This window comes from Enhygromyxa salina, assembly GCF_000737335.2.
GTDB classification, from domain to species: domain Bacteria; phylum Myxococcota_A; class Polyangia; order Nannocystales; family Nannocystaceae; genus Plesiocystis; species Plesiocystis salina_C.
In genome coordinates, this window is the sequence record NZ_JMCC02000081.1 from 1 (window position 1) to 41797 (window position 41797).

General features: G+C 67.1%; 39 protein-coding genes and 1 pseudogene. 18 read left to right on the forward strand and 22 right to left on the reverse strand.

The genetic code is table 11. The annotated features are described in order from the left end of the window. Positions 1 to 222: 222 nt before the first annotated feature. From DB30_RS27620 to DB30_RS27635, 4 genes are all read right to left on the reverse strand, one after another. Positions 223 to 3300, reverse strand: a complete 3078-nt coding sequence (locus DB30_RS27620; protein WP_052554393.1) for an efflux RND transporter permease subunit — start codon at positions 3298 to 3300, stop codon at positions 223 to 225. Beyond that, positions 3300 to 5021 (reverse strand): efflux RND transporter periplasmic adaptor subunit, encoded by a 1722-nt coding sequence (locus tag DB30_RS27625; protein WP_052554395.1) that lies wholly within the window; start codon positions 5019 to 5021, stop codon positions 3300 to 3302. Before DB30_RS27625 ends, DB30_RS27620 begins: the two co-directional genes overlap by 1 nt. Continuing rightward, on the reverse strand, positions 5018 to 6277 hold the full coding sequence (locus DB30_RS27630; RefSeq protein WP_146660886.1) for a TolC family protein: 1260 nt from the start codon (positions 6275 to 6277) through the stop codon (positions 5018 to 5020). The genes DB30_RS27625 and DB30_RS27630 overlap by 4 nt, the downstream gene beginning before the upstream one ends. Positions 6278 to 6365: 88 nt before the next feature. After that, positions 6366 to 6755 carry a hypothetical protein gene (locus tag DB30_RS27635; RefSeq protein WP_052554400.1) on the reverse strand — a complete coding sequence of 130 codons (390 nt, stop codon included), beginning with the start codon at positions 6753 to 6755 and terminating at the stop codon, positions 6366 to 6368. 180 nt (positions 6756 to 6935) lie between these two features. Between DB30_RS27635 and DB30_RS27640 the strand changes: the two genes are divergently transcribed. Then, complete coding sequence (locus DB30_RS27640; RefSeq protein ID WP_052554402.1) at positions 6936 to 7535, forward strand: hypothetical protein; 600 nt, start codon at positions 6936 to 6938, stop codon at positions 7533 to 7535. A 16-nt stretch (positions 7536 to 7551) separates the two neighbouring features. Here the strand turns inward: DB30_RS27640 and DB30_RS27645 are convergent, their stop codons facing one another. After that, positions 7552 to 8535, reverse strand: a complete 984-nt coding sequence (locus DB30_RS27645) for a formylglycine-generating enzyme family protein (RefSeq protein ID WP_165703979.1) — start codon at positions 8533 to 8535, stop codon at positions 7552 to 7554. Positions 8536 to 9014: 479 nt separating this feature from the next. On the opposite strand from DB30_RS27645, the gene DB30_RS27650 reads away from it, so the two are divergent. Continuing rightward, entirely contained in the window at positions 9015 to 11699 is a 2685-nt protein-coding gene (locus DB30_RS27650; RefSeq protein WP_052554407.1) for a serine/threonine protein kinase, read from the forward strand. A gap of 34 nt (positions 11700 to 11733) precedes the next feature. Here DB30_RS27650 and DB30_RS27655 read toward each other — a convergent pair whose 3' ends face one another. Further along, entirely contained in the window at positions 11734 to 12570 is an 837-nt protein-coding gene (locus DB30_RS27655; RefSeq protein ID WP_052554410.1) for a lysophospholipid acyltransferase family protein, read from the reverse strand. Positions 12571 to 12630: 60 nt separating this feature from the next. Here DB30_RS27655 and DB30_RS27660 point away from each other — a divergent pair, with 60 nt between their 5' ends. The 3 genes from DB30_RS27660 (at position 12631) to DB30_RS27670 (ending at position 14241) form a co-directional block, all read left to right on the forward strand. Then, entirely contained in the window at positions 12631 to 12810 is a 180-nt protein-coding gene (locus DB30_RS27660) for a hypothetical protein (protein ID WP_052554413.1), read from the forward strand. 114 nt (positions 12811 to 12924) lie between these two features. Next, positions 12925 to 13239, forward strand: a complete 315-nt coding sequence (locus DB30_RS27665; RefSeq protein ID WP_146660892.1) for a hypothetical protein — start codon at positions 12925 to 12927, stop codon at positions 13237 to 13239. Positions 13240 to 13251: 12 nt separating this feature from the next. Beyond that, complete coding sequence (locus DB30_RS27670) at positions 13252 to 14241, forward strand: hypothetical protein (RefSeq protein ID WP_052554419.1); 990 nt, start codon at positions 13252 to 13254, stop codon at positions 14239 to 14241. A 12-nt stretch (positions 14242 to 14253) separates the two neighbouring features. Here the strand turns inward: DB30_RS27670 and DB30_RS27675 are convergent, their stop codons facing one another. Genes DB30_RS27675 through DB30_RS27690 form a run of 3 tightly spaced genes read right to left on the reverse strand, consistent with a single transcriptional unit; the run spans position 14254 to position 19201 of the window. After that, complete coding sequence (locus DB30_RS27675) at positions 14254 to 16119, reverse strand: IgGFc-binding protein (protein WP_205633080.1); 1866 nt, start codon at positions 16117 to 16119, stop codon at positions 14254 to 14256. Between the two features lie 44 nt (positions 16120 to 16163). Next, a complete protein-coding gene (gene sppA, locus DB30_RS27685; RefSeq protein WP_052554425.1) occupies positions 16164 to 18800 on the reverse strand; it encodes a signal peptide peptidase SppA in 2637 nt (878 codons plus the stop codon). Continuing rightward, entirely contained in the window at positions 18797 to 19201 is a 405-nt protein-coding gene (locus tag DB30_RS27690) for a chaperonin Cpn10 (RefSeq protein WP_052554428.1), read from the reverse strand. The genes sppA and DB30_RS27690 overlap by 4 nt, the downstream gene beginning before the upstream one ends. Positions 19202 to 19276: 75 nt before the next feature. On the opposite strand from DB30_RS27690, the gene DB30_RS27695 reads away from it, so the two are divergent. From DB30_RS27695 to DB30_RS27740, 10 genes are all read left to right on the forward strand, one after another. Beyond that, positions 19277 to 19555 (forward strand): amphi-Trp domain-containing protein, encoded by a 279-nt coding sequence (locus tag DB30_RS27695; protein ID WP_146660896.1) that lies wholly within the window; start codon positions 19277 to 19279, stop codon positions 19553 to 19555. Further along, entirely contained in the window at positions 19552 to 21246 is a 1695-nt protein-coding gene (locus tag DB30_RS27700; RefSeq protein ID WP_052554433.1) for a PhoU domain-containing protein, read from the forward strand. The genes DB30_RS27695 and DB30_RS27700 overlap by 4 nt, the downstream gene beginning before the upstream one ends. Positions 21247 to 21271: 25 nt before the next feature. Beyond that, a complete protein-coding gene (locus tag DB30_RS27705; RefSeq protein WP_052554436.1) occupies positions 21272 to 22246 on the forward strand; it encodes a GAK system ATP-grasp enzyme in 975 nt (324 codons plus the stop codon). Continuing rightward, positions 22243 to 23412: an HprK-related kinase B gene (locus DB30_RS27710; RefSeq protein ID WP_052554438.1), complete on the forward strand. Its 1170-nt coding sequence runs from the start codon at positions 22243 to 22245 to the stop codon at positions 23410 to 23412. Before DB30_RS27705 ends, DB30_RS27710 begins: the two co-directional genes overlap by 4 nt. Positions 23413 to 23547: 135 nt before the next feature. Continuing rightward, the gene (locus DB30_RS27715; RefSeq protein WP_146660898.1) at positions 23548 to 23988 is read left to right on the forward strand and encodes an Hsp20/alpha crystallin family protein; all 441 of its coding nucleotides are present in this window, start codon (positions 23548 to 23550) and stop codon (positions 23986 to 23988) included. Between the two features lie 100 nt (positions 23989 to 24088). Beyond that, the gene (locus DB30_RS27720; RefSeq protein ID WP_052554448.1) at positions 24089 to 24538 is read left to right on the forward strand and encodes a hypothetical protein; all 450 of its coding nucleotides are present in this window, start codon (positions 24089 to 24091) and stop codon (positions 24536 to 24538) included. After that, complete coding sequence (locus tag DB30_RS27725) at positions 24517 to 25482, forward strand: HTTM domain-containing protein (protein ID WP_052554454.1); 966 nt, start codon at positions 24517 to 24519, stop codon at positions 25480 to 25482. The genes DB30_RS27720 and DB30_RS27725 overlap by 22 nt, the downstream gene beginning before the upstream one ends. Then, positions 25479 to 26438: a sulfotransferase gene (locus tag DB30_RS27730; RefSeq protein ID WP_052554456.1), complete on the forward strand. Its 960-nt coding sequence runs from the start codon at positions 25479 to 25481 to the stop codon at positions 26436 to 26438. The genes DB30_RS27725 and DB30_RS27730 overlap by 4 nt, the downstream gene beginning before the upstream one ends. A gap of 58 nt (positions 26439 to 26496) precedes the next feature. Beyond that, a complete protein-coding gene (locus DB30_RS27735; protein WP_052554458.1) occupies positions 26497 to 28353 on the forward strand; it encodes a hypothetical protein in 1857 nt (618 codons plus the stop codon). 20 nt (positions 28354 to 28373) lie between these two features. After that, positions 28374 to 28799, forward strand: coding sequence for a hypothetical protein (locus DB30_RS27740; RefSeq protein ID WP_052554461.1), 426 nt, complete (start codon positions 28374 to 28376; stop codon positions 28797 to 28799). Here the strand turns inward: DB30_RS27740 and DB30_RS27745 are convergent. Together DB30_RS27745 and DB30_RS27750 are read right to left on the reverse strand one after the other, a co-directional pair. Further along, positions 28790 to 30751 carry an RCC1 domain-containing protein gene (locus DB30_RS27745; protein ID WP_165703980.1) on the reverse strand — a complete coding sequence of 654 codons (1962 nt, stop codon included), beginning with the start codon at positions 30749 to 30751 and terminating at the stop codon, positions 28790 to 28792. The genes DB30_RS27740 and DB30_RS27745 overlap by 10 nt on opposite strands. A gap of 337 nt (positions 30752 to 31088) precedes the next feature. After that, positions 31089 to 31370, reverse strand: coding sequence for an RCC1 domain-containing protein (locus tag DB30_RS27750; protein WP_052554467.1), 282 nt, complete (start codon positions 31368 to 31370; stop codon positions 31089 to 31091). Between the two features lie 100 nt (positions 31371 to 31470). On the opposite strand from DB30_RS27750, the gene DB30_RS27755 reads away from it, so the two are divergent. Together DB30_RS27755 and DB30_RS27760 are read left to right on the forward strand one after the other, a co-directional pair. After that, positions 31471 to 32316 carry a hypothetical protein gene (locus tag DB30_RS27755; RefSeq protein ID WP_052554469.1) on the forward strand — a complete coding sequence of 282 codons (846 nt, stop codon included), beginning with the start codon at positions 31471 to 31473 and terminating at the stop codon, positions 32314 to 32316. Positions 32317 to 32319: 3 nt separating this feature from the next. Continuing rightward, the gene (locus DB30_RS27760; protein ID WP_052554471.1) at positions 32320 to 33021 is read left to right on the forward strand and encodes a hypothetical protein; all 702 of its coding nucleotides are present in this window, start codon (positions 32320 to 32322) and stop codon (positions 33019 to 33021) included. Between the two features lie 68 nt (positions 33022 to 33089). On the opposite strand, the gene DB30_RS43195 is transcribed toward DB30_RS27760, so the two are convergent. The 5 genes and pseudogenes from DB30_RS43195 to DB30_RS27790 form a co-directional block, all read right to left on the reverse strand. Beyond that, the gene (locus tag DB30_RS43195; protein ID WP_052554473.1) at positions 33090 to 33419 is read right to left on the reverse strand and encodes a DUF4215 domain-containing protein; all 330 of its coding nucleotides are present in this window, start codon (positions 33417 to 33419) and stop codon (positions 33090 to 33092) included. Between the two features lie 19 nt (positions 33420 to 33438). Then, a pseudogene (locus DB30_RS43200) lies at positions 33439 to 34095 on the reverse strand (hypothetical protein); the annotation flags it as partial. A gap of 279 nt (positions 34096 to 34374) precedes the next feature. Further along, positions 34375 to 35475: a hypothetical protein gene (locus DB30_RS27775; RefSeq protein WP_052554477.1), complete on the reverse strand. Its 1101-nt coding sequence runs from the start codon at positions 35473 to 35475 to the stop codon at positions 34375 to 34377. Beyond that, complete coding sequence (locus tag DB30_RS42520; protein WP_240480346.1) at positions 35408 to 36148, reverse strand: HAD family hydrolase; 741 nt, start codon at positions 36146 to 36148, stop codon at positions 35408 to 35410. The genes DB30_RS27775 and DB30_RS42520 overlap by 68 nt, the downstream gene beginning before the upstream one ends. Positions 36149 to 36203: 55 nt before the next feature. After that, positions 36204 to 37103 (reverse strand): LysR family transcriptional regulator, encoded by a 900-nt coding sequence (locus DB30_RS27790; protein ID WP_052554481.1) that lies wholly within the window; start codon positions 37101 to 37103, stop codon positions 36204 to 36206. A gap of 93 nt (positions 37104 to 37196) precedes the next feature. On the opposite strand from DB30_RS27790, the gene DB30_RS27795 reads away from it, so the two are divergent. Continuing rightward, positions 37197 to 37940, forward strand: coding sequence for a CHRD domain-containing protein (locus tag DB30_RS27795; protein WP_146660912.1), 744 nt, complete (start codon positions 37197 to 37199; stop codon positions 37938 to 37940). A gap of 322 nt (positions 37941 to 38262) precedes the next feature. Here DB30_RS27795 and DB30_RS27800 read toward each other — a convergent pair whose 3' ends face one another. The 6 genes from DB30_RS27800 to DB30_RS43205 all read right to left on the reverse strand — a co-directional run bounded on the left by DB30_RS27800 (position 38263) and on the right by DB30_RS43205 (position 41783). Next, entirely contained in the window at positions 38263 to 38487 is a 225-nt protein-coding gene (locus tag DB30_RS27800; protein WP_052554486.1) for a hypothetical protein, read from the reverse strand. Positions 38488 to 38581: 94 nt separating this feature from the next. Next, complete coding sequence (locus DB30_RS27805; RefSeq protein ID WP_052554488.1) at positions 38582 to 39379, reverse strand: haloacid dehalogenase type II; 798 nt, start codon at positions 39377 to 39379, stop codon at positions 38582 to 38584. A 16-nt stretch (positions 39380 to 39395) separates the two neighbouring features. Continuing rightward, positions 39396 to 40130 carry an SDR family oxidoreductase gene (locus DB30_RS27810; protein ID WP_052554490.1) on the reverse strand — a complete coding sequence of 245 codons (735 nt, stop codon included), beginning with the start codon at positions 40128 to 40130 and terminating at the stop codon, positions 39396 to 39398. Between the two features lie 161 nt (positions 40131 to 40291). Continuing rightward, the gene (locus DB30_RS27815; RefSeq protein ID WP_052554492.1) at positions 40292 to 40885 is read right to left on the reverse strand and encodes a TetR/AcrR family transcriptional regulator; all 594 of its coding nucleotides are present in this window, start codon (positions 40883 to 40885) and stop codon (positions 40292 to 40294) included. Positions 40886 to 41045: 160 nt separating this feature from the next. Then, complete coding sequence (locus DB30_RS27820; protein ID WP_052554494.1) at positions 41046 to 41579, reverse strand: transposase; 534 nt, start codon at positions 41577 to 41579, stop codon at positions 41046 to 41048. Between the two features lie 39 nt (positions 41580 to 41618). Continuing rightward, complete coding sequence (locus DB30_RS43205; RefSeq protein WP_420870680.1) at positions 41619 to 41783, reverse strand: transposase zinc-binding domain-containing protein; 165 nt, start codon at positions 41781 to 41783, stop codon at positions 41619 to 41621. Positions 41784 to 41797: the final 14 nt, after the last annotated feature.

Sequence of the window (41797 nt, forward strand, 5' to 3'; positions counted from 1 at the left end):
ACCTCGCCGACAGCGATCCATGACAACGCAAATTAGCGTCTTGAGCCCTCCGTGCCCGGAGGGACCCTCACGGGTCGTGCGCGCTGCCCATCAGCACATCGACCCCCGCAGACCCCAAAAGCACCCTCCTTGCGGGGAGGGAGATCTATGATTGTCCGGGTGCGCAAGTTTGCGCGGGCCCAAACTCGACTCGAGTACACCGAAATTGGGGTGTCAAGAGCACTAGTGCGGTCGGGTCGTACGCGAGCGCCGGGTGAAGCTCATGTACAGGACCGGGAGCACGAGCAAGGTCGCGAGCGTGGAGGTGATCATCCCGCCCACGACCACAGTCGCGAGCGGTCGCTGAACCTCCGCCCCAACGCCCATGTTGAACGCCATCGGCACGAACCCGAGCGCGGCGACCAACGAAGTCAGCAAGACCGGGCGCAGTCGGCTCTGCGCTGCGGCGCCGATCGCCTCGCGCAGCCCCAAGCCGTCCGCGAGCAGCTGCTTGGCCCGCGACACCAGTACGATGTCGCCGAGCACCGCGACGCCCGACAAGGCGATGAAGCCGACCCCAGCCGAGACCGAGAACGGCATGTCTCGGAGCCACAGGGCGAGCACCCCCCCGACGGCGCCGAACGGCACCCCGGTGAACACGCGAATGGCGTCGCTCGCCCGCCCGTAGGTCAGCCACAAGAGCCCGAACACCAGCGTGAGCGCGAGCGGGACGACGATCATGAGCCTTCCCTGGGCGCGCTCGAGCTGCTCGAACTGACCGCCGAGGTCGGTGTAGTAGCCGGGCGGCAGATCGATCTGCTCGGCGAGCACACGACGGACGTCGGCCACGAACGAGCCAAGATCCCGGCCACGCACGTTGGCTTGCACGATGACCCGGCGCTTCGCCCACTCACGCTGGATCGTCGAAGGGCCCTCGACGACTTCGATCCGCGCGAGCGAGGACAGCGGCACGCGTCCACCCTCGCGGGTCTGGAGTAAGAGCGCGCCGATCTGCTCGGCGGATCGTCGAACCTCGTCGTCGAGACGCAACACGAGATCGAAGCGCCGCTGGCCCTCGACGACCTCGCCGAGCTTGCGGGTGCCGAGCGACTCGACGACGTCGAGGACGTCAGCGACCGCGATGCCGTAGCGCCCGACGGCGTCGCGGTCGACTTCGATCGTCAACATCGCCTGCCCGGTGAGCTGCTCGACCGTCACGTCGGCCGCGCCGGGGATCGTCTCGATCGCCCTACGAATCGAGTCTGCCTGCTGCTGCAAGACCGTAAAGTCGTCGCCGAACAGCTTGATGCCAACGTCGGCCCGGATCCCCGCGATCATCTCGTTGACGCGCATCTCGATCGGCTGGGTGAACACGCTGCGCATGCCGGGCATGCCCTCGAGCTCGGCCGCCATCGCGGTCGTGAGCTCGGCTTGGGTCGTGCCCCGCGTCCATTGCTTGGGCGGCGTGAGGGTGATGAACACGTCCGAGACCTCGAGGCCCATGGGATCGGTGGCGACCTCGGCGGTCCCGGTCCGGGTCCAGACGTGCTCGATCTCGTCGGGGAAGCGCTCGAGCAGGCGGCGCTCGATCTGGGTCCCGTAGCGGATCGACTCGTCGAGCGAGATCCCGGCGACGCGCACGGTGTTGATGACGACAGCCTGCTCGCTCAGCCGCGGCACGAATTCGGAGCCGAGCTTGGTGGCCGCGAACCCGCCGCCCAGCACCGCTGCGGTCGCGAGCGCGAGCACCAGCTTGCGCCGATCCAAGGCGCGCTCGAGCACCCGGCGGTAGCCGGCCTCGAGCGCCGCGACCAGGCGACGCTTGCCGGTCTTGCGGCGGCGGGACTCGAGCGCGTAGCTGGCGAGCACCGGCATCACGGTCAGCGAGATCAGCATCGAGCCCGCGAGCGCGAAGATCACCGTGAGCGCCATCGGCCGAAACAGCTTGCCCTCGACGCCCTCGAGCGTCAGGATCGGCAGGTAGACGATCGCGATGATGAGCTCGCCGAACAGCGTCGGCCTGCGGACCTCGATCGCGGCGTCGCGGACGATCTCCCGCACGCTGCGCCCCGACGTGTCCTCGCTCAGCCGCCGCGCCGCGTTCTCGACGACGATCACCGAGCTGTCGACGACGAGACCGAAGTCGATCGCACCGAGGCTCATCAAGCTTCCGGCGATCCCGACCCACAGCATCGCGTTGAACGCGAACAGCATCGACAGCGGAATCGCCAGCGCGACGATCAACCCGGCGCGAAGATTGCCAAGAAACACGAACAGCACCGCGATGACCAGCAGCGCGCCCTCGATCAGGTTGTCGCGGACCGTGCTCAGGACCTCGTCGACCAGCGCGGAGCGGCTGTAGACGGGGGTCAGCTCGACGCCCTCGGGCAGACTGTGGCGAACCTGCTCGAGCCGCGCCTCGAGCGAGCGAGTGACCTCGCGGCTGTTCTCGCCCATGAGCATGAACCCGAGCCCGAGCACCGCCTCGCCGCGCCCTTCGGCCGTGACCGCGCCGCGACGGATCTCGTGACCCTCACGAATGTCGGCGACGTCGTCGAGGTGGACGAGGGTGCCGTCGACCTCGGCGACGACCATGGCCTCGAGGTCCTCGATGCCGGTGACCAGGCCCAGGCCCTGGATGAGCTGAGACTCCCCGCCAACGTCGAGCACGCCGCCGCCGACGTTGCGGTTTTCGTGGCGCACGACCCGGGCGACGTCCTCGAGGGTGAGCTCGTGCTTCACGAGCCGATAGGGATCGACGACGACGTGGTACTGCTTTTCACGGCCACCCCAGGTGTTGATCTCGGCGACGCCGGGGGTCTGGAGCATCTGCGGGCGAATCACCCAGTGGTGCAGCGTGCGTAGCTCGGCCGGCGACATGCCATCGGCCCGGACAATGTACTGAAACACCTCGCCGAGGCCGGTCGCGACCGGGCCAAGGGCCGGGCCCTCGATCCCCGCTGGCAGGTCCGCGAGCGCGAGCCGCTCGTTGACCACCTGGCGGGCGAGGTAGATGTCGGTGTCGTCGTCGAAGATCGCGGTGACCTGCGAGAACCCGAACTTCGAGATCGAGCGGACCTCGACGAGGCCCGGCAAGCCCGAGATCGCCTGCTCGACGGGGAAGCTGAGCTGGCGCTCGACCTCGAGGGGCGCCAGCGCGGGCGCGCTCGTGTTGATCTGGACTTGGACCGGGGTGGTGTCGGGGAACGCGTCGAACGGCAGCCGGCGAAAGCTCGCCAGGCCCCAGGCGATCAGGATTGCGGTAGCGAGCAGCACGACCGGCCGGTGCCGGAGGCACAGATCGATGAGCTTGGTCAACATCACTCGCCCCCTGGTGCTTCGACCTCACAGCATCCCGCGCCGATGCTGCCGGGCATGATCTCGGTCCGCAGCAGCACGGCGCCGGTGGTCACGATCGCGTCGCCAACCGCCACGCGGCCTTCGATCTCGACCGTGTCGCCGCCGCTGTGCCGCCGAACCACGCGCGGCTCGTAGACGCCGACGTCGGTGCGGACGAACACCAGCTCGCGGGTGCCGACGCGCTGGACCGCCGCGCGTGGGACCGCGACGACGGCTCGGCTCGGGCTCGTGGTGATCTGCCCGCGCATGAACTGGTTGGCGCGCAGGTTCCCTTCGGGGTTCTGCACCTCCGCGCGGGCGCTGACGGTGCGGGTCTGCGGGTCGACCTCGGCGGAGATCCAGGTCAGCGCCCCCTCGAAGCTCAGCTCCGGGTTCGAGTCGGCCGAGACGCTCAGGGTCTGGCCAAGCGCGATCTGATCGGCGAAGGCCTCGGGCACCTCGCACAGCGCCCACATGACCGAGGTGTCGCCGATCGTCGCAAGCGAGACGTCGTCAGCTGCGACCATCCCGAGCACCGCCGGTCGGCGCAGCACCGTTCCGGCGATCGGGGCGATGATGGTGTAGCGACCGACCCGGCTCGAGCCCCCGGCCCCCGCCATGTCGAGCGCAGCCCGACCCGCGCGAGCCTCCGCCTTGGCGATGGCGAGCTCCTGCTGCGCGAGCTCGACCTGGCGCGCGGAGGCGATGTCGGACTCCCGAAGGTCGAGCTGCCGATCGAGGTTGGTCTGCGCCGTTCGGACCCGCTCACGGGCGGTCTGCAGCGCGGCTTGGATCGCGCCGATGTCCGTGCTGTCGAGCTCGAACAGCGGATCACCCGGCTCGACCCGATCGCCGACTTCCGTGCGAAGCTGGCGGACGAGGCCCGGGACGATCGCGCGGATGTCTGCGATGCGATCGGCGTCGAACTCGAGGTGGGCCGTGCAATCCACCCGTGTAGCCGCGGCGATCTGGCGCGCCGGAGTGGTCCGGAAGCCCGCGGCGGCCTCGAGCTCCGGCGCACGCAGGCGTACGATCCGAGCCTCGAGCGCGGCCTGCTCGGCGCTCGGGGGCGGCGTCGCGGGGTTGCACGAAGGACACACGGACTCGGGAAAGCCGTGCCCCTCGCACCAGTCCCCGCTGGCTTTGTACTCGGCGATGAGCGCGGGGTTGCACTTCGTGCACTTCGACTCGGGGAGCCCGTGCTCGACGCACCAGTCGCCGGCGACCGCCGGCTCCGCCTGTGGGTTGCAGGCCGGACACGCGGACTCGGGCAAGCCGTGCCCCTCACACCAGTCGCCCGCGGCCTTGAACGCGGCGATGAGCTCGGGGTTGCACTTCGTGCACTTCGACTCGGGGAGCCCGTGCTCGACGCACCAGTCGACGGCGACCGCCGGCTCCGCCTGTGGGTTGCAGATCGGACACACGGACTCGGGCAAGCCGTGCTCAGCACACCAGTCGCCCGCGGCCTTGAACTCGGCGATGAGCTCGGGGTTGCACTTCGTGCACTTCGACTCGGGGACCTGATGCCCCGCGCACCAATCCGAGGCGGCCTCGGCTGGCGCTTGCGCGCTGCTGGGCTCGCGTGGCGGGGCCTCGAGCTCGGCGGCGGGCCGCTCCGCGTCACAGCCAAGCAGCGCGAGCAGGACCAGCGCCAGGCCAGCCAGCGCCGCGCGAAGGTTTGACCCGTTGATTGGACGGCTCATTGCAGCGCCCCCGTGGCGGCGGTCAGCTCGACGCGGCCGGTCGCGGCTTGCAGCAGCAAGGCCGCGTAGCCGAGCTTGGCGGCGACGAGCTCGAGCCGCACGGTCAGCACTTCGTCATAGGTGACCGCGCCCTTTTCGTAGCTCACGGTCACCATTTGCTCCGTTCGCTCGAGCTGCGCGAGGCCGTCTCGCTCGAACTGCAGCGCGGCGTCAGTCGTGCGGCGCACGACCGCGACGGCGGTCTTGGCCTCGAGCGCGGCCGTGTCGCGCGTCGCCTCGAGCTCTGCGCGGGCCCGCACGCCGCGGGCTTCGGCCACGGCCACGCTGCCCTGCCCGCGATCGAACACGGGCAAGGTGATGCCAACGATCCCGAGCATGACGTGCTCGGACTCCTCATGGACGTACCCCACACCCACGGCGAGGTTTGGCGCGCGGTTGGACCGACCGAGCGCCCCCGCAGCCCGTGCCTCGCGGGCATCGGCTTCGAACGCGCGCAGGTCCGGGCGCGCGTCGATGTCGATGTTGATGTCGATGTCGTTGTTGTCGATGTCGCCCGCGCCACCGGGGATCGCAAGCTCGCGCAGCTCGCCGACCGTGACCAGCTCGACCTCGGCCTCGACTCCGAGCAGCGCCGCGAGCTGGCCCTCGGCTCGATCGACCGCCGCGAGCGCACTCTCGACGTCGATCCGGGCTTGCGCGACCGCCAGCGCCGCGCTCGACTCCGCGAGCCCGCCGACGTCGCCGACCTCGTGCCGGCGTCGTGCGACGGTCGCGACCGCGCTCACCAGCTCGAGGTTCTGCTCGGCGATCTCGACCCGTTGTCGCCAGTAGAGGGCGGCGACGAACGCCAGGCTCACGTCACGCAGGAGCAGCCGCTGCGTGTCCTCGCTGCGCGCTTGGCTGGCGTCAACCGCAGATCGCGCGGCCTCGATCCGATGCCCCCGCTGGCCGCCGACCTCGAGCCACTGGGTCGCCCGCACGGACACGTCGACGTTCGCCTCGTTCGCGCCGAACCGCGGACCCGCGCTCGCCATGATCTGCGGGTTGAACCGTCCGACCCCCGCGGCATCGACCTGACTCTCGCCCTCGCCGACGCGCGCGCGCGCGACTGCCAGCGCGGGCGCTTGCTCGCGAGCGAGCGTCAGCGCCTGCTCGTAGTTGATCTTCATGACCGGTTGCCCCGGTTCGCCTGCGCGGGCGGGCGATGCCCACAGCAACACGCAGACAAACGGGCCGATGAGCCTCGTTCGAACCATCTGTAACTCTCCCTGGGAACACGAGGTCGCGCCGCAGCGCGGGCTCGCCGACCAAAGCCGAAACCGAAACCGAAAAATGCGGACGGACTCAGGTCAGGGAGCGCGGCGGCCGAAACACGCCAATTGCGACGCGACAGCCGGGCGCGTCGAGTGCTGGCAACTCGCAAGTCGCGGCCGCCCCCAAGTACATGCTGGGCAGCCCCACGAGGCTAACGAGCGCAGCCGCCACCCGAGCGTCGCAGCACCCGGAGCAGTCCTCATCACAGTCCTGTTCGCACGGCGACTCCCCGTCGTCGTGGAGCTCGCGATCCTCGGCGTGGGCCACACGCTCGGGCTCGTCGCATGCGCAGGAGGGCTCGCAGCCCACCCCGGGTCGCTCGCGCTCGAGCGAAGAGCTGCCGAACGGCACTACGAACAGCACGAGGATCCACAACAGTGCGATCCGCAGGGTGCTGAGCATGTCGTGGGCTCGAGCCATGCCGGGCGGCGACTATACCAGCTGCGCCGCTCGAGCACAGCCCCACCAACCGCAGCGCGTGTTGTCCGACTCGAGCGAGCGGCTGCGGGGACGCCCAAGCTCCCCAGTATTCGGCTGTCACAGCCCGGGCCATGTGAGCCCAGCCAGCTCGGCGAAGGTGGTAGGATCGGCGCCGACGCGATGCGAGAACCAGCCATCATCAACAGCTGGAACCGCGCAGCCATGCGCCGAGTTCGTTCGTTCCCCGACGCCACGCGGCTGCCGATCCTCGACACGATCACTCGCGCCACGCAAAACGCGATCGCCCGCGCGCGCGCCGACGCGTGGCTCCCGGTCGAGTACTCGATCGAGCTGTGCGACACGCTCGTCGACGTGCTTGGGGCCGAGCGGGCCGTCGAGTTCTGGCGTGACTTGGTCTACGACAGCTGGGTCGGCGGGCTGCTCGAGCCGCTGACGAACACCCTGCACACCCCCGGAGCGGCCGCCGAAGACGAGCCGCTCGAGCGGCGCAACCAGGGCGTGCTCGCGCTCGCCCCCGCCGCCTGGTCGATCTCCACCCGCGACTGCGGCGAGATCGTCGTCGTCGCGACGGACGAAGCCGGCTCGATGCGCCTCGAGGCCCGCGACCTGCCGCCGATGGTTCGGGTGAGCATGGGCATCCAGGTCCTGTACGCTGGCGCGATCAAGGCGATGCTGGCGTTCTCGCAGCTCTCGACCCACGTCGAGATCGTCAGCAGCGGCGACACCCTGGCGTTCGCGCTGACCTCCAAAGCTGAGTAGGAGCCGTGGCGCAATCTCAGGTGGAGCCCGCGCAGCGAAACCCGATCCCGAGGTCCGACACGCTGACGTCGCCCCACTGCCGACGGGCGCCGCGTAGGTTCATGCCCTGATCCGTGAACATCCCGCCCCGAATGCCACGCTTGGGCTGACGCGCGCGCCCCTCTTCACGATCGAACACCCACTCGCGCACGTTGCCGGCCATGTCCAGCACGCCGTAGGGGCTGGCGCCGCCGGGGTGTGAGGCGACGGGCTGGGCCTCGCGCAGCCCACAGCCGGCGAAGTTGGCGAGCTCGCACGTTGGCGCCTCGTCGCCCCAGGGAAACATCCGCTCGTCGGTGCCGCGCGCGGCCTTCTCCCACTCGGCCTCGCTGGGCAGCCGCTGGCCCAGCCACTCACAGTAGGCGCCGGCCTGCTCCCAGCTGACGTTGGCGACCGGGTTGGTGCAGGCGTCGGTCGGCTCGAACCCGCCAGCGGGAGCCGTGCACACCCCCGCTTCGATGCAGCGCTGGTAGGCGGCCTGCGTGACCTCGGTGCGGTCGATCGAGAAGGCCGGCAGATCCACGACCACGCGCTTGCGCTCGGCCTTGCCACACTCCTTGCTGTCGAGGCTGTCGCAGCCCATCACGAACTCACCCGCGGGGATCGTGATCGTGCCGGCCATGACCGCAGACTCGGGGCAACGCTCGGGCCGCTCGACCGGCAGCGGCAGGTTGTGAGGATTCGAGTTGCCCCACACGCCCTCGGGATCGGTGTTGATCGCGTTGCGATCCCACGGACACCCCGGCGCCTCGGGGTTGTTGTTGCACATGATCTCGAAGCTGCCGTCGTCTTCGGGATCCTCGCTGGCGTTGGCGGTCTGGCCCGGCATCCACGCGACGTTGGTTGGTTGGCTGGGCTCGGGGGTCTCACTGGGCTGGGGGTGGCACGCGATCAGTGCCCCGGCCCCAAACAACACGGCGACGATCAACCGCGCGCGATCCTGTCCGCTTCGTGCCCGCACCGGCACACCATAGCGCGGACCAAGGCGAGAAGGTTGACGGGCTGCGAGCACGAGCGGACGCGAGGCGGGCATGACCTCCCCAACGCCGCCCCGCGGGCATCGGTCTCACTCGATCCGATCCCCGCGTGCATTGATCACACTTGGAGTCGAATGTGAGGCTGAATCGTCACACCTTCCGGCTGGCAACGAGAGTCGTCACCTCGCCCTAGGAGCCCGTGGTGGAACCCCTCGCGCCGCCTCGCTTGGCCTTTTCGCCGAGGGCAGTGTCGCCGAAACTTGCAGTACGCCCGGTACAGCTGCGTTTCGGCTCCTCGCCCTCGCCGAAAATTCCGGCGCGAGGCGACGCGATGGGTTCCACCACGGGCTCCTAGGATCCCGTCTACGCGGGGTTTTGGACACTTCGCCGTCAACCAAATGTAACTTGCTCCGCCCGCAAACGGCCACTACGTTCGCGGCGCTTTGACGTGCCAGGTAGCATCATGAGTCGGGGCGCGTGGTCGCGCGCGTCGGGCCCAGACCACACGGGGCTGAGCCGCCCGCCCGTGTCGCTGGGTCGCCATCAGCTGCTGTTCCCGGTTGGCCACGGGGGCATGTCGTACCTGTACTTGGCGCTCGTCAACAGCGCGGCGGGGGTCAACCGGGTGTTGGTCATCAAGCAGCCGCGCGCGTCGCTGCTCGACGACCCCGAGTCCCTCGCGATGTTCATGGACGAAGCCCGGCTCGCGTCGCGGCTGCACCATCCCAACGTCGTGCAGACCTTCGAGGTCGGACAGGAGGGGCCGATCCCCTACATCACGATGGAGTTCTTGGATGGCCAGCCGCTCCATCGGATCTCGCGCCGGCTCGGCGTCGGGCGCGAGCAGCCGTGCGAGGTCGACCCGCTGAGCCTCGGCATGCGGCTTCGGATCATCGCCGACATGCTCGACGGACTGCACTACGCCCACGAGCTGCGCGACTACGACGGCGCCGCGATGCAGGTGATCCACCGCGATGTCTCGCCGCAGAACCTGTTCTTGACCTACGACGGGCAGATCAAGCTGGTCGACTTTGGGATCGCCAAGGCCAGCGACTCGGTCACGCGCAGTGAAAGCAGCGGGCTCAAGGGCAAGCTCGCCTATATGTCGCCGCAGCAAGCCGGCGGCGAGCCGCTCGATCGTCGCGCGGACGTGTTCTCGGCCGGCGTGATGCTGTGGGAGTTGGTCTCCGGTCGGCGCTTGTGGGCCGGATGCAGCGAGGCCACGGTTGCGCGGCGGCTGGTCGATCGCGACCTGCCCGACCTCACGCTCGATCCCGACACCGTCCCGGCCGCCGTCCTGGGGATCTGTCGGCGCGCGCTCGCGCCCGAGGTCGAGCAGCGCTACCCAAGCGCCGAGGCGTTTCGGAGCGCGCTCGAGCGGGTGATGCTCGAGCAAGGGCTCGACGCCACCGCCCGCGCGATCGGCAAGCGCGTCGCCCAAGCGTTCTGCATCGAGCGCGCCGAAGTCCGCGCGCGGATCGATCGCGCGCTGCTTGGGTTGGTGGACAGTGACGGCCCGACGCGCTGGGAGCTTTCGAGCCAGCGCGACCGGATCGACCAGATCGACCGGATCGACGAGATCACTGGGTTCACGCGCGGCTCTGACGAGAGCGAGGCGCACACCTCGACGCCCGACGAGGTCACCGCCGACTACGGACCCAAGCTCGCTGGTGTTCCGGCGCCCGAACCCGAGCCTGAGCCGCCAGCCCCCAGCCGCGAGGCAAGCGGAACCATCGGCGCGCGTGCGCTGCCGCTCTCGCGCTCGCGCGACAACACACCACCGCGCGTGGTGGTTGGCGTGGTTGCGCTGATGCTGGTCGCGTTCGTCGCGGTGCTGTTTGGCTGGCGGGAGTCTCGAGCGGTGCCGGTCGCAACTCCGGTCGGGGCGGAGCACGGGCGCACGCAGCCCCGCCCTGCCGCCCCGCTCGCGCCAGTCGAGCCGCCCAACTGCGACGCCGCAGACAAGCCGCGGGTGCCCCTCAGCGGCGAGATCGACGAGGACGCGACGCTCCGCTGCGACCGCGACTATGTCCTGCGCTTCAACACCCGCGTCGTCGCTGGCGCCACGCTCACGATCGAGGCGGGGACGACGATCTTTGGCGAGCGTGAGACCACGGGCGCGCTGATCATCGAACCTGGCGCGCGGCTGATCGCGTCTGGCACCCCCGAGCGACCGATCGTGTTCACCAGCAGCCGGCCCGAGGCCGAGCGCCAACCCGGAGACTGGGGCGGCGTGCTGCTGCTTGGTCGGGCGCCGATCAACCTGCGCGACGCCAACGGTCGCCCGATCCTGGGCGAGGTCGAGGGCGTGACCGGCGTTGCGCCCTACGGCGGTGACGACCCCAACGATGACAGCGGCGTGCTCCGCTACGTCCGCATCGAGTACCCCGGGGTCGAGCTCGCGCCCGGCAACGAGATCAACGGGCTCACGCTCGCGGGCGTGGGGCGTGGGACCACGATCGATCATGTGGAGGTGCTCGCCAGCTCGGACGACTGCTTCGAGTTCTTTGGCGGCACAGTTGACGCCAAGCACCTGGTCTGCGTCGCGCCCGGCGATGATGGGCTCGACTTCGACAACGGCTACCAAGGTCGGATCCAGTTCGTGGTCGTGCATGATCGGGTGCAAGGGGAGGCCGACACCACCCCCAGCAACGCCTTCGAGTTTGACAACGATCCCAACGGCTCGACCGCCGAGCCGCGCACGCGCCCGGTGATCTGGAACGCCACCTTGTGCGGAGTCACCAACCCCCGGGCGCCGAGCCACGCGATCTTGGCCCGGCGCGCGGCCCAGCCCGAGCTCGCGGGGCTGCTGGTCAGCGGATTCGACTACGGGCTGGATCGTCACGATCGCGACACCTTCGTCACGCTGCGGGGCGTCGCCCTGGTCCGGCAGTCGCCCGGGGATCTGTCCTCGCCGGATTTTGATGGCGCGTGGTCGAGCGGGGAAGGGTTCGGATTTCTCGGATGCGATGGACCGCTGAGTGCGAGCCTGCTCCCCGCCACACCCATTGTGCCCAGCGAGGGCTTCGAGGGCCCCCCCGACGACGGCTTCTTCGACCCCAACGCAGCATGGATCGGGGCCTTCGCCGACGCAGACGACGACTGGACCTCCCCGTGGGTCGTGTGGACCCAAGCGAAGTCCCTGTGAGCGTCCCGATCCCGATCCCGATCGGGCGGGGCGATCACACCCGGTCCATCATGAATGGCTTCGGCCGCATCGCCAGGCCCTGCTGGATCAGCGCCTCGATCGCCGCCCGAACTCGATCGACGTTGGCATGGATCTCGTCCTCGTCCTCGTCGCCGTCGCCGTCGAAGAACATCGGCGGGCCAAAGTGGATCTGGCAGCTGACCGGCAGCGGCCAGAACACCAGCTGCGGCGCAATGGGCATGGGCGGCATGCCAAGCAGCCGACTCGGCGCGTCGAGCCGCGTGAGGATCGGAAACGCCTCTTCGGCGCCGATGAACGCGAACGGGATGATCGGCGCCCGGTTGATCAGCGCCAGCCGCATGAACCCGGTCCCGAACCGCTGCAGCTGGTAGCGCTTGCTATAGGGCTTGAGCGCACCGCGAGCGCCCTCTGGGAACACGACCACCAGCCGCTCGTCCTCGAGCAGCAGGCGGGCGTGCTGGGGCAGCCCCGTCAGGTGCCCGACCCGGTTGAGCATCATGCCCATGTAGGGCTTGGTGTTGAAGAAGTACTCCGCCATCGCGTGGGCCAAGCGCGGCGGGTTGTTCATCAGCAGCGCCATCGACAGCATCGACGCGTCGGCGCCGATCCCCCCCGAGTGATTGCCGATCACCATGCCCCGCGAGTGCGCGGGCAGGTGCTCCGCGCCGAACACCGAGACCTTGAGATAGTCGCGGTAGATCGGCGCCATCGCAGAGTACCAGCGCTGCAGCGCGAGGCGCGAGACGCCGAAGCGATCGATCCCGTAGGCGTTGAACGAGATCGGCAAGCGGGCGATCTGATCGGCCACCTCGGCGTCGTCGAAGACCTTCCCGACCAAGCGGCGAATCACTTGTCCAAGCTCGCAGTTCGCGAGGGTCCCCGCAAGTGAGAACACAAGCGCGGCGCGGCGATGACGGACACCGACGACGACGAGCGCCAGCGCGCGGCCCTTGGCCTCTTGACCTTGCTGGGCTTCACGTCGGGGTTCATCGCGGCGCTCAATGACATCTCCATCCCGCATCCCAAGGCCCAGCCGGAGCTGTGCATGGTTGGCGCGCACCTGACGATGGCGCCGCCAACTGGGCAGTGATCACTCCCCTGCGCGACACGCCTTGGACCACCCCAAACCGCGGCGAGTCGGCTCAACCTCGCGCAGGATATCAGCCCACTGGGGACCATGATCGGGCCGAGCCTCAGTGGCTTCATGATCCTCGAATCCACCGTCGTCAAGCCCGTGCGCGCGCCCGACCTGGGCATCGCGGCCACGCTGTTCGTGCTTGCCGTCGTGCTCGAGGTCGTTCGCCTGACCCCGCTCGAGGGCGCGGGTCGGCGAAGCAGGCGCCCGGGGCCGCGGAGTGATCCCAGCTGGCCCGGAGCCGCCCCAGGCCAGCTGCGGCCGTGTGGCCCCCATCACAGGTTCGGGCACAGGTTCGGGCACAGCGTTCACGCACAGCGTTCGGGCACAGCGTTCGGGCGCAAGCACACAACTGCGCCGCCCTCGCAGGATCGCGGAAAATGATAGCGTTGGTGCGTGCGACGAAGCTACGCCTCTACCGCGATCTCGCTCACCGCGGTCCTGATCCTGGGCCCGCTCCAACTCGGCGCCACGCCTGCGTTCGCGCAGGCACCGACCGCCGCAGATGACTCGCAGCTCGCCGAGGCCAAGGCGCTCAACAAAGAGGCGGAGATCAAGTTTCAGACGGCCGAGTACGAAGAGGCGCTCGCGCTGTGGAAGCAAGCGTTCGCGATCTTGCCCGACGGCGTTGACACCCGGACGATCCGCAACGGCTTGGTCTACAACATCGCGTCGGCCCACATTCGCGCGTACGACGTCTCGCGCAACCAGATGCACCTGCGCAAGGCCAAGATCCTGCTCCAAAATTATCGCGACGAGCACGTGCAGCTCTACGGCGACGACCCGGCCGCGCTCGAGGAGCGGGCCAGCACCGACGAGCGCCTGGCCGAGGTCGAGCAAAAGCTGGCCGAGTCCGAGGCCAAGGGCGAGACCGCCGTCCCCCTCGATGACCCCAGCCCCGAGCCCGTCGTTGACCCCGCCACGCAGCCGCAGCCGCAGCCGCAGTCCGTCCCCCCGCCCAAGCCCCTGACCCCCCAGATGATCTGGGAGGAAGAGGTCAAGGCGGATCCCGTGCTCGGGCCCAAGTGGGCGAAGGGCCGCTCGCAGGTGGTCGGTGGCATCGTGCTGACCAGCATCGGCTCGCTGTTCTTGATCGGCACGGTCGCGATGATCGGCTTGGGCGCGAACCTACGCGCGACCAGCGAGACGACCTGCGATCCCGTGTTCGACACCTGCACGACCCTCGATGGAACCGGGGCGTTCGTCACGGGCGGGGTCCTGGGCGTCATCGGTCTGTCCCTGGCCGCGCCTGGCGCGGCGCTGATCGCCGTGGGCGCCAAGCGGCGTGGCGAGGTAAAGAAGGCCAAGCCGCGGCCGGTCAGCTTGGTTCCGTACCTCAACCCGAAGCACGGCTCGGGTGGGATGACATTCACGCTGCAGTTCTGACCCACCCGCGCCCTACCCCACCGGAATCACCACCTGATTGATGCTCCGCACGCTTGCCCCAGCCGGGTACGCATACGACACATAGACCGTAGAGAACCCCTGCGAAGCGCTGGACCCCCACCCCCACACGGTGACCCCAAACGGCTCGTCACTCCACATCTCGTGCCGCCCGTTCTCGCACCCATTGACTGCCATGAAGTTGCCAGTGACCAAGTCCACGCGGGTATACTCATAGTCCCCCAGCGGCATCCACCCATTGAGCTCCCCAAGGCAGTCGAGCTCGACCGGGGCAAACCCGCCGCTGCCGGGGGTCCTCACCACGACCAGGCTGGTCTCGGAGTAGGTTGGATCCGTGAACAGCACATAGTCGTCGAGGTACTGCGCGGTCGGGATGATGTTGACCCACTCGGGATCCCCCTCGCCGCCAAAGTTTCCGCCACCGGTCATGTGCGCCGCAATGTAAAACGGGTGGTCCTCATCCTGGCTGCTGACCACGAACGGGCCCGGCGCGCTGAAGCGGACCAGCTCGCCCGCGCCAAGCACCACGGGCGCGCCGTTCGGCGGCGCGGGGGTCCAGCTCAGCGTTGTTCCATCAACAACCCCAACGACCGTCCACGGCACCACTTCGTCTTGCATGTTGCCGCGCGAACGATAGCGAACACCCACGTACTCGCTGCCCAGCGCCTGAATGGGCGGGATCTGTTGGTGGGCCGAGTCGCAGGCGATCGCGTTGACCGGCACGTTGAGGCAGCTGGCGGCGCCAAACAACCCAAACGACTTGTTGGCCTCGAGCGGTGAACCGGTGAGCTCGGCGTCTTGGCTAATCTGCAGGGTCTCGCCCCGATCCAGCGAATACATGATCGGCATCGCGGCCGGCCCACCCGCCACGCCGTTGCCCCCTTGAACGGCGACCTTGGGCAGCAGCGAGACCTGGGTGCCGTCTTCGTGGGCGACGATCGTCATGGAAGGCTGAGCGGTCGGGGCTGCCACGCTCTTCTCGAACGCGTTGACGGCCACGTAGTTCACGTCCCAGGCGCTGGTTGGCAGCAGCAAGCTGGCCGAGGTCGCGGCCGAGCTGCCGCCACCAAACGGCAGAATCTGGTACGCAACGACCGGCACATCGGTGGTGATATTGACGGCCTGACCGCGCCCCGTCCCGACCACGCCCACGTTGGCGACCAGCGCTGGCGGGACCGAGCAGGCCGGCAAGAACCCGTTGTCGCGGGCGATGAAGATGACCGCGACGTCGCCGGGCGCGAGGCCCTGGACTGGATTGTAGGGCTCGTAGACCAGGTTTGCGCCCTGCCCGACTGGGATCGCAATGGCGCTGGGATCGAGCGCTTGGCCGGCGTACTCGGCCTGAATGTGGGCCGGCTTCTCCCAGGTGTTGGCCACGAAGGCGGCGAAGCAAGCGCCCGTGCCCTCCATGATCAGATCGGTCTTGACCGCCCAATAGTCACAACCGTACGAGCTCTTGCCGAGCTCGGCCGCGAGGCAGGGATCATTGATGCAGTCACCCCCGGCGCAGGCGCCATCGGGAGCGCAGTTCTCGGTCTCGAGCCCCCCGCAGATGACGTGCTTTAGATCGTCGGAGCAGGTGCAGTCGTCGTTTGGCACGTCGGCGCTCGCGCGCAGATCAAACTTGATCGGATCGCCGTCGCCATCACCCTCGCTGTCACCCGGATCGCCGTCGCCATCGCCCGTGTCGCCGTCGCCCGTGCCGCCATCGCCATCACCGTCGCCGTCGCCCGTGTCGCCGTCGCCATCCCCGGTGATCGAGGTCTCGTCGGTCGCCGTCGCGGACGTAGGCGGGGTGTTGCAGCCCCCCACGCAGGCGAGGCTCAACCACAGTGGCGTCAATTGTCGGGTCGATCGCATGATATGGCAGCTCCTGCCACATCATAGCCCCAGGGTGTTCGGTGTCAGCGAATCTCGATCTCGCCAGACATGATCACGCTGGCCTGGTCCTGCGGCAGAAACAGGATCGACATCGGCAGCCGCGCCAGCGCCTGATCGAACACCAACGGCATCTTCGCCTTGGCCTGGGCCTGCTTGCTCGTCACCGAGCGCTCGACTGGCGCGGCGATCAGCGACCCGGCCCCGCGCAAGATCAGCTGGATCAACGTGAGCCGCTTGGGCAGCACCCGCAGCTCGAGCTGGGCAAACTTCGCCACCCCCGCCCGCGAGCGGACCTCGGCCAAGGCCTCGCGCAGGCCGCCAAACTCGTCGACCAGGCCGTTGTCCTTGGCGCGCTTGCCCGACCACACGTGGCCCCGGGCGATCGCGTGGACTTGGTCCTTGGTCATGCCGCGGGCGTCGGACACCCGCTGCAAGAACAGCTGGTAGGTGCGATCGATCGCGGCGTCGATCTTCTCGCGCTGGGGCTCCGACCACGGCTGCCAGATCGAGTTCATGTCGACGCCGGCGCCGCCAAGCTCGAGCCGATCAATGCCGACCCCCAGCATCTTCAGCAGGCCGGACACGTCGAAGTGCATGAACACCACGCCGATCGAACCTGTGATCGTGAGCGGCTGGGCGAAGATCTTGTCGGTGCCCGCGGCGATGTAGTAGCCGCCGCTGGCGGCGACGTCGGCCATCGAGACCACGATTGGTGGTGAGCCGCGCTTGTCCTTCTCCCAGGCCTCGTGGGTGCGCTGCACCTCGCGCCACATCACCTCGCTGGCGAACGCCGAGCCGCCGCCGCTGTCGACCCGCAGCACGATCCCCTTGCAGGCGGTGTCGGCCCGCAGCTGTTGCAAGGTCTTGGCGATCTGGTCGCCGCCAGTCATCACGATGTTGAGCAGCGGGATGTTGCGGCTGGACCCGTCGACGATCGTGCCCACGACCAAGACCACCGCCAAGTACGGAGCCTCGCCCCAGGTCTGGTCTTCGGGCTGCGTCGGCGCGAACTTGCGGAGCGAGACGTCAGCCTGCAGATCGTCGGACAAGCTCTTGCTCAGCTGATCACGATGGATCACCGCGTCGGCGAGCCCGGCCTCGACCGCCTGATCCGGCCCCAACGGTGAGTCGCGGACCAGCTCGCGAACGCGCGCCTTGCTGAGCCCGCGGGCCTGGGCGATGTCGTGGACGACGAGCTCCCAGGTGTCCTGAAGCAGGGCCTTGCGCTGCTCCGCGTCCGGCTCGCTTCGATCGTTGCGCGTATAATTTTCGTGGGCGCTCTTGTACTCGTCGACGTGGACGGCCTCGACCGAGACGCCGATCTTGGCGAGCGCGTCGCGGAAGTACAGGCGCCGGCTGCCAAGCCCAACGGTGTGAAACTCGCCCGCCGGGTGGGTGTAGATGGTCTCGGCGACGCTGGCGATCCAGTACTCCGCCAGGCCCGGCGACTCCACGTAGGCGTAGACGTGACCGCCCGCGTCCCGCACCCGCCGCAGCGCGTCGCGCAGCTCCTGCGCCGCGCCCCAGCCCAGGCCAAAGCCGTCGGCCTTGATCACCAACACCGCCCGGTCCCCCGCGGCCTCGGCCCGCTCGATCTGCTGCAACCACGCGATCAACGAGCGCTGATCGCCGATGCTGCCAAGCTCGATCTCCTCTGCGTCGACCAGGCGCTGCCAGTAGACCCGGCCCTGGCGCGCGGTGGTGAACCGGGCCTTGTACGAGACGCCGTCGATCCCCCCGCCAAGCCCCGCGTGGGTGCCGATCCCGATCGAGGCGTAGTCCCAGGCCATCGCCACCGACACGCCGCCACGCATGGCCGTTGTCTGGCGGACGATGTCGAGCGTGTCTTCGTCGAGCACGTCGGCCTGGATCATCTGGGCCTCACCCGCGACCTCGAGGCCGTGGTAGCGCACCGCGATCCGCCCGTGCGGCAGCAGATCATGACCGAGCGTGAACCCACCAAACCCACGCTCGACGCTCTGGTCAATGCGCGCCGTGACGCCGCCCGCGAGCTCGAGCCAGTGGTTGCCGAGCGGCCGCACCGCCAGCTCGCCAGCAAGATCCAAGGTTGGGCGAAAGCTCGTGTCGCGCAGGCCCCCGGGCGCGAGCCGGGCGACCGCGCCGAAGCTCGCGTAGTTGGTCATCCGCAGGACCGTGCCGATGTCGACCTGGGCCGGCCGCAGCGGATCACCCTGGCGGCGCACCCCGTGCACGCCGACGCCAAAGCTGCCCCACTCGCCCTGGCCCAGCGCCAGCGCGAAGCTGAGCTTGGTCGTGGGCCGGTTGTGGCCGATATCGGCGTCAAACAGGCCGTCTTTGAACCCGGGCTCGAGCGCTTGAACACCAAAGCCAAGCGCGAACCCAAAGCCGAGGTTGAGCGCCGCGAACGCACCAAACCCGGCCCCCCGCGCGAACTCGTGCAGCGTTTGGTAGCCGAGCAGCGTGATGTCGAGGCCGTGGACGGAATTGATCAGCGCCGGGTTGAGCTCGACGCTGCTGGCGTCGCCGCTGCCCGACAGGTTGTGGACTGGGCGGTCAACGCCGTCGCCCAGCTCACGATGCTGGGCGACCGGGTCCTGCGCCTGCGCGGAGGTGGGCGCCCACGCGAGTCCGAGCGCGAGCAGGCCGACTCCTACCCGCGCACGCCCGTGCGCCGTCATTGAATTTCGTCCTCTGGAATCTCGTCGACGATCGCCAACAGATAGCGCACATCGACCACGCGCAGGCTGTCGTCCCACGGCACCGCCAACCCGCGGGCCTTGCCGAACAACACCTTGGCGCCCAGCGGGATCCCGCTGACGTTGGCGCCGAACCCGGCGCCGTCGTCGTCGTCGTCGTCGTCGTCTGGACCAAACTCGTAGGCGACCTTGGGCATGGTCCGCGCGACCTCGACGACCTCCCCGAGCAGCGCTTGGCGAGCGTTCTCCTTGGCGCCCTCGGGCAAGAACAGCCCCGAGTCGAGGCGGTCGGGATCCTTGATGACACGCACCAGCACCCGAGGGCCTAGGGGTTGAACGTGACGGGTGACCTTCGGCGGTGGCGCAGGTGGATCCGAGGACATCCGTCACATGATAGTCACGCGTCGGCCCTGGCGTCACGGGGCCAAGGTTGTTAAACGCATATATGAGAGCCATCAATGTCAGCAGACGACGAGTTCAGGCACGAATCCGTGCAAGACAGGCGGTCGATCGTGAAGTACCTGAAGGCGCTCACGGCGGGCCTGGAGGCGGGGCGGATCGAGCTTGGGACCGCCGACCACACGCTGGCGCTCGAGCCCGATGGCATGCTCGAGTTCGAGATCCAAGCCAAGCGCAAGGGTGGCCGGGTCAAGGTCGGGCTCAAGCTCGCGTGGCGCGAAGACGAAGAAGATCCCAGCGCCGACGCCCTCGAGATCAAAGCGGGCTCGCCCACGTGACCAGCGGCACCGAAGCCAACGCGATCGCCGGGGTCCGCGAGAACTTCAAATTCCTCGCGCTCGAGGTCACCAAGCTGCTCGACGACACCCGCCTGATGCTCGTCGACCCGCGCGAAGAGGTCATGGCGAAGATCGTCGCGCGCGACGACTACGTCGACAACCTCAAGAGCATGATCGAGAACAAGTGTTTTCGGCTGCTGACCAACGAGGACCTCGACGACGGCACCATCGATCTGATCCGGGCGATCAACGTCGCAACCAACAACCTCGAGCGCGTCGCGGACTTTGGCGTCAACATCGTCGGCCAGCTCCGCTACTTCACCAGCCTCGAGACCCTGCATCGGTTTGACGCCACGCCCTTCTTCGACGCCGTGTTCGCGGGGCTCGCGATCGTCGAGGACGCCTTGTTTCGCCGCGACATGTCGCTGGCCCTGCAGATCTGTCGGACCGAGCTCGAGATCGACGATCTGTACCTCGCCGTGTTTCGCCAGATCATGGCGGATCTGCGGACCGGTCAAGCGCCCGAGGATCTGGTCACGACCCTGTTCATCTATCGCTACCTCGAGCGCACCGGCGACGCGCTGCTCAACATCGGCGAGGCGGCGATCTTCGCGACCGTGGGCGAGAAGCTGCGGGTCAGCGAGTTTCAGGCGCTGCAAGAGACCCTGGCCCACGCCAGCGCGCGGGTCGGCGACGTCCCGGTTGGTCTGGATCTGTCCGAGGTCGACTACCACGGCATCTGGGAGACCCGCTCGGGCAGCCGGATCGGCATGCTCCACGCCCGCGACTCGAGCAAGCGCTCCGTCGTGTTCAAAGAGGGTCGCACCACCAAGGTGCTCGAAGAAAAGCTCGCGCTCGAGCGCTGGGAGCAGCTCGAGCCCGGGCTGCCGCCGCGGGTGTTTGCCTACCACGATCACGGCGACAAGGCCTCGCTGCTGCTCGAGTATCTGCAGGGCGACACCTTCCAGCGCATCATGCTCGACTCCGACGGTCGGGTCTGCACCAGCGCCTACACCATGGTCATCGAGACGATCGGCCGGGTCTGGGATCAAACCCTCGAGCCGACCGCGTGCACGCCCAACTTCGTCCGTCAGCTGTCAACCCGGCTGCCCGACGTGTTCAAGGTCCACCCCGAATTTCGGACGGCGGCCAAGCGGATCGGCGCTATGAACATCCCCGGGTTCGAGAGCTTGCTCGACGCCGCGCAGGTGCTCGACACCCTGCTCGTCGCGCCGTTTCAGGTCCTGATCCACGGCGACTTCAACACCGACAACATCATCGTCAACCTGCCGCAGCGCAGCGTGCACCTGATCGATCTGCATCGCTCGCGTCCGTTCGACTACCTGCAGGACGTGTCGGTGTTCATCGTCTCCAACTTTCGGCTCAAGATCTTCGACCCCGGCCCGCGCCGAAGGCTGGACCAGGTCACCCGCGAGTTCTACTCGTTCGCGCGCGAATTCGCCGACGCCCACGGCGACACATCGTTCAACGCGCGCCTGGCCCTTGGGCTCGCCCGCTCGCTGCTGACCTCGACCCGCTTCGTGATGGATCCGAGCTTCAGCCGCACGATGATGCTGCGGTCCTGCTACCTGATCGAGCAGCTGCTGGCCTACCGTGCGGCCCACGACATCGTCACCGAGTCCGGCGACTGGTCCGGCTTCGTGCTCGACCAGACCACGCTCGTTCCCTAGACCCAGACCCGTGACCCAGGCACCCGTGAACCACCAAGCCAACGCTCAACTCAGCGACTCGCGGGTCAACTCGCGGGGTCTCCGGATCGGCGTCGTCGGGATCGATGGCGGGTGGTCGACCCACCAATTGCTAGACGCGGTCGAGGCTCGGACGGGCTACCGGCACCTGATCGAGATGCAGGACGTCGCCCTGCAGCTCGACGCGGATCGTCCGCGCCCGCGCCTGGACCACAACGGCTTCGATCTGTGTGAGCTCGACGCGGTGATCGTCAAGAAGATCGCCCCCGCGTACTCACCCGACGCGCTCGATCGGGTCGAGCTCTTGCGCATGCTCGAGGGCGCGGGCGTGCGGGTGTTCTCGCGGCCGCTGGCCATGCGCGGGCTGATCGACCGGCTGTCGTGCACGGTCCAGCTGCAGCTGGGCCAGATCCCGATGCCCGCAACGACGATCACAGAGAGCGTGGACGAGGCGGTCGCCGCGATCACCCGCTACGGGGCCGCGGTCGCCAAGCCGCTGTACACGTCCAAGGCCCGCGGCATGCTGGTGCTGCGCGCCGAAGCGGCGCCGCAGACCAACCTGCGCGCCCAGGTGCAGTCGTTCGCGCGCGACAACCCGGTCATGTATCTGCAGCAGCTGATCGACATGCCCGGTCGCGATCTGGGCGTGGTGTTCCTCGGCGGCGAGTACCTGGCCACCTATGCGCGGGTCAGCGGGGGCTCGTGGACCACATCCACGAGCAAGGGCGGCAAGTATCAGCCCCACGAACCCAGCGAAGCGATCATCGACCTCGCGCGACGGGCCCAGGGGTTGTTCGATCTCGACTTCACCTGCGTCGACGTGGTCGAGACCCCAGCCGGACCCATGGTGTTCGAGGTCTCGGCGTTCGGTGGATTTCGCGGCCTGCTCAACGCCTGTGACATCGACGCGGCGGGGCGCTACGTCGACTACGCGCTGCGCTGCCTGCAAGACAACGACCACGGATCCGACGGTGAAGCATGACGAAGTCCCCGGAGCCAGACAATCATCAGGTCGTGAAGATCGCCGACAGCGTCGCCTACCTGCGCGAGGCATACCCTGCCACCGGCGGGATCGGCTGGGACTTCGACGGGTTTCGGGTCTGGGTCGAGAGCAACGAAGCATCGCTGTTGGACACGCTCGCCGCGTACTTCACCGACTTTACGCAGCTCGGCGCCGCCAGCTTCGAGGCCGCTCGGGCCGAAGGCGAGATCACCCTGATCTCCGCGATCCAGGCCGAGCCGACCGATCTAGGTGGGCTTCGGACCATGACGATCGGCGAGTACAAGCCGGGCGTACGCGGCCCGAAAGAGGCGTTCTTCGACGTCGCCGATGGCCGCGTGATCCACAAGCTGCGGACCGGCATGTGGTTCATGTTCAGCTGTGAGCAGCACCTGGCGATCGGGCCGTGCACGGACAACCCCAACCAGATCGTCAACTTCATCAACAACCGGATGATCCAGTGGTCGCTGCACCGCGCCGCGCTGCTGGGTCACGCGTCGGCGGTGTGTCATCAGTCCAGTGACGATCCGCTGCCCAACACCATCGCCATTGCGGGGCGCTCGGGCATGGGCAAGTCGACGTTGGCCCTGCACCTCATGAAGGATCCCCGGCTGGACTTCTTGAGCAACGATCGCGTGATGATCTGCCCCGCCAACGCGCGCGGCCAGGTCGAGATCGAGGGGGTGCCCAAGCACCCGCGCATCAACCCCGGCACGATCCTCACCAACCCCAAGCTCAGCGGGGTGCTCGACGACGCCGAGCGTGCCCAGTTCGAGGCGCTTCCAGTCGATGATCTGTGGGATCTCGAGCACAAGTTCGACGGGCTGATCGGCGCTTGCTTCCCCGAGCAGCAGTTCGTGCTGCGCGGGCGCCTGGTCGGGTTGGTGCTGCTCAATTGGACCCGCGACGGCGGCCCGTGCGTCGCCAAGCGCATCGCGCTGCGCCAGCGCAGCGAGCTGCTGCCCGCGCTCATGAAGGCCCCCGGGTTGTTCTACCTGCCGTCCCGAACCCAGGCGGCGAGCCGCGACGTCGGGCGCTACCTCGAGTACCTCGACGGCGTCGAGGTGCTCGAGCTCTCGGGCGGCATCGACTTCGAGGCGGGGCGGCAGGCGGCGATGCAGCTGCTGATGTCCTCGGCGAAGTCCTGAGCCGCCCGGCGCTGCATCATCCCGGCGCGGTGGCCCCCGCAGGATTTTGCCCGGCCCGAACCTGGCGCCGGCAGACGCTTCGTTTGGAGCCTAGAGCCGCGGCACTAGGTTGGACTTGAAAGGAGCGAGTCCATCATGAATCTGATGCCATGGCGTCAACAGAGTGTCCCCAGCAATGTCACGAGTCTCCAGCAGGAGATCAACCGGATGTTCGAGGACTTCTTCAGCCCGGTCCAGCGCTTCGGCGACACCGGGATCATGCCCGCGATCGACATCAAAGAAGACGAGAAGTACCTCACGGTGACCGCCGAGCTGCCGGGGGTCGAGCGCAAGGATGTGCAGATCAGCGTGCATGACAATGTCTTGACCCTCAAGGGTGAGAAACACTCGGAGAAAAAGGAGGAAAAGGGCGACTATCACTTCGTCGAGCGCAAGTTCGGCAGCTTCTCGCGCAGCGTGTTGCTGCCGAGCGAGGTCGACAGCGACCACGCCGAAGCGACGATGAAGGATGGCGTGCTGACCCTGCGGCTGCCGACCAAACGGGGCCCAGGCGCCAAGACCATCAACATCAAGTAGCGCTTGGTGAGCTGCTACCGCTGACGACGGCCGACGCACGCTGCGTTCGGTCGTCGCTTTGTAGTGTGCAGGGTCCCTGGCGCAGTGATAGCTTGGCCGCGTGCAGCGCCTTGGCGTCTACGGATTCAGCGTCGCCGTCGCCTTGGCGATGGTCTCGCCGGTGCTGCGCCGCCCGCCCGTCGACAGCTTCCCGCTCTCGACCTACCCGATGTTCTCGACGGCTCGCCCGCCGATCTCGCAGATTCACACCTTGCTTGGCGTGACGGCCTCGGGTGAACGCGAGGTCCTGAGCCCCACGCTGATCAGCGGAGATCCGTGGGCGATCCTCGCGCTCGAGACCGTGCTCGCCGCCAAGCGCGGCGGACCCAAGCGGCGCCGCGAGCTGTGCGAGGCCGTCGCCGCGCGGGTCGCCGCCGACGACTCCCGCGCGGACGCGCTCGAGCAGATCGTGTTCGTGACCGAGACCTACGACGCGCCCGCCTACTTCTTCGGCGAGACCTCCCCACAATCCACCAAAGTCCACGCGACATGCCCGGTCCCGCCGCGCTGACGCGCTGGGCCGCCGGGGTGGACGCCTGGTGGCGTGCGCCCGCCCCCGCGCTGCGGCTCGCGTGGGTCCGTGTGATCGTGGGCCTGTACTGCCTGGTCTTGCTGGTGGCCCGGATCCCCTCGTTCACCCGCCTCGCGCGCTTCGATCCAGCCCGGTTCCAGGGCGTTGGCGTGGTCTCGCTGCTCGACGCCCCGCTTCCGCTCGCGGCGAGCTTTGCCGTGCTCGCGCTCGCGCAGGTCAGCGCCGTGGCCTTCGCTTGTGGGTGGCGCTACCGCGTCACCGCCCCCGTGTTCGCGCTCGCGCTGTTGTGGGTCACGAGCTACCGCAATTCGTGGGGCCACATGTCGCACGCGGAGCACCTCGCGGTCATCCACGTGCTGGTGCTGAGCGTGGTCCCGGCCGCCGACGCGCTCTCGCTGGACGCCCGCGCCGGCCGAACCCACGCGCGCGACCCCAGCTGCTACGGCTGGCCGCTGCGGCTGCTGATGCTGACCGTTGCGATCAGCTACATGCTCGCTGGCTACGCCAAGCTCAGCAACGGCGGCTGGGCGTGGGCCAGCGGCGACGCGATCCGCAACCAGATCGCCAACGACACGCTCCGCAAGCTCCGGCTTGGCGCCTGGCCTTCACCGCTGTCCCCTGCCCTGCTCCGCCAGCCATGGCTGTTCGGCGGCTTCGCGGCGGGGACCTTGGCGATCGAGCTTGGCGCGTTCGTGGCCTTGGCTGACCGCAAGCTCCGCGTCGCTTGGATCCTCGCCGCGTGGCTCATGCACCTGGGCATCTTCGCCGCCATGGGCATCGCCTTCCCCTACCCGATCTCCGGCGTCGCGTTCGCGAGCTTCCTCCCGCTCGAGCGCGCCCACGCCCACGTCGAGGCCCGGATCAAAGCCCGGCACGCGCGCCGCTCGAGCCCCGATTCCATGCCATCATCCCGGCAAGGATGACCGGCGAACAGCAGATCATCATCCACGTCGGCTTGCACAAGACCGGCACCACCTTCTTGCAAGAGCGCGTGTTCCCGGCGCTGCCGGACGTCCGCTTCGTCCACCCGCTGCACTACGCCCAGCCCAGCGACGGCCCGATCGAGCGGTTCTTGCTCGAGCTGATGTTCCGCAACGCCGCGTGCATCGACGTCGCGCGCCACCGCGAGCGGATCAACGCCTGGCTCGCGCAGCTGCACGAGCGGACCGTGTTGATCAGCTCCGAAGCGATCGTTGGCTGGCCGATCGAGAACCACAGCAACCTGTCGATCAACGCAGAGTACCTCGCGCGGGTGTTTCCCACCGCCAAGATCTGGCTGGTCGTGCGCCGCCAGGATCGCTGGGTCGAGTCTGCGTATGCGCAGCTGCTCAAGGCCGGGTTCTCGACCTCGATCGAGCGCTACTTGAATTACCGAGACGGCCGCTTCGATCGCTACAATGTGGGCCTCTACAACGGTCCAAACGTCGACGCGCGCGACCTGAACTGGGACGCCTTCGATCGCCACTACCGCGAGCGCTTCGGCCCCGACGCGGTGCTGACCTCGCCCTTCGAGCTGTTCACCCAAGACAGCGCCGCGTTCCTGCGCCGGTTCTACGCGTTTGCCGGCATCGACGCGGATCGCAGCGTGTTCCCAGACACCCGCGAGCGCGTCAACGAGCGCTGGTCCCCGCTCACGGCCGGGGTTGCGAAGCTCGTCAACAAGGTGCCGATGCCGGTCAAGCGGGCGATCCGTGATCGCTTGGGGAGCGAGTGGCATCCCTCGGCCGTGCTCGCGCGCACGCTGCCAGCTTCGCTGCTGGCGGGTCGCACCCGCGCGTTGACGCCCGCGCTCGGGGCTGCGCTGCTCGAGCTGCATCGCGCGAACAACGAAGCGCTTGGGCGCCGGATTGGGCTCGATCTGAGCGCCTACGGCTATTGAGCCGTTTCACACATGACCTACGGCTCCGATCGCCCGCGAGCTATGCGAGACTCCGCCAATGCGCTGCTTGGCTGGTCGTCCCACGGGATCATGTTCGACAATCACGCTGACCCTGGCGCTCGCGCTGGCCGGCCTCGGCTGCGGTGACACGACCGCGCCACAAGACAGCACCAGCGAGACCGGCGACGGCGACGGCGATCCGGGCGACGGCGACGGCGACGGAGATCCGGGCGACGGCGACGGCGACCCGGGCGACGGCGATGGCGACTTTCCCGGCACGCCCCCCGAAGACTTCTGTCCTGGGGGCCCCTCCGGTGCGTGCGACGAGGTTGATGGCGCCCCCTTGCGGGTCGGCTCCGCGGTGCTCGACGCGGTCCCTGCCTGCTTCGAGAGCTGGACCGACGTCGCACAAAACGGCGACTTCGACGAGGGCGAGGACGACTTCCTCGACTGCGGCTGCGATCGCCTGTGCCCGATGGATCCGGGCTACGTCGGCCCCGACGAGGGCGAGAACGACGGTGTGTTTCAGGCCATCTACATGGCCGGCTTCCAGAACAACCGGCCGGCCAGCGGGATCCGGGGCGCCGAGCTGGGCCTGGTCGGCGAAGGCGACGGGATCTGGTGCCGCGCGGTCGTGCTCGAGCAGGGCAACACCCGGGTCGCCATCGTCACGCTCGACACGATCGGCTACTTCTACGACGAGGTCGTGGCGATCCGCGAGACCTTGGCTGCCCAGCAGATCGACTGGCTGGTGGTCCACTCGATCCACAACCACGAGGGCCCGGACACGATGGGGCTGTGGGGCGAAGGGCCGTTCACCGGCGGCTTCGATCCCGACTACCGCGCGCAGCTACGCACGACCGTCGCCGCCGCGGTCACCGACGCGGTCGCGGATCTCGAAGACGTCGCCACGCTGACCGTGGGTCGCGGTGACGCCTCGACCGCGCACCAGGGCGACCCTGGCAAGGGCATCCGCAACGTCAGCAACGACACCCGTGATCCCTTCGTGGTCGACGAGGCCGTCGACGTGCTCAACTTCAAGAACGCGCAAGGCGAGTCGATCGTCACCCTGGTCAACTTCGCCAGCCACCCCGAGTCGCTCGCCGACGAGAACTCGCTGCTCACGGCCGACTACGTCCACGCCGTGCGCAAGACCATCGAGCAGGGCTCACAGTGGAACACCGCGCCGGACCAAGCGGGCCTTGGCGGCGACGCGATCTTCATCAGCGGTGCTCTGGGCGGCATGATGACCCCGCTGCGAATCTCCACGACCACGCCCGACGGCGACACCTGGGACACCGGCGACTACGAGAAGGCCGACGCGATCGGGCAGCTGATCGGCGAGATCGCAATCAACGCGATCGCAGACGGCGAAGTGATCGAGAACCCTCGGCTCGAGTTTGCCAGCCAGACCTTCCTGGTCGAGGTCATCAACGACGGCTTCAAGCTGCTGTTCATGCAGGGCATCTTCGACCGCGAGGTCATCGAGCAGAACGACAAGCTCCACGTGCGCACGCAGATGGGCGTGATCGAGCTGGGCCCGGTCCGCATGCTGACCCTGCCCGGCGAGCTGCTGCCCGAGCTCGCGGTCGGCGGCTACGACGGCTCGCAGATGTTCACGACCGAGGTCGAGCTGATCGACCCGATGAACACCAACCCGCCGGACCTCGACGCCGCCCCCGAGGGCCCCTACCTCAAGCAGCGCATGGCCTCGAGCTACACCTGGCTGATCGGCCTTGGCAACGACGAGCTCGGCTACATCCTGCCGGAGTACGACTTCCAGCTTGGCGATCTGCCGTACCTGACCGAGGCCGAGGGCGACCACTACGAAGAGACCAACTCGATCGGGCCGCACATGGCGGGGCTCGTGAACGCGCAGGGCGACGCGCTGATCGAGTTCATTGATTGGCTGTGAGCTAATACTGCACAAGCGTCATGGTTGACGCGATCGAGGATGTCAGGAGCTACGGGAGGGAGGGCGCCAAGAAACTCAAGTCAGGCCACCACTGGCGTATCGCCCCAATCGGTGGCGAACATGAAGAGCGCGACATTCTCCGAGTCCAAGGAGACTACGTTGCGATGGTCAAGCAGGATATGGAGTACCGGCGGGACGAGCACCCAGGCCAACTTCAGCGAATCCTGGAGGTCATGGCGGAGACCGAGGGGGGCCAGAAGGTCTTGTTGGGGTCGACCCCGGCCGCGAGTGGCTTCAACCAGGCTCTCGTCGAGGTCCTCGGAGAGGATGAAGCCAAGCAGCTGAAGGCCGAAGTCAAGGGGAAGGTCATCGACCCCTACGACGGGCTAAAAGGCAACGAGAAGGCGTTCAAGCTGCGGATGCGTAGGCGCGGGCATTACCTATAGTTTGACTCCTGCGTTGTGATGAAGGGGAACGAGATGCCTGGCGCCTCGAACTCCCATACCCCTATCGAGCCAGGGCCCCCTGCGGGGTGCATTTGTCCCCAGCAGGTTGGTCCTCGCTCGTCGGAGACGTCGGCGCACAACCATTGGCGACCGAGCTGCAGCCCACGCAGGCCTGGAAGCCCAACGCGCCAGGGGGGGTCGTCGCACTCTCGCGTCTGGTCGTAGTGCTCCGTGCGCGGGCCCCAGCACACGAGCTCGCGCGCGGCACCGCGATCTTCGATCGCGCAGAAGAACCCCTCGCCCGCCTCGAGCTCGACCGCGTCGGCGATCCCAGGGATCTTGATGATGTCACCGCGAGGCTGCTTCTCAGGGACATCACAGCGAAGCGAGTCGCCGGTACACGAGATGCTGCCGTCACGGTGACGCGCGCACACGGCAGGCGAAGGCGCGAGCTCGACCGCAACCTCGATGACGTCGTCAAACCCCGATAGGGGCTCCGGCGTGGGCCATGAAGCGGCCTCGTCACCGTCGAGGTTCGGGGTCTCACCCCAGCACGCGACCTCCCCATTCGAGTGAACCACGCAGGCGGTGCTCTTGCCGGCGGCGAGATCGGTCGCGTCGTCGATTCCTTGGACTCGGGTCGGCGTGAGTGTGGCGCGGGCGCGACCGTCACCGAGCTGCCCGTCCTGACCATGAACACCCCAGCAGTGGACCTGACCGGCACGCCCCCGTGCGCACGCGAAGCCATGGCCGAGGCCGAGCTCGACGACATCGCCGAGGCCGCGAACCGGGCCTGCGCGCAGCTCCCGGTAGCTCGATCGCCTCACGCACATCAAGCTATCGTCTGCTCGCCGCACGCACAGCTCATTGCCGAATCGTTCGAAGCCAACGGCGTCGTCGACAGGCGGTTGGTAGACGTTGGGCGTGACCGAGTCCGAGCAGGTCACTTGCCCCAGAGACATCACGCAGATCGTGTGGGCGTTGGCGATGAGGTCCTCCCCGCGCAGCTCACTGACCTCGATCTTGGCCCGGCGCTTGTTGACGCAGCGCAGCTCACCGCCCTCGTGGATGACGCAGAGCCCGTCTTCGTACCGGGAGATCGCCCTCGCCGGGCTGAGATAGGGGACGCGACGCACGCGATCGTCTTCCCAGTTCATGCACGACACCGTCCCGTCGAGCGCTGCGAGCACGCAGGCGCCACCGTAAAAGGTCTCGACCCTGTGAGCCGGCCCCGCGCCCGCGAGCTTGCGGATCTTGCCGCTGATCTCACACTCGACGCTGCCCGTGGCCAATATTGCGCAGCTGCCCTGGAGATCGACTGCGTTCGTGATCCCCGTTGCTTTGACCACCCACGTCCCGGCTTGTCGACGTACCGAGTGCACGACACCAGCTTCATCGAGGACGAGGAACTGGAATTGGGGAGCTCCGCTCAGCTCGACCGCGAACTCGATGGCGTCGATGCGCTCGGGCCTGGGTGGGACGTCACGCTCGAAGCAGTAGAGCTTCTGGGCCCCGGTCCGTACGCAGCCCATGCGATTGCTGACAGCGAGCTCCACGATGTCGCCAACGCCGTCGACGACCGTCCACTCCTCAGGCAGCTCGGCGTCCCTGGGGGGAAACCACGCGAGCCGCCCGGCCTCGTCAACGACGTACTGCGCTGTATGGTCCAGGCTCGTGTAGACCGTGCGGGCGTACGGCGGCGGCGAGTGGTACCAGAACGTGGTCTCGCGCAGCTGCATGTGGCCAAAGCAATGGACCTCACCTGCGCCCGTCAACGCGCACCGACGGTGGCCGTAGCCTTCGAGCTGTACGATATCCGTGAGTCCGAGGACCGCACGGGGAACCCTGGCCAGGACCCCGGGGACCATACCGCCGAGGCTGCCGTCGCGCTCGACGCCCCAGCACACCAGCCGCCCATCATCGCGCGCCCAACATGCGTCCACGTCACCCATGGCGAGGGTCTCGACGCCACGGATAGGCGCGGGCGCCGGTTCGGGCTCGGGCTCGGTGAGAATCCGAGCGGCCTGTGGAACCCCTCCTTCGGCGTTGGTGGTGCATCCGAGCCCGAGCAGACCGACAAGGAGGGCCGCACTGAGGGGGGCGGTTGTGGGACACTGGACCATGGCGAGGGCGCGGCGCTCTCGGTCTCGATGACGTCGACGCGCTCGAGCGTGATGTCGTGGACAAAGTAACACGGCCTGAGTGCCTGCGAGCGCGGGCGGCTAGGTAGTTCAAACGGGTGATCGTCCCGCTTGTCGGCGAGCTCGCGGGCGATGACGAGTTGCACGCTCAGTAGAGGTCGATGGGGGGCGGTTCACCCAGCCACGGGGAGATGTTGTTGGTGTGGCCGTAGCCGCACTGGCCGGCGTTGTTGCGACCCCAGCAGCGCAAGGTACCGTCCTCGAACACGGCGACGTTGTGGTAGTCGCCCGAGACGAGATCGACTGCGGGGCCGGGCAGGGCCGCGATCGACGGCGGCATCTCGCCGGGGTCGTCGCCCTGAGGGCTGATCGCCGAGATTGATGCCGAGATTACGCAGCTGAGCCGGTTCCTCAGCGAGCACCCCAACACGAAGCAGACGATTCGCGTCTATCCGGGATCGACGCACTCCTATCGTCCACATTCGACCAAGCCAGGGACGTGGTGCAGGCACTCACAGGAGTCGATCTGCGTGAACCCGGCCGCAGTCAAGGCTCTGCAGCGGCGCATGGAGGCAACGGGCGTCACCGCACCATCGACCGAGCGACTCGCACTCGTTCTTTACGAGTCAAACATCGACCCGGCGATCTTCAATGATATCGACGACAAATGGCTCGCGCGCTTGGCCAACGAGAGGGTATTGCCAAGCGTCGAGCGGCTCTCAGCCCTGAGCTCGACGGGTCGGGTCGAGGGGCTGGGAGAGTGGATGTCGTTCATGGCCAAGAAAGACAGTGACGCAGACGTCACCCGGACGGTCGCCGAACTACGCGAGGCCGAGCGTCTGCTCGGTGAGTACCCGGGGGACACAATCAGCGTTGGTGGGGACAAGCGAGCGCCTCCGAACCCCGACAACCAGGCGGAGACGCTCGCGAGCTTTGACATCGGGATCAAATCTCCAGATGGTAAAATCCTGCGCAGCGTCGACGTCACGCACGCGGACAAGCCGGTCAAGCACATCTCACAACTTCGCCCTGGCGTGGCTCACGCCGCCAAGAAGGTCAAGAAGCGAGATGCGGCGGGTGAGCCGATCCCCGGCAAGCGCGACGCGATCATCCGAATGGAGCTGAAGCCGTTCCGAACTGAGAAGGAAAAGGGAATTGAAGAGCTGAAGGCGGATGGTACATACATGCGGGCCACCCGCGAGACGCCCCCTCGGGAGCTCGAGAACACCAACATCTACGACAAGTTTACCGATGATCTCAACGGCAGGCCCGAAGAAAGCAACGTGCTCGACCGCGTCACCTTGGTTGATCAAAACACCGGCGAAGGGTTGGCGGTCTACGATCGAGACGGAACGACCTGGACCCGCACGAAGTGAGCCATGAGCGACACCTACATCCATGAGTTCCCAGGCATCCAACGACAGTTTTTGTTTGTCCCGCCCGAGGACGCGAGCGAGATTGACATCGCCGAGGCCGCCACCGAGGGCATTTTTGCCCTGGCCCAGGGGCTGTTCGAGCCGGTCGCACTCGAGCTCGAACTCGCGGTCTGTGAGCGCGAGACCTTCGTTGTACGTAAACACCAGGGCCTGTCGGGGCGTTGGCTGTTGGTCCGCGAGCGACTGCCGGCCAACGTTGACACCGTCGACAACCCAGCCCGCTTCGTCACGGTCACGTGCGAGGCTCTCACGGCTTCCGCCACGAACGAGTTCGTGGCGGCCGCGGTCGCCCAGCAGGTCGACGAGCCTGGGCTTATGGTGACCTGGCAGACGATGACGCTGCTCACCAGCTGCGCGAAACTACCTCTCGACATCGTCGGAGAGACGATCGCGGTCACGCATGGCGCGGGGACAGTCACGCATCCGGTCGAGCGGCGCAACGGTGAGGGCTGGGTCTACGGTCCGCTCGGAACCAGCACGTTGGTCGCACCGATCGACCTGATGGTTCTCAACGACCTCGGTGAGCTGACGCTGACCATGTCCATACACTGGTCGCTGTGGAGTCAGCCGAGTGCGCGGGGACATGCCCAGGTGGTCCACTCCGTCGAGCGCTTGCTCGCCCGAGGGTGGACGGAAGAGCATTGACGCGAGCCCCCAAGCCGGCGGAAAGGACATCCGATAGGGGGTCGGGGGTGGGGTGAACGTCGCGCCGCTCATTCTCGGCGTGTGGATCGGCAGGCGAAGTGGGCTCGGGTGGGGTCGGGTGGCGAGACGCCGGTCGTCGGTGTCGTCCATGTTTGCGTCGTCGCCTCCTCGTTGCCCTCCCACACGAAGCCGTCACCGCACACCGCGGGCGCACACGAGGCTGGACAGTCGTCGGTGTCGATGTCGTTGCCGTCGTCGCACATCTCGACGTCGAGCTGCACAAACCCGTCGCCACACGAAGCCGCGAGGCAGGTGTCGAGGCAGTCGTCGGTGTTGTCGGCGTTTGCGTCGTCGCAGGCCTCGCCGACCTGCACGACGCCGTCGCCACAGCTCGCCATCACGCAGCTGTTTGTTGCACGCGTCGTCGTCGACCATGTTGCCGTCGTCGCAGCCCTCGACGCCCTCTTGCAGGTAGCCGTCGCCACAGCTGGCGCTGACGCAGGTGTCGAGGCAGGCGTCGGTGTTGTCGCCGTTGCCGTCGTCGCACGCCTCACCGGGGTCGACGTTGCCGTCGCCGCAGAACCCAGGATCACCGTCGCCATCGCCATCGCCATCGCCATCGCCATCGCCGTCACCATCGCCGTCACCGTCGCCGTCGCCGGGGTCGCCGTCGCCATCGCCATCGCCATCGCCATCGCCATCACCGGTCTCGGACCCGGTCATGCCCGACGCCGACGTGGTGGTTGCGTCGTCGTTGCACCCCACGGCTGCGAGGCCCACAAGCGAAGTCAATACAGTGGTACGTAGCAAAGTCTGGTTGTTCACGGACACGACTTTACTCTCGGCGTCATCGCTACTCAACGTATTCCAACCTGCACTGCCCCCATTTAATGGTGGCGTGCGATTGTGCGCACCCGGGGAACGTGGGAGTGTCGAGCGCAGGTGAGCATTGGTGCCCACAGGTGTGATCTCCCCGAATGCAAACTGCCCGCGGGACAATGTACCGAGCGTATTGTGAGTTGTTTTGGGGGTATCGGCAATCGCGCCATTGACCGCTCGAGCGATCTCGAGCATGCCCAGCGCGTCGAGCTTGCGCTGGCGCCGGCTCGCGCGTGTGCAATGTGGGCTCGGGCACGAGCGCGAAGCTCGTCTGCGCGCCGCAGCACTGAGCTGGCGCGCTTCGTTCTAACAATCACGTGGTGCGGGAGGCCCAGGCCCAGGCCAAACAGCGACGACGCGGCGCCGGGGAGCATGACGCCGATGGTCACCCGCGCCGCGCCGATTTGGGGGGCACACACGCCAGCCACAGCGTGTGTGCATTGCTCATGAATAATCGTTGTGACTGGAGCGAACTCAGCCTTGGAGCCCGTACACGAACGCTTGCAAGAATACGTCCGGGCAGTCGCCGCCGCCGGGGCCCACATCGCAGTCCCCCACCGAGCACGCGCCGTCGACGAACTCGATCTCGCACCACTCGCCTTCCCAGCTGCTGTTGTTGTTCTCGTCGATGACCTCGATCTCCCGCTCGTAGACGCCCTTGCCGTCGCCGGCGTAGTCGATCTGCCACGCGTAGACGGCCCAGCCCCCGTTCCCGTCGTTGACCTGGAACTCGCGGTACAGGCTGCCGTTGAGCTTCAGGTTCCACTCTCCGTTGAGGGACTCGTCCAGGAGCGGGCTCTGGCGCTGGAAGCGGCCCTCGTGGACGCCTGCCACCTCCCAGCCAGATTCATCGTAGCCCCACCGAAAGGGGGCGAAGTCGGGCGAGGGGGCGATGTCGATGGAGTAGTCCTCGGCGGAGGGGGCGAGCGTTGGGAGCGAGCCCGTGCTCGTCGCGAGCTCACCGCCCCACATGCGCAAGTAATCCTTGGTGAAGCCGAAGGTCTCGTCGTCGAACGTCCCGCTGAGGCTGTAGTCGACGCCGTCGCGCGTGGTGACAGTATCCAGCGTGCAGCCGTCGCGAACGAGCGACACGCTCTCCACGGTCTCGACCGCGAGCACATCCGTGGTCGTGCGGGTGAAGGTGGAGTTCTCGCCCCCGGTGTCCGTGAGCACCGCGTTGCCGCTCACGGTCGTCGTGACTCGCCAGTGATCGGGGTGGTAGCTGACCGTCCACTCGAAGTCGCCGCTGTCCCGATCGTAGCTCCCGATGATCCGGGTCATCAGGATGCCGTCGGGGTCGTAGTCGAAGGTGCACGAGTCCTCGGTGCACTCCCCCTGCGTCAGATGATAGGAGAGCTCCGCCGGGTGATACAGCCAGTCGCCACACGACAGCGACAGCTCGGGGACAGGGACGGCCTCCGGGCTGACACCCGGCGCGGGCGCGTTGATGTCACCGTGATCCACCGGATCCACTGGCTCGTCATGGAGGAGGAACTCGGCCTCTCCGCTAAACTCCGGCGAGCAGGCTAGCAGGAATGTGAATGGAGCCACGAGGGTGAGCGCGTATTTGTGCATCGTTCCATGTGTACCTTAAACCACGCAAAGTTGCAGCAGAAGTGTCGCAATTACTAATGATCTGTTCTTCGATGTGGTCGCAGGTGTTGAGGTCCTCGTCGGGCACGTTGGCGCAGGTGTGGCCGCCGAACACGGCGACGGGCCGGTCCGCGCTGATCCGCGAGCCGCTCAGCGCCTGCACGTTCACCCCAAACAGCGGGTCCTCGTCGGGCACGCTGACCTGGCGCAGGCGCTCGAGCGACCGGGCTTTTTGTTCGGGGGTCATCGCGCCGGCGAAGTCCTGAATACCGAGCTCGCGGGCGACGGCCGCGACCGCTGCCGGGTGATCGCCGCTGCGAATCGCAACCCGCAGGCCGAGCGCGCGCAGGCGCTCGATCGCCGCGTGGGCGTCGGGGCGGATCGTGTCGGCGAGGGCCAGCAGCGCGACCGGCCGGTGATCGATCTCGACCAGCACCGGGGTGTCGCCGCGCTCGAACGCCTGGTTGAGCGCGGCGCCAAATCGGTCTTGGTGGTCGATCCAGCTCAGGCTGCCGATCCGCAGGTGACGCCCCGTGAAGGCCGTGCCGGCCTGCGGCTCGAATGTCGCGACGCGACCCCGGCCGACGCGGACCTCGATCGTGGCAGCGCCGATCTCGACGCCCAGCTCAGCCTGGGCCGACGCCCAGCGGCGCAGCGACTGCGCGACCGGGTGACCGCTGCCGTGCTCACTGCGGCGAGGTACTAGGAGCCTAGCAAGACGTCGGAGAAGTTGTAGCGACCGTGCCGCGCAGCACGTGCATGAGCTTCGCGGTGCCTGGTCGCTCGGCCAGCGTCCGCCGCACCGTCGCGCAGAGCGAGACCTCCCCGCCGATGTCGGCCTCGAGCACGCGCACGAGCCCGTCATCAGCCAGTCCAAAGGGATCGAGATCTGCGTCGGGCAGCAGCGCGAGCCAGCGATGGGCGATGACCTGGGCGCGCAAGTGGTGGGCGTCGTTGGTCACCAGGCGGGGACGTAGGTCGAGGTGGCCACCGTCGCGCAGCGGCCAGGACCGACCGTCGACCCCTGGCCCCGTCCAGGCGGCCAGGGGATGCTCGGCGAGCTCGGCCGCGGTCCGCGGGGCGCTGCGGCGATCGAGGTACCCGCGGGACGCGAGGATCACGAGCGGCACGGACACGAGCTCGTGACTGACCCAAGCAGGATCCTCGCGCCACGCCCCAAAGTGAACCACGAAGTCTGCGTCGTCGAGGGTGAGGTCATGGGGGTTGGCGCGCACGCTGAGCTCGAGGGCGAGCTCGGGTGCCGCCGATTCGTGCAGCAGCAGCACCATGGTCAGGGCCGCGGGCGGCAGGCCCGGCGGCAACACGATCCGCAGCGGCTCACTGGAACCTCGACCGATGTCTCGCGCCGCGGCCATGAGCGCCGCGCCCTCGGCCAGCAGCGTACGCCCGCGCTCGGTCAAGATCCGGCCCGCCGGAGTCAGCGTCACTCCGCGGGCGCCTCGCTCGACGAGCGCCACGCCCACGCGCGCCTCGAGGGTGTCGACGCGGCGCCTCAGCGTACCGCGCGGGACGCCGAGCTGCGTCGAGGCCCCGAGGAACGACCCGGTCTCGACCACAGCCAGGAAAGCGCGCAGCTCTTCGAGATCCATAGGGCGAAGGATCGCACGGTTGGTCGTTCGGCGGCCAGGAGGTGATCGTATCCGGCCAGCTCGGGACCCACGCGGGTGAGAGCCTGTGCACGCATGAAACGTCTCGTCTCCGTATTGCTCCCCATCCATGTGCTCCTCATGCTCGCTGGCTGTAACCGCGACTCCAAGCCGGCCCAGGACGGATCAGTCGAGCTGATCTCGACAGCGAACGCGGCACCACCGCCAAGCGTCGAGCTCGATCCCAGCGTCGGCGGCGAGCCCGGCCCAGTCTATGAGGCCTACCTCAACCCGATGCAGGAGCCGGCCGAGGAGTCCGATGCCCCCAAGGCCGCCCCAGCGATGTTTCGCTCGAGCACGCCGTCGAAAACCCGAGCTCAGCGCGTCGCCGACGGCCACCGCGGTCACGGCAAGGTCCGGTTCAGCAAAGATCTCAGCCGCGCCTGGGTCGACGTCAAGATCGAGGGCGTCGCCGTCGACACCATCAACATGTTCCACATCCACTGCGGCAAGCCTGGGGTCCTCGGTCCGATCCTCGTCGACTTCTCCCTGCTGAGCGAGAGCATCCAGGCGAACTTCGTCGATGACGGGGTGTTCTCGGTCGAGGTCACCAACGAGGTCATCACCGCGACGGCGGAGCACGGCCACGGAGCGCTCGCCGCGTTCACTGCTGGGTGCCTCGTTGGCAGCGCCTCGCTCGAGGTCGACAAGCCGACCAAGGTCTCGACGGTGGCCGGCATGGCCGCGATCGCGGCCGAGGGCGAGCTCTACTTCAATCTCCACACCACGGGGCAGACCTTCTACGGCGACCTCCGCGGCCAGATCCTGCCGCCTGACTGAGCTCGCGGCCACACCAACAACGAGCTCGCTGCATGCGCGGGCCCGCAGCGGCGCCAGCCGCCGCGCGAGCCGGGGCGTCCACCCCCACGGCTGGACCCGCGCCAGGGCCCCGAGGCCCGGCGCGTCGATCGTTGGCGCGTCGAGGTCGGCGACGACGATCTCCGGCAGCGTCACCCCGGCCCGGCGCAGCGCGGTCAAGAACGCCTCCCGCGGCCGCCGCCGGACCAGGACCACGTCATCGGGGCGCGCGAACAACAAGGGCAAGGTCTCGGCGGAAAGGACATCCGATAGGGGGTCGGGGGTGGGGTGAACCTCGCGCCGCTCATTTCGCCGTGTTGATCGGCAGGCGAAGTGGGCTCGGGTGGGGTCGGTTGGCGAACAGGCCCCCAACTTCACCCCGTTCGGCGCGGTCTCGCGCCGGCTTCACGACACCGTACGCACCAACGGTCTCGACCTCACCATTCGCCACGACGGCGTAGGCCAGGCCCGGCACCCCGGAGCCCGGCATCTCGCGATCAATGAAATCATCGATCGGTTCCGTGGGCACTGCCGCTTGCAGGATCGTATAAAAAGCCCGCAGCGAGTGGACCGATGCGGGCTTTAGAATTTGGCGTCATTCGCCCTGTGGGAATGAGGCGTTTTTACTTACCGGTCTCGCTCAGGACCTTGACCAGTTCATGAAGGTCTTTCACGATATAATCCGGCTTGTTTGCGAGGGGGTAGAGCGACTTTCCGGGTCGGGTGACGAAAGCGGTTTGCAGGCCAACGTTATCGGCTCCGGCGATGTCCCAGCCGTGGGCGGCGATCATCATGGCGTCTTTGGCATCGATGCCGAGATCGGCTAACACCATCTTGTAGGGCTCCGGATGCGGTTTGTATGTTTTGGTCGACTCGACGGTGTAGCTCTTCTCAAACAGGTCGGTCAGGCCGGCATTTTTGAACTGGGTGGCGACACCCGTTGGCGAGGAGTTGGTGAGACTGACAATCGTGTACCCCTGTTTCTTCAGAGCCTTGAGGCCCTCGACCACATCAGCGTGTGGTGGCAGGGAGCGCAGTGGGGTGACGATGGATTTTTTGGCCTCTTCGTAGGTCAGCTTGATGCCCTGGGTATCCGCCACCATCATCAGCGCGGCGGTGCCGATTTCGCCGAAGCTGTGGTAGCTGCCACTCGCGGTCTCCACCAATGAGTAGTGCAGCATGGTCGAGAACCACAGCGGCAGCAGGTCCTCACGACCGCCAAGTGCCTTGCCGACTGATTTTTTCAACGGGGCGAGATCCAGCAGGGTTTCGTTGACGTCGAAGATCAGGACTTTGGGTTTGGACATGGTTTTGTGAGGTTGACTCTGCGGAGCTCCTCGAGCGTTCGTAACGGTGAGCAGGACGACGGCGACGGCCGTGATGAGCAGCAGAACGCTGCGTAGTTTTGATTTGTGCTTCATAGTAGAGAGAGTGTGTTCATTCGGAGAAATCGGCGAGCACGATGTTCTCGGCGAAGCTTTGGTAGGCAGATTCAAACTGCTTGGCCATGACGTCAGGAAACACGTGGAACTCCTCTGCTTCCAGTGCGGTGACGATGGCCTCGGAGACACTCGAGGGAGCATCGGTCTGTTCAAATCCGGCGCCAGCAGCCATTTCGGTATCAATCGGTCCCGGGTGCACGCTGACGACGGCCACGCCTTTTTTGCCCAGCTTTTCCCTCAGCCCCTGGGTCAGGGAATAGGACGCCGCCTTGGAGGCAGAGTAGGTGGAGAGATCGGCGAAGTTCTTGATCGATGCCACCGAGTTCAGCTGCACCAGGGCTCCTTGATTTCCCTCGAGGATACCGGCGAATGATTGGGCGACACGGAGCAGGCCATAGACGTTGATATCAAATTCATAGGCAAGCGACGCCTCAGCCTTTTCATCAAGCGGAGAAGAAACGGCCAGGACACCAGCGTTGTTCACCACCACATCGACGTCTTGAGCTTGCTCCGCGAGCCGTTTGATCGACGCAGCATCCGCCAGATCGGCCTCGAGGGTGACCACTTGATCTCCGTATTGCTTCTCCAACTCAGCGGTCGATTCCGGATTCCTCACCGCGAGGTACACTTTCTTGGCGCCGTGGTTGAGGAATGATTTCACGATGGCTTTTCCGATGCCGCGATTGGCACCGGTGACGAGGGCCACTTTGTTTTTGATTTCAATACTCATGTTTTTGTCGGGCTTGTGTGCTGGTTGATCTCAGAATGTCGCCTGGCTTGTTCTCGAGTGTAGTGGGCAGCTCGTCACTTTCTGGTGTTTTGCGTGTGTTTCATATGGAGAACGGACACAAGTAGACCGGTCGTCTATTCATCGGTAAAAAGGGGGGCGGCTCAGGAGGCGGTGCTTAAACGCTGGCGGATGATCTCGATGGCGCGGCGCATGGGAGCGACATCACGATTCAACACGGTGCGCTGTTGTGATCCGGACCAGAGGTCCATGATGAAATCGGCTTCCGAGGCGGTATCGAAGCCGGCGGGCAGATCTCCCTGGCTGACGGCGAGATCTAGAGTTTGTTGGAAAATGAAAATCGTGTCCTTGAACCCTTTCGAGAGAGCTTCGCGCATGGCGTCACTGAGGCTGGAGACCTCGGCGGCGAGTTTTTGCATCAAACAGGGGCATTTGCAGCCTGATTTTTCAATCTCCTCCATCACTGAAGTGAACATGGCAATCAGGCGGTCTGTTGCAGCGAGTTCCACCTCTGATTCTAATAATATCTTGCGGCGTTGGGCGTTGGAGGTCTTCGAGTAGTGTTTCAACATCTCGACCCCAAACTGCTCCTTCGAGTCAAAGTAATGGTAAAACGACCCCTTCGGCACCTTCACCGCAGTCAGAATCTGATTCAGCCCGACCGAGCCGAAGCTTCGCTCCAGCATGATCTGTTCCGCAGCATCAAGGATGCGTTCTTTGGTGGCTGGCTCACTCATTTGGTTACTTTCCGAGCGGAGATTAGACCAGTCGTCTAGCAAGTCAAGGGGGGCTTCGAGAATTTGGGTTGGCCAGTGGCCTGGACGAGGTCGTACGGGAGAGACCGGCGAGAGCTGTCGGCGCGGTCTCAGACCTGGTGGATGACGGCGGGGCCCGCGCCTAGCGATGGGTCACAGAGCAGGCCTGTGCCGTCGTGACATCGGCACAGCGTGGCAGGTGGTCAACTTCGGCGAGCGCCTCGTTGGGTTTGGCGACCTCCCGCACGCGATGCACGAGCTTGCGGGTCCGCTGCCCCGGTGCATCTCCCAACAGCTGCCGGTCCGCGACCGAGGCTCCGTAGCATGACGCCAGGGCCGGCTGCTCCTGCGCGAGGAGCTCGGGCGCGTCCTCGCAACCGAGCTCGTCGAGTGAGCGGCCGTGACGTTCGAGCACACGGCCGAGTCGCTCGTGGGTCCACCTCGCAACTTCGGTGACCTCTTCGCTGGTGGGGGCGCCGAGCGAGTGGAAGCGCAGCTCGCCCTCGTCGTCCCTCACGTACACGCCATCGAGCACGAGGCAATGAAAGTGCACGTTGAGTCGCAGCGAGGAGTCGCCGCGCTGGATGAAGGTGACGGCACCGAACAGCGCATCCTCGACCGAGTCCAGGCCGAGCCGTGCCTTCGCGCGCCGCCGAAGCGAGCGGCGCAACGACACGATGAACGCGTCGAGTACGTCGGCACACAGCTTTCGGTCCTAGCCCATCGCGTAGCGCAGCCGCCACGGCAGCGAGCACACCCACTGCCGAACCGGGACCTCCGGGAACACCTCGTCGACGAGGTGGGCCGCGACATCAGCCATGCGCCGGCCCGCGCAAGATGGGCAGAATCCTCGCTTCTTGCACGAGAACGCCACGGCCAGCGACTCGCCACATT

Bases quoted from the DNA above. Each gene is read 5' to 3' on its own strand.
- DB30_RS27810 (WP_052554490.1), bottom strand. From the start codon at position 40,130: ATGAGTATTGAAATCAAAAACAAAGTGGCCCTCGTCACCGGTGCCAAT.
- DB30_RS27715 (WP_146660898.1), top strand. From the start codon at position 23,548: ATGAATCTGATGCCATGGCGTCAACAGAGTGTCCCCAGCAATGTCACG.
- DB30_RS27815 (WP_052554492.1), bottom strand. From the start codon at position 40,885: ATGAGTGAGCCAGCCACCAAAGAACGCATCCTTGATGCTGCGGAACAG.
- DB30_RS27665 (WP_146660892.1), top strand. From the start codon at position 12,925: ATGATCCTCGAATCCACCGTCGTCAAGCCCGTGCGCGCGCCCGACCTG.
- DB30_RS27675 (WP_205633080.1), bottom strand. From the start codon at position 16,119: ATGCGATCGACCCGACAATTGACGCCACTGTGGTTGAGCCTCGCCTGC.
- DB30_RS27760 (WP_052554471.1), top strand. From the start codon at position 32,320: ATGAGCGACACCTACATCCATGAGTTCCCAGGCATCCAACGACAGTTT.
- DB30_RS27730 (WP_052554456.1), top strand. From the start codon at position 25,479: ATGACCGGCGAACAGCAGATCATCATCCACGTCGGCTTGCACAAGACC.
- DB30_RS27630 (WP_146660886.1), bottom strand. From the start codon at position 6,277: ATGGTTCGAACGAGGCTCATCGGCCCGTTTGTCTGCGTGTTGCTGTGG.
- DB30_RS27640 (WP_052554402.1), top strand. From the start codon at position 6,936: ATGCGAGAACCAGCCATCATCAACAGCTGGAACCGCGCAGCCATGCGC.
- DB30_RS27650 (WP_052554407.1), top strand. From the start codon at position 9,015: ATGAGTCGGGGCGCGTGGTCGCGCGCGTCGGGCCCAGACCACACGGGG.
- DB30_RS27620 (WP_052554393.1), bottom strand. From the start codon at position 3,300: ATGTTGACCAAGCTCATCGATCTGTGCCTCCGGCACCGGCCGGTCGTG.
- DB30_RS27805 (WP_052554488.1), bottom strand. From the start codon at position 39,379: ATGAAGCACAAATCAAAACTACGCAGCGTTCTGCTGCTCATCACGGCC.
- DB30_RS27660 (WP_052554413.1), top strand. From the start codon at position 12,631: ATGACGGACACCGACGACGACGAGCGCCAGCGCGCGGCCCTTGGCCTC.
- DB30_RS27745 (WP_165703980.1), bottom strand. From the start codon at position 30,751: ATGGGTGACGTGGACGCATGTTGGGCGCGCGATGATGGGCGGCTGGTG.
- DB30_RS27735 (WP_052554458.1), top strand. From the start codon at position 26,497: ATGCGCTGCTTGGCTGGTCGTCCCACGGGATCATGTTCGACAATCACG.
- DB30_RS43195 (WP_052554473.1), bottom strand. From the start codon at position 33,419: ATGGCGAGCTGTGGCGACGGCGTCGTGCAGGTCGGCGAGGCCTGCGAC.
- DB30_RS27790 (WP_052554481.1), bottom strand. From the start codon at position 37,103: ATGGATCTCGAAGAGCTGCGCGCTTTCCTGGCTGTGGTCGAGACCGGG.
- DB30_RS27625 (WP_052554395.1), bottom strand. From the start codon at position 5,021: ATGAGCCGTCCAATCAACGGGTCAAACCTTCGCGCGGCGCTGGCTGGC.
- DB30_RS27710 (WP_052554438.1), top strand. From the start codon at position 22,243: ATGACGAAGTCCCCGGAGCCAGACAATCATCAGGTCGTGAAGATCGCC.
- DB30_RS27690 (WP_052554428.1), bottom strand. From the start codon at position 19,201: ATGTCCTCGGATCCACCTGCGCCACCGCCGAAGGTCACCCGTCACGTT.
- sppA (WP_052554425.1), bottom strand. From the start codon at position 18,800: ATGACGGCGCACGGGCGTGCGCGGGTAGGAGTCGGCCTGCTCGCGCTC.
- DB30_RS27795 (WP_146660912.1), top strand. From the start codon at position 37,197: ATGAAACGTCTCGTCTCCGTATTGCTCCCCATCCATGTGCTCCTCATG.
- DB30_RS27695 (WP_146660896.1), top strand. From the start codon at position 19,277: ATGTCAGCAGACGACGAGTTCAGGCACGAATCCGTGCAAGACAGGCGG.
- DB30_RS27635 (WP_052554400.1), bottom strand. From the start codon at position 6,755: ATGGCTCGAGCCCACGACATGCTCAGCACCCTGCGGATCGCACTGTTG.
- DB30_RS27775 (WP_052554477.1), bottom strand. From the start codon at position 35,475: ATGCACAAATACGCGCTCACCCTCGTGGCTCCATTCACATTCCTGCTA.
- DB30_RS27725 (WP_052554454.1), top strand. From the start codon at position 24,517: ATGCCCGGTCCCGCCGCGCTGACGCGCTGGGCCGCCGGGGTGGACGCC.
- DB30_RS27740 (WP_052554461.1), top strand. From the start codon at position 28,374: ATGGTTGACGCGATCGAGGATGTCAGGAGCTACGGGAGGGAGGGCGCC.